Here is a 57,671-nt window from a genome sequence, read left to right as displayed (position 1 = left end):
TGTTGAATGTTAACCTCGACTTTTATCATTACTGACTGAGTCTATCGCCATAAAATAAAAAACCTCGCTTATGCGAGGTTTTTTTATTAGAAACAAGCCTACTTAACCGGTAACTCGATATCGGTAAACATAGCCTCAATCAGTTGAGCATCTCTTAGCGCTACCGCTTTTTCTACAACCGGACGGGTTAAGTGCGGCGCAAAATGCTCGATAAAATCGTACATATAAGTACGTAGGAAATTGCCCTTTCTAAAACCTATCTTAGTCGTGCTATGGGCAAATAAGTGGCTTGCGTCGATTGCGACCAAGTCTTTGTCCATATGCTCGTCAATCGCCATAGAGGCGATCACTCCGACTCCTAAACCCAATCTTACGTAGGTTTTTAATACATCGGCACTGGTGGCACTGAAAACGACTCTAGGCTCTAGGCCTGCTCGATTAAAGGACTTTTCGATTTCTGAAGCGCGATCGAAACCAAATACATAGGTCACTAATGGAAAGCGGCCTAGATCTTCGATGCTAATATTACTGCGGGATGCGAGTGGATGATCGCGCTTAACCACGATTGAGCGATTCCAGTGATAACACGGCAACATAATTAAATCGCTATAAAGGTGCATCGCCTCTGTCGCGATGGCAAAATCGGCTTCGCCTCTTGCGGCAAGCTCACTGATCTGCGATGGCGTGCCTTGATGCATATGCAGATTAACTTTAGGATAGCGGTCTATAAAGCCTTGAATAATATTGGGGAGAGCGTAACGAGCTTGGGTGTCTGTTGTTGCAATATTCAGCTCACCTTGATCAGGTTTGGTATACTCTTCAGCCACTTTTTTGATACTTTCGACTTTACCTAAAATATCATTGGCGATACTGATCACCTGCTGACCCGCTGGGGTTACATGGGTCAAATGCTTACCACTGCGACCAAAAATCTGGATCCCTAATTCATCTTCAAGCATACGCACTTGCTTGCTTATACCCGGCTGAGATGTATACAGATTTTCTGCGGTAGCAGAAACGTTGAGGTTGTGATTAACGACCTCTGCAATATACCTAAGTTGCTGCAACTTCATCTTTTATCCTTCCAATGGGCAGGCACAGACCCCGTCTAATAGTTAAGTAATGATGCATTCGAGTATAATTATTGGTTATAGTACATCGCTATAATTAAATCAAATGGAATATAGCACAATAGTCAACCTCTGCGAAGCACTTCTAGAGAATCCATGATGAAGATTACTACCCTAGAATGTTGATTTATAGTAGCATTAGTCGAATTGTAAATTTATTGGTTTTGCTATGATATTTGCTTCTGTCTTGATCTTGCTCGGCACCCTTTTACTGCTAGTAATTGGAATTAGCATCGTTCAGCAACAAAAAGCACGCGTAGAAGCGGAGCGGCGCAATGAACTTGCACGCCACCGGGCTGTAATCGATGAAACCGAAGAAGTTTTATCGAACACGGGGCTATTTCCTTGCTCATCAGATCTTATTCTAATGCTCTACCGAAGAGTTGAAGACGCGCTGACCGGTGCTCTTCCAATCGCTCGTAATCAAAGTAGCGATTTCGAGCGCCGTTTAATTGATTTACGTGGTCAGATCCAGGCACTACAGTCAGCCCCCAAACCTTCGCCCGCTATAGAGCTATTTCGTTTACCAGACAGTGACCGACAGATCCTCACCCTTGTGCAAACGCTAAAAAAATTAAAAGCGATTTTGCGAGCTGAACATAATAAAGGCAAAGTTGATCCGAGCATTTTTAGCCAAGAAGAGCAGCGTATCGATAGCTTACAGTTACGCATCAATGTTGACTCTATGCTAGGAAGAGGTAGAGCTGCCTGCTTTATGAAGCAGTATGGCTCTGCTAAACAGATGGTTACTAAGGCTTTAGCAACACTACATACGATTAAGGCTCAGACGCCAAATGATCCCTTTATCGCCCATAAGGTAGAAGAAGCAAAGGCCATGCTTGAGGAGATCACTGGTGCTCAAAAAAGTGCGCATCCAGTTTTAGCCAAGTCTAAACCCGAAGACGATGATATCGATGTCTTATTCCAGCCTAAGAAGAAATGGTAATTCGAAGCATTCACTTTATGTTACCTACTGGCTAATATCACGGTTTCATTAAGGTAAGTATCTAAACAGTTAACTTAGCTCTTAAAACGAAACACCATTTAAAATTTAAAATAAAAAAGCCCCGATAAATCGGGGCTTTTTTATGGCTGACTTTTAATGAAAAAGAGTCGATTACTCGGCTTTTTTCACCTTAGCTTTTGGCTTAGCTTTTGCTTTTGCCTTTGGTTTTGCCTTTGGTTTTGGCTTAGCTTTAGATTCTGTCACCCACTTACCATCTACATACTTAGCATTCCAACCCGTTGCTTTGCCATCGATGTCAGTTGCCACATACTGCTCTTTCGTCTTACGACTAAAGCGTACAGATGCTAGGTTACCGTCATCGTCAGCCACTGGCGCATCGGCTAGGTACTGATACTTAGGCCATAGCAGTTCACGGTATTTAATGAGTTCTTCAACTAGTGGCCCACGTGTTTCCCGTGACTTAGGGAAAGTACTTGCCGCAAGGAAAATCCCCGCAGCGCCATCTCTTAGTACGAAGTACGCATCGGACTTGGTACACTTAAGTTCTGGTAAGTGAATTGGATCTTCTTTTGGCGGCGCCGCTTCGCCACTCTTTAGCAGCTTGCGGGTATTCTTACACTCAGAATTAGTACAGCCAAAATACTTACCAAAACGGCCATTTTTAAGTTCCATGTCGTTACCACAACGATCGCACTCAATAATTGGACCTTCGTAACCTTTGATCTTAAATTGACCCGCTTCGACCTCGTAGCCATTACACGTTGGGTTGTTACCACATACATGTAGCTTACGCTTCTCATCGATTAAGTAGCTATCCATCGCAGTGCCACAAACGCCACATCTGTGTTTAGCTCTTAATGCTTCAGTCTCTGCATCTTCACCATGTTCACTTATCGCCTCTTCACCTGGCGTTAAGTTAATCGTGGTTTTACAACGCTCTTTGGGTGGTAAAGCATATCCAGAACAACCTAGGAATACACCCGTTGTCCCGGTGCGGATCCCCATTGGGCGACCACAAGTTGGACACTTGATATCTTCGGTTATTACCATCTCGTTCGGGCGCATACCGCCCTCTTCAGGCGGCAATTCTGCATGCTCTAACTGTTTAGTAAAGTCTTTGTAGAAACCATCGAGTACTTTCTTCCAATCAAGCTTACCCTGAGCGACATCATCTAATGTTTGCTCCATGCTCGCAGTGAAATCATAACTCATCAGATCTTCAAAGCTACCGACTAAGCTGTCACTGACAATCTCACCCATTTTCTCAGCGAAGAAGCGACGGTTATCAACTTTGACGTAACCACGATCTTGAATCGTTGAAATAATCGTCGCATAAGTCGATGGGCGACCAATGCCACGTTTTTCTAACTCTTTGACTAGAGAAGCTTCACTATAACGCGCTGGCGGTTTAGTGAAGTGCTGCTTAGGCTGTAACTCTTTTAGCGTAACTGCATCACCTTGTGCCACATATGGCAGAGTATTGTCTTCTTCGTTTTTCTTCTTAATCGCGGTTTGAACGCGCGTCCAACCATCGAAACGCAACGTACGACCAGTGGCTTTAAGTTCATAATCGCCCGCTTTTACCGTCAAACGCGTTGCATCGTATTTTGCAGGAGTCATCTGACAAGAAACAAACTGACGCCAAATAAGCTCATAAAGGCGCTGTGCGTCACGCTCCATGTCTGAAAGAGAAGCGGCGCTAACTTTCACATTTGAAGGACGAATCGCTTCGTGAGCCTCTTGTGCGCCCTCTTTGCTACCATAACGAATTGGTGACTCCGGCAGATACTTGTCACCGTACTCTTTACCAATCATGTCGCGTACACTATCGAGCGCTTCTTGGCTTAAGTTGGTCGAGTCGGTACGCATATAGGTAATGTGACCCGCTTCATATAAGCGCTGCGCCATCATCATGGTCTTTTTTACACCAAAGCCTAAACGCGTGCTCGCGGCTTGTTGTAGAGTCGATGTGATATACGGTGCCGATGGTTTGCTTGATGTCGCTCTGTCTTCACGAGCAGCAACCACAAAACTTGACTGAGATAGTTGGCTGACTGCTGTATGCGCTTCAATCTCATTTACAGGATTGAACGCTTTGCCTTGGAACTTAACCACCTGCATTCTTAACAGATCATCGGTTAAGGTATTTAATTCGGCATGAACATCCCAGAACTCTTCTGGCACAAAAGCTTTAATTTCACTTTCACGTTCGACGACCAAGCGAACGGCAACAGACTGTACGCGGCCAGCTGACAAGCCACGTGCCACTTTTTTCCATAGCAATGGCGAAACCATAAAGCCCACAACGCGGTCTAGGAAACGGCGTGCTTGTTGTGCGTTAACCATGTTGGTATCGAGCACAGATGGCTGGCTAAATGCATCTTGAATCGCGGTCTTAGTGATCTCGTTAAACACCACACGTTGATAACGAGACTCGTCACCACCAATCACTTGTTGTAAGTGCCAAGCAATTGCTTCTCCCTCTCTATCCAAATCGGTTGCGAGATAGATATGGTCAGCAGACGCTGCCAGAGTTTGCAATTCTTTAACCACTTTCTCTTTGCCGGGTAGGGTTTGGTATTTGGCTTTCCAGCCTTTTTCAGGATCCACCCCCATGCGGGCAACTAGCGCTTGCTTCGCTTTTAAACTCTTATACTCAGCCTTCTCCTCGGGAGACATCTGTTTGACTTCAGCAGCTGTCTTACTGACAACTTTTGCGTCTGAACTCGATGATGTAGGCAGATCACGGATGTGACCTACGCTCGACTTAACGATGAAATCTTTGCCTAGATATTTATTAATAGTCTTGGCTTTGGCCGGTGATTCGACGATTACTAGCGATTTACCCATAGATTAATTTGCGCCAACGAGTCTCAGAAAACGGAAAAATTGGCTCCATATATAGAGGGTTGTGTAAAGAGTTTCAAGCTAATCCCTCTTTTATTTGTACTGGAGTACCAATTTTTAACCATTTTTGAAATAAATGTGAAAAAATATAGTGCGTATTTAAAAATAAATATTTCATTATTAGTCATCAAGCAAGTATTAGTTGTGCATTTCGATGCAAATTTACTGTTTTCATCAATTTTTACTCGCTTGTGAAGCACCTGCGCTTAAGTATACTGGCCGTAATAATTACAACTCAGAGAAAGATAACACACCTGAGCTACCCTTAAGGATAAAGAAGCATGAAGCACTTTGAAGCGAACTTCGACGGACTCGTTGGGCCAACGCATAATTACGCAGGTTTATCATTTGGAAACGTCGCCTCTTTAAACAACGCCGCCGCAACCTCAAGCCCTAAAGACGCCGCAAAACAAGGACTCCAAAAAGCAAAGGCCCTTGCAGAGCTTGGTTTAGTTCAAGGAATGCTTGCTCCCCAAGAGCGCCCAGACTTACACACACTGCGTAGAATCGGTTTTACTGGCACAGATGCTGCAATCCTTAATAAAGCCGCCAAAGAAGCGCCTGCGTTACTACGCGCCTGCTGCAGTGCATCCAGCATGTGGACCGCTAACGCCGCCACCGTATCCCCGAGTGCAGATACCCATGATGGCAAGCTACATTTCACTCCAGCCAACTTAGTCGATAAGCTACACCGCAGCATCGAACCAACGACCACAGGGAATATTCTTCAGGCTACATTTAACGATAGTCGCTTTTTCAAACATCACCAACATCTGCCAGAACATGCCAGCTTTGGCGATGAAGGTGCAGCAAACCATACTCGCCTTTGCAGTGAATATGGCCATGCAGGTGTCGAGCTCTTTGTCTATGGCCAAGAAGCCACCAACCCACAGGCACCAAAACCACAAAAATTCCCTGCTCGTCAAACACTCGAGGCCTCACAAGCTGTGGCTCGCCTGCATCAATTAGATGATGAGGGCACGGTTTATATTCAACAAAACCCCGATGTCATCGACCAAGGCGTGTTTCACAACGATGTGATTGCAGTGGGTAACCAAAATGTGTTGTTCTATCACGAACAGGCATTTTTAAATACTCAGGAAAAATTAGCAGAGATTCAGCGTAAGTTTGGCGACTCTGAGGTCCACTTTATTGAAGTGCCGACCTCGAAAGTAGCGATTCAAGATGCGGTAAAGAGTTACCTGTTTAACACTCAAGTCGTGACCTTGCCCTCTGGTGAGATGGCCATTATCGCTCCGACAAACTGTCAAGAGAACCCGGCGGTATTTGCTTACCTCAATGAATTGGTCACCCTAGGCACGCCAATTAAGCAGGTGCTCTACTTCGATGTAAAGCAGAGCATGCAAAATGGTGGCGGTCCAGCATGTTTGCGTTTGCGCGTGGCGATGAACCAAGATGAAGTTGCTGCAGTTAACCAGCATACCTTAATGAATGATGCCCTGTTTGCGCGCTTGAATCAGTGGGTAGATAAGCATTACCGCGATCGCTTAACTGTTGCCGACCTTGCCGACCCTCAGCTTGTTATAGAGTCACGCACGGCTCTCGATGAGCTAACTCAGATAATGAAGTTAGGTAGTGTTTATCAGTTCCAAAGATAACACTTGTATTAAGTACGCTTTACAACATAAAAAAAGCCCCGCATTGCGGGGCTTTTTACTGCAATTAACTAATTAATTGAGATAGGTAATGAAAGCACCTGAGTTTTAACTCCGCCAGGTGTTTCGACGGTGACTAAGAATGTCCCAGAGTTTGGCTCATCCTCACCCTTTAACGTCACGCTAAACTCACGTCCACCATTATAATTGGTACTTGGCCATATGTATTCAGAACCGCTCACAACCGAACCCGCGCTGGCAGTAAAGCGAACCTTAGAGCCTGCAGGCATCTGCTGATTATGCAAATCGGAGATGGTGAAATACACAGTGCCCGTTGCCTTACCGATAATATCGATACTTTGATCATAAGAACCGTTAGCGCCACTATAACTATCGACAATTAATACGCGAGCAGGGTCTGTAGCCAATGCCGAGCTACCAGACATCACGATAACCAAGCTGCCACGAACATAAAGAGACTTAGAGTCACTCACGCCATCGGCGCAGGCATCGTGAACCGGATCTGAGCACAATACCCCGTTATATTTGCCATCTTTAACATCAAAGACACCATTAGAGTTAAAGTCGATTAATTCTTCTAACTCTCCACCGAGTTGACCATTATCTTGCTGAGGGTTAAACAGGCCATCTTCATTGTAATCATTGAAGGCATCATCTAAATCAAATAGCATGCCGCTTACATCAGTTTGTGTCCTAAACGCCGTCACTTCATCGGCATCAAAACGACCGTTACCGTTTAAATCAGGGAATGACTCTTCACCAATAGCCGTAGCGGAAATTGTCGCTCGTCCGCCATACTTTTGGCCGTAATGGTTACCGTACACACCTAAATTAGAGTCGAAAGATAAAGTCGCGATGGGATCGTTAACCATCACTCCAGCACCATTGATCAACTGATAGCCTTCAGGCCTCGCTTGTTGACTCGTCCAGATAACGCTACAAGCACCTTTTTTAGTCTGACAAGCATCTTCAATTGAACCACCTTCGGTGGTAAATGAGATCGTTGTTCCGTCCGGTACAGGGTTGTTAAATGCATCTGCCAAGCGAGCTGTGACAGTAACCTCTGTTCCATCAACATCCCACCCTTCGGCATTTAATACTGAAGCAGATAACGAGAAGCTATCTTGATCTGGGATCCCTGTAGACACCACAAGCTCACTCGACTGACTCGAAATGACAGGATTAGAATCGACTACAGTCCCAGTTACACGTACTGACGTTGCAACCGTACCCGTTCTCACCACCGTTTGTGCAATACCTTGATTGTTAGTTGTTGCAGTTTCAGGATCTAAACTAATTCCACCAACATCGGTGTTGAGCTTAAAAGACACAGCTTGATTACTAACAGGGTTACTATTTGTATCTAATACCTTAAATTGAACAACTGATGACTCTACGCCGCCAGTACCTAGAATACTGATATTTTGAGGGGTAGCAGATAGAAATACGATACTCCCTACATCAGCGGCCAATACTTTAATGGTTGCTGTTGCCGCTAAGTTCAATCCCCCAGCATTAGCAGTCACATTAATCGCATCATCCCCTTTACATCCCTTTGCTAAATAAGTGGTGGTCGCGACACCATTGACTGAAGGAACAGGAGAGCTTATCTCAGCTTCGGGGCTTGACTTAGTTGAACAGGTTGAAGAAAAATTAACATCGACGGGTTGAGTAAAAGGATTACCATTTTCATCTTGAATTGCAACCGAGATTGTTGCAGTACCGCCAGCGGTTAGTTCATCAACACTGACATTTGCAACACCTTCTTCAAAAGGCGTACCACTGCCCATTACGACATTTGTTGCACCAATGACTACGACCGCTTTGCCCTCTTCACCACTTGAGAGTGAAGCAGTCACTTCTCCTGCGCCCAGCGCACTGCCAGCATAAATATCAACCGTTGCTTTACCATTTTCATCAGTTACTGCAGATTTAATAGGAAGATCACCAATGCTTGTTTCAAAGGTCACAATAGAGGGTTTATTAATACCACTCACTGTTGCCGTAACCTTACCTGGTATCGTTGTCGTAATAGCATCAATAGGTGCGCCATTGGTATCTGTTAATGACACAACGATTGATGCGCCATTGCTCACTTCACCACCGTCACCTTCCATGACAAAAACTAATGGTTCAGACACCACATCACTATATCCAGCGACCTCCACGGTTAATGAGCCCGCACCAGGAACATTTGAAGTGGCTAATAAGACTTTAGCCGTACCATTACCATCGGTCTTATCTGTACCAATACCGGGGACAAAGGTTCCTATTGAACCGTTATCAAGTTTAAAAGTCACAAGCTTTCCAGCCAAAGGGCCATTGAGAGAGCTGGTAACAACTGCGGTAACTTCAGCTGGTTCCTCAGCTTTAATGGATTCTGTGTTTGAAATTGAAAGTGTGACAGTAACAACCTCTGTCGGCTCTGGCGGATTCGGGTTGTCTGGATCGGTCGAGATACTGCCGCCCCCACCACAACCTATGAGGAAAAATGACCATATAAAAGCAAAAAAAACGCTATAAGCTGACTTCATTGTCAGACTCCCTGTTACTCAAATTATTATTCTTGGTAATCTTAGATTCACCTAAAGCCATACATTACACAATTTACCAGCAACCTTTCCACAATAAACAGTTATTTTTTTAAAAGAACCAACCAAAACTTTAACCTTAACCCCATTTCATCGGTGTCACTTTCTTGCTAGGCTTTAGTGCGCAAATTGAAAAGCATAAAAATTATACAGGAAGCACTATGTCTGCTACGAAAACCAAAAAACTCGGCCTCACGAGTAAGATTTTAATCGGTATGTTTACCGGTATTATTCTTGGACTATTATTACGCAATCTGTTTCCAGAGAGTGATTTCATAAAAGAATACATCACCGAAGGCTTTCTAAATGTCATCGGCACCATTTTCATCTCTAGCTTAAAAATGCTTGTTGTCCCCCTTGTTTTTATCTCGTTAGTCTGCGGTACCTGCTCCCTAAGTGAGCCCTCAAAAGTGGGACGTTTGGGTGGTAAAACTATCGCGTTTTATCTATTCACTACGGCCATTGCACTTTCAATGGCTATCCTCGTCGCTATCGCCGTCCATCCGGGTAATGCCAGCATGGTGACCGAGGGAATGCAGTTTGATGTTAAACAAGCACCAAGCCTCTCTGACGTTATCATCAACCTAGTACCAACTAACCCACTTCATGCAATGAGCGAAGGTAACATGCTTCAGATCATCATCTTTGCGGTGATCTTTGGTTTTGCTATCTCGCATATTGGTGAGCGCGGTGCTCGTGTTGCAGCACTGTTTAACGACCTTAACGAAGTGATCATGCGAGTGGTTACGCTTATCATGCAACTTGCTCCATACGGTGTGTTCGCCCTAATGGCAAAACTGGCACTGACACTGGGCATGGAAACCTTCGGTAGCGTAGTAAAGTACTTCTTCGTGGTGCTTGGTGTATTGCTTATCCATGCATTTGTCGTTTATCCAACACTGCTAAAGGTGTTCTCTGGGTTAAATCCATTTACCTTTATCCGCAAAATTCGTGACGTGCAGCTATTTGCATTCAGCACAGCGAGCTCAAATGCGACATTACCAGTGACCATTGAGACAGCAGAGCACCGTATGGGTGTGGACAATAAGATTGCTTCTTTCACCTTGCCACTTGGTGCGACCATTAACATGGATGGCACCGCGATTATGCAAGGCGTCGCAACCGTATTTATTGCCCAAGTATTTGGTATCGAACTGACCATTACCGATTACGCTATGGTTGTTGTTACTGCAACGCTTGCTTCTATCGGAACTGCGGGTGTACCTGGTGTAGGTCTTATCATGCTTGCCATGGTACTAAACCAAGTTGGCTTGCCAGTTGAAGGTATCGCGCTAATTATTGGTGTGGACAGACTATTGGATATGGTCCGTACCGCAGTAAACGTAACTGGTGATACCGTAGCGACAGTGGTGATTGCCAAGTCTGAGAATGAGTTCAATGAAGCGATATTCAATGACACTCAAGCGGGTAAAGTTGCTCCTGGCTTCAATGCCCAAGTTCACGCAGAAGAAAATAAACTAAGCTAATTTTCATAGCTAAAATGACTCATTAAGCAAGTAACGCACTGGCTTTAACAGTGGCATTAATAAAAAGGCATCCAATTGGATGCCTTTTTTGTACCAAATTAAACTAACAGCGGAAAATGAGCACAAGCATCACCAATGCCTATTCAGTATTGAGTTTTTTCAGAAGCTTAGCGGGCGTTCCGCCAACCATAGAGTCCGGCGGTACATCTTGGTTAACCACTGAACCTGCAGCAACAATTGATCGAGCACCAATCGTCACTCCCTGGTTAATCACCACATTACCGCCAATCCATACGTCATCTTCAATGGTGATCGGTAAACAAAAGGTTTCCCAGCGACGTCGGCTCATATGGTTAACGGCATGAGACGCGGTATAAAATTGACAACTCGGCCCCACCATCACGTGGTTACCGATAGTAATTTTAGCACCATCAAGCATCACAGCGCCCATATTGATAAAGCTACCGTTACCAATCGTGATCTGTTTACCAAACTCACAATTAAACGGCTCTCGCACAATAGAGCCTTCACCAATATTATTGAGTAATTGCTTTATCAAGCACTGTGTCTCGCTAAAACCTAAACTATTGTTGATTTGCTTTTGCAATAAATAGGCATTGTCTCTTACCGCTGAAATTTCAGGATCGGCGCCATCAAACACTTCACCATTGAGCATTTTTGAATATTCGATCATTGCTTTATTTTTCTTATGTTATTTTAGAGTAGATTCAAAAAAGGCATAACTCAGTGTGATCAAGTTATGCCTTTTGTAGCATGTCGCTATTACGTCATTAGAACGTTTATCTTTCCCAGTATGACTCTTCTAAGCTGTCTTCACGCTCAGGCAAGCCACGAGAAAGTCTCGGGCTATGTTGGGCAAGCACTTCATAAGCCACGCGGTTAGCATACTTACAGATCTGCGAGAACGATGAATAACACAGTCCATCACGTTTATGCTTACTCGAACCAGGCACGTTAGTCTTGTGGAAGGTATTAGAGGCTAAGTCATGCAGCAAAGCGGCTAGTGCGCCATCACCAGCACCGTTGGTGTTACGGATAACTTCTGGGCCGCCCATATAAGGAGAGATATGAGCGTAAACCTTTAACGGTGAATCGCAATCTGCCTTTAATTTAGGACGAGAAAACTCGTAGCGGTTAAACTCAGGAATAGAGCCCGGTAGCAAGGTGTGGCTAGTTTCACGCTTCTCAGAGTCTTCAGTGTAGCCTGCGGTATAAAGTCCTAAAGGACCTGCAGTGGTTAACACCATATCACACCACTCTAATGCCGCTTCACTTGCCAATAACGGATCACTAAAGCCTGTTAGTGCTTCACCTTCATCTTCGTTCATCGCTAGAATAGTCACATGTTCTTTAATGAACTCCTGCCACCACTTTGGATCTTCTTCAATCAAAAAGCGCGTGCCAAGAGTCAGTACAACAGGGACATCGGCTTCTTTAGCGTAATTGATTGCTGTCATTGCCGCATCGGTGATCTGATCACCACCGCTAGCACGCATTAAATACGCAGTTAAAATCAGTGCAGAGCCGCCTTGAACCACTTCTTTATCGATATAAGTAGGCGTGAGTTGATCCATTGAGCCCTTGCTAATCGCAAAGGTACGCTCACCGCACTCAGAAATCAGTGTGAAACAGCGACCAATTGGACCCGCTACAGGTTGTAGGTAATTTAGATCGACTTTAGAAGAAGTGTTACATAGGTAACGATATGCATAGCTACCCACTTCAATATTTTTGCTCATGACGCCAAATAGTACAGAGCGATCATCGGCCAAAATTGAGTAGTTGTGAACTGTGTTTCCAATAGTACCACCAGCAAACTCATCACTGATCAACTCATTGCTTTTAAGCTCAGTATAAAGTGCATGGGCCTTGTCATCATCGATCAAGGTTGAGTTGCCTTTTGGCAGCTCATAGCGGCTCAATAACTCATCTTCCACTTTCGCCTCAATGTCTACAAGTGTCTGATCGATACCAGAAATGTAGGTTGAAATCGGTAGAGGCTGTTGGATCAACTGCGCAAGCAATGGATCACGGTTTTTAACTGGAAAATAATGTTTAGACTTACGCTGACCTGGAAACTTCATATTGAGCTCTCTTTCATTCGGCATCCATGCAAAATATAAATTAAAACGGGTAAGTTATCTCAAGCTGATCATTCTAATGCGAACAAGCAAACTCTGCACTTCTAACAGCTAGCCAGTGTAAAAATTCTACCCTCACTATTTGTTTATCTTAGTCACAACTAAGTAAAAACAGTGAACTTAAGGGGCTAGATGCGCGAAAAGGTGGGGGATTTTACCACACCCCACCTCTTTCGCTAGCTGAAATCACTATAGAACTCAGAAAATTTAATACCAACCTTTGGTCTGCTCTTGAACAAGCTTAGCTAAAAGCGTTATATGAGCAGGAGTATCGTTTAAACAATCTATAAATTCATATCGCTCTCCACCAGCCGATAAGAACTCCGCTTTACCCTCTTGGGAGATCTCTTCCAAAGTTTCTAGGCAATCGGATGAAAACGCCGGACACATAATGTCGACCGACTTAACTCCAGTCTTAGGTAAAGATTCTAGCAGCTCATCGGTCGCGGGTTTTATCCACTCCTCTTTACCGAATTGAGACTGGAAGCAAATACGCCACTGTTCTGAGGTCAATCCTAATGCTTCAGCCAATAACTCTGCAGTCGCTTGGCACTGCGCCTGATATGGGTCGCCCTCGGTGATATAGCGAAGTGGCACACCGTGAAACGACATCAACAACACATCGGCCTGACCTTTGACTTGCCAGTGAGCCTTAACCGACTCGGCGAGAGCTTGAATATAGGCAGGATGGTCAAAATACTGCTTATTGATGCGTAATTCAGGAATATTGCGCTCAGCTTTGAGTAGCTGGGCAACCGCATCATAAACAGGCGCAACAGTTGAGCAAGAGTACTGGGCGTAAAGTGGTAGAACGAAAATCTTTTCAACACCTTGAGACTTAAGACTATCGATCCCCGACTGCAATGATGGATTGCCATAGCTCATTCCCAACTCAACAGGAATAGTTTGCCCAAACGACTCATCTAAGCTCTGTTTGAGTTTCTCACGCTGTTTTTGGCTGATGACCATTAAAGGCGAGCCTTCATCCCACCAGATAGACTGATAGAGCTTAGCCACTTTAGCTGGGCGGGTATTAAGAATGATACCGTTTAAGATCGGCTTCCAGATCCACGGAGAAAGGTCGACAACGCGAGGGTCGCTCAAGAACTGCTTGAGGAATTTTTTGACGTCAGGAGCGGTAGGTGAATCGGGGGTACCTAAGTTTACTAATAACACACCAAACGGTGGGGCTAAGTCACTCACATGAATTCTCTTTTTAGCAAGATATTCGCTTCAGGCTATCATCGCAAAAAACATAAAAAAAGCCCATTTTCATGGGCTTTTTAAAATATGAGAACTAGCTCATAAACACATTGTTACTTAGCCATATCTGGCCTAGTCGCAAGTTGCTTAGAAATAGATTAGCGCTAATTTAGCTTAGTGCTGCAACAATCTCTTCGCTAACCGTCGCAACAGACTGAGTACCGTCGAACTTGTTATAAGTTACGTCGCCTTTAGCCGCTACTGCGCCGTAGTATTCTACTAATGGCTTAGTTTGCTCATGATAGATATCAAGACGCTTACGTACTGTTGATTCTTCATCATCAGGGCGGATAGCTAGGTCTTCACCTGTCACGTCATCTTTACCTTCAACCTTAGGTTGGTTGAAAACGATGTGATAAACACGGCCAGAACCTGGGTGAACACGACGACCGCTCATGCGCTTTACGATCTCTTCGTCTGGCACATCAATTTCAATCACGTGATCAAGAACGATACCACTTGATGCCATTGCATCTGCTTGTGGAATAGTACGTGGGAAACCGTCTAGTAGGAAACCTTTAGCGCAATCATCTTGTGCAACACGCTCTTTTACTAGGCCGATGATCAATTCATCAGAAACCAACTGACCCGCATCCATTACTTTCTTAGCTTCTAAGCCTAGTGGCGTGCCCGCTTTTACTGCAGCGCGTAGCATATCTCCAGTTGAAATTTGAGGAATACCGTACTTTTCCATAATGAATTGGGCTTGAGTACCTTTACCGGCACCTGGGGCACCTAATAGCATAATGCGCATCTGAATCTTCCTCTTAATTTCGCACTGTGATCCCCATATCTCTCTAAGGCGTACACTGAAGCCGCCTAGGTGATGGGTATAGTTCTGTTTAGGCGGCGATCTTCGCACAAATAGCCGCTATTTTGAAGTAATTTTCATTCGACTTTAGCATCAATCAGCTGAAAAATACTTTGACACGAATTAATAAAGTAAGGTGTAGAGCTTGCGCCGATACTGATTTGCCAAACTGTTACCTTGACCCAATGCGGTCAGTATCTCTAAAAACAACCCCTTCACTTTACCGTCCAATGCCGATACATCTGTTTGCAGAGGCGTAAATAACAGCTCTAAGGCTTCATCGTTACGCCCAGCTTGATGTAACGCTTTAGCGAGATCTAACACCAACTCCAGATTACCGGGCGCCTTATCGACCGCTTGCTGCAGGTTTCGGATCTCCGGCGTATCGGCGGCATCCAGTGCCAAGGCAAGTTTTGCCTTGAGGCTTTGGTAGTAACCGTCTTGATCCGCAAGACCGACTGAGTCAAGTAGAGCTTTAGCGTCTTCAAGCACGCCCAAGGATAGATACACATCTGCTAACGCGAGGGCGATTTCTGCAAGTGGGTTTTCCCCATAAGCATCTTTTAGCAAAGGCAGTGCCGCAATGGCATTTTGCTCGGCGAGGAATACTCGCGCCTGATTAAGCTTAAGTTGCCACTCGGCTGGTAGGTGCTTATCGAGCATCTCCATTATTTGTGCCGCCTCTTGCACACCAGCAAAACCATCGACAGGTTTACCTTCATGCAAAACTAACGTCGTTGGCAGGCTTTGAATTTGGAAATAGTTGGCTATCTCCATCTCCAGCTCACAGTTCACTTTAGCCAACACAAAGCGCCCAGCTTGCTGCTGTGTAATACCTTCTAGGGTTTGCATCAATGCAAGACTCTCTGGACTTTGACTCGCCCAAAAAGCCATCACAACGATCTTCTCCATCGAGGCATCGACCACTTGTTGGATATTTTCTTTAGTCAGTTCTAGAATCGATTCCATAACTTTCCTCTAATATTCTAGATTTGTAATAAAAAAAGAGGCAGTTTAACTGCCTCTTTAATCATAGCCTTTGTTTACTTAACGCTAGCTAATAACATCTGGTTCACTAACTTAATAAACGCCGATGGATCTGCAAGGCTACCTTTTTCAGACAATAATGCTTGCTGTAGCAGTAACTCAGACCACTGGGTAAATAGCTGTTCATCTTGTTCGTCGTTCAAACGCGCAACCAGCGGATGCTCAGGATTTAGCTCAAATGTAGGCTTAGGCTCAGGCACATCTTGGCCAGCAGCCTGCATTAGCTTAATCATCTGAGTCGACATTTCACCTTCGCCAGCAACCACGCACGCAGGGGTGTCAGTTAGACGCGTTGTGACTTTAACTGCAGAGACTTTATCACCTAAGCAGTCTTTGACGCGCTTCACTAGGCCTTCAGATTCTGTTTCTAGCTTCTCTTGCGCCTCTTTTTCGCTCGCATCTTCAAGCTCACCTAGCTCAAGATCACCACGAGTCACTGAGTGCAACTTCTTACCATCGAACTCAGTTAAGTGGTTAATCAACCACTCATCGATACGCTCAGACATCAATAGCACTTCGATGCCTTTCTTGCGTAACAACTCAAGATGCGGGCTATTAGCAGCGGCTTCATGACTGTCGGCGACGATGTAGTAGATCTTAGATTGACCTTCTTTCATGCGTTCGATGTAATCAGCCAGCGATACATTTGCAGTCGCTTCGCCAGTGTGAGTCGACGCAAAGCGCAGTAGTCCGGCAACACGCTCTTTGTTGACAAAATCTTCGGCTGGGCCTTCTTTTAGCACTTGGCCAAACTCGGTCCAGAAAGACTGGTACTTCTCAGCATCGTTCTTAGCAAGCTTTTCTAACATGCTTAGAACACGCTTAGTTACAGCAGTACGCAGTGCCGTTGTCACCTTGTTATCTTGCAAGATTTCACGTGATACGTTTAGCGGCAGATCATTCGAGTCAATCAAACCCTGCACAAAACGCAGGTAGCTAGGCATAAACTGCTCGGCATCGTCCATCACGAATACACGCTGAACGAATAGCTTTAGGCCATGCTTACGGTCACGGTTCCATAAGTCCCAAGGTGCTTTAGCTGGGATATAAAGTAAGCTTGTGTACTCTTGCTTACCTTCCACGCGGTTGTGGCTCCACAGCAGTGGATCAGTGTAATCATGAGAAATATGCTTGTAGAACTCTATGTACTCTTCATCAGACACATCGTTCTTGTTGCGAGTCCAAAGCGCTGTCGCCTTATTCATCGCCTTCCAGCTACCTTCTGTCGCGGCAACAGCTTCGGTATCTTCTGTCGCTTCAATTGCAGGCGTGCCCTCTTCATACATCTCTACCGGTACAGAGATATGGTCAGAGTATTTAGTGATGATTGAACGTAGACGGTAATCGTCTGCAAACTCTTTTTCATCTTCACGAAGATGTAGGGTAATTTCAGTACCACGGCTCTGCTTAGAGATAGTCTCTACCGTAAAGTCACCTTCACCAGCAGACTCCCAAAGCACCGCTTCATCGGCACTATGGCCTGCAGCACGGGTGCGCACAGTAACTCTGTCAGCAACAATAAAGGCTGAGTAGAAACCAACACCAAACTGGCCAATCAACTGAGAGTCTTTAGACTCATCACCAGACATGTTCTTAAAAAATTCTGCAGTACCTGACTTTGCGATTGTTCCTAAGTGTTCAATCACACCATCGCGAGTCATACCGATACCGTTATCTTCAATTGTTACGGTACCTTTCTCTTTATCGGCACTGATACGAACGCGCAGCTCGCCGTCACCTTCATAAAGGTCATCGTTTGTTAGGGCTTCATAGCGTAGCTTATCGGCAGCATCGGCAGCGTTAGATACTAACTCACGCAAAAAGATCTCTTTGTTAGAGTACAAAGAGTGGATCATCAAATGTAGTAGTTGTTTGACTTCAGTTTGAAAGCCATGGGTCTCTTGTTGTGACATGAAATGTTCCCTTTTAAAAAATCAGTTTAAGTAAAGCTTGCTTAAGAGATGGGGCTAGAAAAATACATTTCAAGGGATAAATCTGGCATTGCCTTCAATTGCACAAAAAAAATCCAGTCTACGGCAATTCGCTGACTGGATTTTACTTTATAAAAGCATAACGCTCTCTAGATAGGTAACCGTCCATTAAAGGACAAGGCTAAGGTTGTGCTATCGACATACTCAAGCTCCCCACCAACAGGGACGCCGTGGGCAATACGGCTGACCGTAAGATTGTGACGCTTTGCCATATCGGCAATATAGTGCGCGGTTGCATCGCCTTCAACCGTTGGGTTAGTGGCTAAGATAAGCTCACTCACATCACCAGATGCTAGGTGCTGTTCAAGTAATGCAAGTCCAAGCTCTTCGGGTCCAACACCATCAAGCGGTGACAAGTGCCCCAATAATACAAAATAGCGACCAGTAAAATGGCCACCCGCTTCAATAGCGAGTACATCGGCCGGCGTTTCAACCACGCAAATTACATCCGAATGACCACGCTTAGTGCTCACGCAAATTGGACAATAGGTTTCTTCAGTAAAAGTTCGACATGACTGGCAGTGCCCCACATCAGACATGGCCTTGGCTAATGAATCAGCAAGTTTAGCGCCTGCCTTGCGGTCACGCTCTAAAAGCTGAAATGCCATTCTTTGGGCAGACTTAGGGCCGACGCCAGGTAAACAACGAAGTGACTGGATTAGCTCATCAACGAGTGGACTAAATTTCATTTAACGTTCCGCTTAGAAAGGCACCTGCATGCCAGATAAAATGGTCGATGAGCTGTACAACACGTGAGGAATCCCTTCACTAAGACAACTCATCATAAAATTAGCGTCAGATACTAACATAGAATCTGAAAGTTTAACCCTTTATCAGGCAATACATGGGCTACATAGAGCCTCTGTGCTCATCATAGCGCGACTATTTCAGTTCAATGGCTTTCACATCAAATGCAACTATCGATGCTCTCCCCTCTACACTCGCTCGCATACCTGAACGAATAATCTTCCAGTAAGCTCTATCTTCCAAACAGACAGTGCCTGAGAACTGCTCGATATTAACACCGCCCTTGCAGTTCTTACCCCAGTAACTCTCGCGCTTATCGGAAAAGACAATGTCTATCTTGGCAGGCTTTGCGTTAACAAGGTGCAATAAATGACAGCCACCAGCAACGAGGGCAAAGCTAAGCACAAAATTACCAACAATGATTGCTAACACTTGCTTGACCGGACTCTGACCCATTTGCTTCGTACGTTTTCGACTATTCGGTGACATGGCTTGCAACAGCAATATAGGAAGCGTTACTACGTAAGTGACTCCCGCCGCAATATAAGCGGAATAGAAAAGCTCATCTCGCCAGATTAGATCGGAGAAAAACATAAAAGAGAGTAAACCGAAACAAGCTGCGCCGATGTAAGCGATCCCAAAATACTTCACAACGTTGTCCAAACAAGTACTTTGAGGAAAGTAATGCTCGATAAAATTGTCTAAGCTCATAGCCAAGAGGCGTTGTAGATGCTCTTCAAGCTCACTAATACTGACAAAACCGAACTCCTTTTGACGCTCTGTACCTTCTTTAGTGCAGGTCGCAAACAGCGCTAATAAGCCCTCCTCTTTACTGAGCAGGTCATAGGTAAAGATAATCTCAACTTGTTTTACTTTTGCCTGAACAAGCAACATAGGCATGGTCAGTGCACCGCTTGGCTCACTAACTTCTGTCGCGCCAGCGCTGTGCTTGCTACCAAGATCCAACTCCTCAAAGACAACTGTCTCCATGATCTCTTTAAGCCGATGCTTTAAGCTGGTTCGATTGGTTACTGCACCAAACTCTTGGGTTTGGCCACTGGCTAGCTCTAGTGATAGCGAACTTATCTTCATGGTTAAAATACCTGTTCTAACAGTGCGCTAATTTGATTGTTTTTGTCACCACTCCAACGATGCATGGCTTTACTGTTTCTATAAGTTTGGTCAGCGATGGCTTTTTCTTGGGGTGTCAAATGCTCTGTTACTTGTTTAACTAGGCTACGAGCCTGAGAAAAATTATTATCTCTAGCGTAACGTCCCCAAAGGTAAGCTTGGCTATAATCGCCTAAGTTATAATAATAAACCGCCAAATTATGTTGAGCTGCGGGGAAGGAATGTGCCGCCGCTTTTTCAGTCCAAAATAATGACTTTATCTGACTTTGCGGTACGTAATGTCCGAAGTGGTATAGCAAGCTTAAGTAGTATTGGGCGAAGGCATTATCGCTATTTTTGCTAAACCAATAATAAGCCTGCTGGTAATTATTAACCGTTGTCAGATCGTAGAAATAGAGAGTAGCCAGTGACAGTTGGCTACCCACATCGCCTTGTTGTGCTGAAGGCTTGAAAAATGCTCTCGCTGCAGAGTAACGCTTATCATTAAAGAGGATAAAACCCAGTTCGCGCGCCTGTTCAACAGTCACTTTATCGCTATATTTCTCAATACCACTCAGGGCTATTGGCGGAGCACCAAACAGGGAATTGAAGATAACAATGACGATGAATATGGCTAAGGAGAAGCCTAGCCCCTTGAGTTTTTGTTTCACGCTATTATCCATTTTGGCAAACTATTCATCTAATCGAGCTATTCATCTAGTTAAACTCCCAACGAATATAGCTGCACCTAGGGCTGAAAGCTGAGGGAGATAAAACGAATGGAGTCTGACATAGGGCGATTATGCTCGCAAGAAAGTTAACTTAACCAACTGAAAGTATGTGATTTGTATCAATCAGCATTGTCATTGCAGACTCGATATAAATTTTAAATACAAAAAAGCCCAAGATAATCTTGGGCTTCTCTGGTGTTTAATTGCTTGTATTTTGCCCTATTGGGATCTCTCCAATTTAACAGCAACTCACCACGAAGAAAGGCAACAGAACAAACCGTTAGCGCCTTTTATCTTTACCTTCGTGAAAGCGCTGCATTTTGTGGTGAGATTAGTGCTTTTTAAACGTTATGCTTATACAACATAAACGCTTGGTGATCACAGATACTTTCAGCGTTCGCTAACTCGTTTCTGCACAGAAATACGTTAGCTCTAAAACTCTGAAAATGACCGCAGGCGTTAGGAAAAGTGCGGCAATCTGATATGCACTAAATACTGACATCAACAGGTTTAGTGATACCCCATTAATAACTAGCTCTTCCCGGAGTCGGAGGTGAAATCACTCCAAAGCACACTCCAGGCACTAACATCTATTTGGTTTTTTGAATTATTTTTTCACAAAAAGCCTTTTATTCCCTACATTATTTTACACAAAACACAGCCACACCGTTCTCACCTAAACCACTGATTACTAAACCCACAACACCAAGCTGCGCACATACCGTTCTCACAACCGTCCAATGCAACCCTGTTTTTCTATATTTAACAAATGCTTATACGCACAAAATGTGATTAACCCTCCTTTTTTTTGTTACAAATTTCTGCAACAATCGCGGCGAACGTTAATAGAAATTAGCGGCTTTATTACAAATTAGGGGTTGATCTATGAAATGTGTAACAAGCATATCGACAGTTTCGTCATCGAACTCTCCACCTACCTGACTATCCATAAGTTTTAGATATTACTAATAAACATTTTTAATTTTGAGTTTGGCCTTCAAATATAGGCTGACAAATTACTAATCGGAAGTAACGGCAATGTTAAATAAATCAACAGTTGCGATCGCTATTATCACCATGCTTAGTGCTGGTTCAGTGAACGCTGTAATGTTAGAGGGTGAAAGTCAAGGTGACCACGTTCGCTTATATGGCGAAGTAGGCGTAGGGGGCCATTTTGATACTCATGCAGATTACAACCACGATGAGTTCTACGATACCAAGGGCTATGTAGATGATAGCTTTGCGACTCTGGGGGTAACGGGGCAACGTCAACAATTTACTTATCGTCTAGAGCTAGACTACCAACGCCGTAACTGGCTTGGCGGCGACGGTGAGTTCGAATTGGCCATCGACAAGTTGTACGTAGGTTATCTCTTTACTGAACAACAGTGGATCGAGCTAGGCCTAACCGATACTGCATTCGATGATTACGACCACTTTGGTGATTTCACCTTCAACAAATCCATTGAAACCGGTGAAGCTGGCGACCAAGAAAATACCGTTAAGTACCAAGCAAAGTTTGAACATCTTATTTTTGGTGCTTCTTACTCATACGATGGCGAACACAAAAGTGGTGCCCTGCAAGGTGACATCATTAACGGTTATATGGGATGGATGTCTGACTTTTTATCTGTCGTAGTTGGCGTAGAAACTCGTGGCGGCTCTAACGGCATCAGTAAATATGGTGAGCAAAAACTAATAGGTTTGGGTGCACGCCTGAAACTGATGTCAAACTTTTCTATTGGTTTAAATGGCTTTTTAGAAGATGAAGACTTGTCTACACGTAAAAGCGGTGAAGTACACCTAGATTATCAAACCTTCCGCAACCATGGATTAACGGCCAGTGCCAAGTACGACCTGAATGAACACTGGGAAATAATCAGCTCAATAAACCACGAAGAGTACGAAGGGTGGGATCTACTCGCTCCGAACTACGACTATTCAGAACTACCACCTGAATACGGTAAAGAGCGTCGTTGGGCTAGTTTAGGTTTTAACTATCGCCCAGCTCGTGACATCGTGCTTTCTCTTGAAGGTCGAGTTGGTGAAGCCCCAGAAGCTGGCTACGCATACGTGCGTATGTACTTCTAGTCCTAATCGTATTCAATTTTATAGAGTCTACTATGAAGAAAAGTTTCCTATCGCTGGCCATTGCCAGCACCATCAGCATGGGCGCCTTTGCTGGCGTTGAAGACTTGCTGATCACTGAAATGACCCAAAGTACCGATGCAAATGTGGGCGCGGTTGAGATCACTAATACTGGCTCAGATGCCTTCACTTTCACCGATGACATTACTGCTTACCAACGCTCTAGCGGTAAGTACGACAACGAATTGCTTAACGCTGATGCTAAGCCGCTGTTAACTGGCCAGACGCTTGCACCTGGTGCTTCTATGGTGGTTGTTAATAGCAGAGCCAGTGAAGAGTTTCGTAATGCCATTACGGCTCAAGGTGGTACCGTTGTTATCTCTACCTATGACAGCAGCAATAAGTACAACAACCTGTTTATGACAAGTGATGACGGTTTCTTCCTGAAAAATGGTGATACCGTTATCGACCGTGTTGGAGCCGCGAATGAGACTAGCAAGTGGGCCCCGAATACCACTTTGCGTCGTAAAAAAGCAGCTGATGGCAACACCCCAGCTCAATCAGGCACCTTCGATGCGACCAAGTGGCAGAACATCTTACCAATGAGATTCGATGATTTAGGTAAATCAGAGCTGCCTGCCGCTGATGCTGATGACATCATGGACATCTTCACATGTCCAACAGATAGGAGTGAAATTAAGGCTCCTAGCGAAGTCCAAGGCACAGGCTTTACCTCGCCTTTAATTGCCGAAGGTAAGACAGAATCAGATGAAAAAGTGGCCGTAGAGGGTATCGTCTCAGCTAAGGTATCTATTCCTAATGAAGGTTTCTATCTACGCAATATTGCCTCTGATAACAACCCAGAGACTTCCGATGGCATCTTTGTTAGTTCTAGCGCTGCAGGTGATCTAAAAGTGGGTCAGACTGTTTGTATTGGCAGTAAAGTGGCTGAATTTGAAGGTCAGACTCAACTGTCTGCAGACACGGCATTTAGCTGGAACGTTACTGATACTGACATCTTAACTCAGCCTATCGATATTGAGGTTATTAGCTCTGATAATGGCTCTTTCGATAAGACGTTGGAGCGTTACGAAGGTATGTTGGTTAACCTGCCTACAGATCTGGATCCTCAGACTGAAGGCGACCAGGATATGCGTATTACTCGCAGTTTCAGCTACAACTACCTGTTAAGTAGCAAAGGGCATAACCGCAATAACATGGTGGCGGCTTATAAGCGCCCTAACTTGCAGCCCAACCATTTGCATGTTGCAGGAAGCCCTGAGTCTAAGGCGGCCTATGAGCAAAATAATGACTATCGTTTAGTTATTGAAAGTGCCACTAAGTCCAACGGCACTGAGTTGCCTTATTACGCTGGTTTTAACAGTGACCCACACACCAACTATATCCGTATCGATGATAGTATCGTTAACGCACAGGGTGTGATCAGTCAATATGAAACTGAGTTGATCCCAGGCACTGATAAGTATGATCAGGACTACAGCCTGACTATAACCAACCAGTTAACTAGCGATAACTTTATTCACAATTTACCGCGTACTGAGACACCAGATCTGCAAGATACTGTGGCAGAAGATGATTTTGCTATCCGCATTTCTAGTCAGAACCTGTTTAACTTCTTTAACTCTCCTTTCGGTGGCGACAACAACAATTTTGGTCAGAGCCGAGGCGCAGATAGCTACGATGAATACATTAACCAGAGAACTAAGCTGGTAGAAATTATTCGTGCTCAGGATGCCGATGTCATGGCGCTGATGGAGATTGAAAATAACGGTTTTGGCGATGCGAGTGCCATTGCTGAGATTGTGAATCAGGTCAATATCCAGTATGTGGATGAGAGACCTCAGGATTACAATGGTCCTAACTCTACCGAGAACCGTTATGTGTTTGTTGGCTTTGACAACAATGGCAATCAAATGTTGGATAACCTTGACGCCATTGGTTCTGACGCTATTGCAACAGGCATCATATATCGCCCAAGTAAGATGAGCATTGAGCGCACTCGCGTTATCCCTATGCCTCAGCAGAAAGCGCCGACCATAGTGAACGACTTAGGTGAGGTGATCAAAGATCAAAACAAGGAAATTCTAGAGAACGGTCAGAACTACCACCGTGACGCCTTGGTTGTAACCTTTATCGTTAACCAAACAGGCAAGCGCTTGACCCTAGCTGTAAATCACCTTAAGTCAAAAGGCTCTACTTGTTGGGAAGAATGGCAAGGTGTTGAGTTTGGTAATGCTACCACCTGGAACAACCGTACAGCCCCAGATCTAGACTACCAAGGCTCTTGTGCTGAGTTCCGCGTAGCTGGTGCCGTGCACTTAGGTGAAGAGATGGAAGACGTTCCTGGGGATAAGATCATCCTTGGCGACTTGAACGCCTATGGTAAAGAAGATCCTGTATTAGTTCTTACCGAGAACCCACGCAACAAAACGATCGTTACCGCTAGTCACACTTTCCTTGGACCTAAGCCTCAATTTAACGAAGATGGCTCTCCAGTCATCATCACTAAAACTTATGGCTACATCGATATCGTCGGTGAAAAGCTCATGGAAAAGGGCAAGACGCCTTGGAGTTACTCTTTCAGTGACGAAATAGGCTCACTTGATCACATCTTGATCTCGCCTTCTCTGAAAGACCGCGTGATTGATGCCACTGACTGGCATGTTAATGCTGCAGAAACCGGCCTGTATGACTATCAAAATCGCTTTAAAGGTACCATCGACGGTACTGGAACGCATAAGTTCTACAAAGAGGACATCTATCGCGCATCTGATCACGATCCTGCACTAATTACCCTGAGCTATAAGCCAGGTGATGCGGATCCTAACGTGCCTCTTAACCTGCCAAAGCTTAGAAAGCTAATCAAGGTTCCTTACCAGATCCCAACGGGTATTTCGACTCAAGTTGGGGATGTCGCAACCGTCAGTATGAGTCCTGATGATGATGAACAGCGTTTAGATTTAAGCCAAATGGTGCTGCCTAATGTGGTGCTTTCTGATGACTCAACTGCATTGGTCAATTTCGAGGTCTTTGGTGCCCCATCAGCTATCTACAAGGTGACCGTAAGGCTACAGCGAGATGGAAAACTTGTAGCAGGGTCTGAGCAATCTTTCCTAGCGAAGGTATCTAACCGCGACTCCTTGATTGCTGACATTGTAGAAGAAGAAAGCGATCAAACTGGTGGTGACGGTAGTGCTGGTAGCACAGGTTTCATCAGCTTGTTATCCCTGTTCGGGCTGGCAGCTATGCGCCGTCGTCTTCGCAAATAAGCATTGTTCTCGACAATGAAGCGCCAGCTTTCGGGCTGTGCGCTTCCCTTAAAAGATTCAAAAGAGATAACATTATGAGAATTAAAATGAGTGCAGTTGCCACAGCGACTGCCATGTTTTTGGGCACCCTTTCCACTGCCGCCAATGCTAATCTAGTTATTACTGAGTACATCGAAGGTAGCAGCAGCAACAAAGCGCTGGAGATCTCCAATGTAGGCAACAGCACCCTCGATCTGGATGCCAACGTTTACAAGCTAACGCTGTTTAGCAATGGAAAAACTGAGCCTGGTAATACCGAGATGCTAACAGGCACTCTCGCACCTGGTAAGAGCATCGTTTTTCACAACTCTGGTGCGGCCGATGCCTTCAAAGTGGGCAACGCTTCTACCATAACTTACTTCAACGGTGACGATGCCTTGGTATTGACCAAGGATGATGCTGTGATCGACCGTTTTGGTAAATTGGGCGAGGATCCAGGCTCTGCTTGGACAGATCCAAATAACGCCGATTTCTCCAGTGCTAATAAGACGCTGCGTCGCAAAGCCAGTGTTACCACTGGTGATACCGATGCTGCAGCTGTCTTCCCAACGGGTGACCAATGGCTAGTGTTTGATACTGACACATCTGATGGCCTAGGCTGCGCAGGTGAAAGCGCTTGTAGCGCCGAAGCCACTCCAGGCTTACTGTTGATTACCGAATACATCGAAGGCAGCAGCAGCAACAAAGCGATTGAAATCTCCAACGTTGGTGGCACTGCTATCGATCTGGATGCCAACGTTTACAAACTGACGCTATTTGGCAATGGTAAGACAGAGCCAGGTAATACCGAGACGCTGTCGGGCACGTTGGAGCCAGGAAAGAGCCTTGTTTTCCATAATTCTGGTGCTGCTGATGCGTTCAAAGTCGGCAACGCTTCTACCGTAACTTACTTCAACGGTGACGATGCCCTAGTATTGACAAAAGATGATGTGGTTATCGATCGCTTCGGTAAGCGTGGTGAAGATCCGGGCTCAGCTTGGACTGATCCAAACGACGCAAATTTCTCCACCGCGAATAAGACCCTACGTCGTAAAAACAGTGTCACTGCTGGTGACACCGTTGCCGAAGCTGACTTCCCAGGAGCCAACAACCAGTGGGTCGTATTCGATGTCGATACCTCTGATGGCCTTGGTTGTACTGGTGAGAGTGCCTGTGATGGTTCAGTAACGCCTCCAGAACCAGAGCCAGAAACAGGTCCTTGCACTAACTGCGAGACTCTGACTCCGGTTGCCGACCCTACTACATTCAATGGTGAGATCTATTACTCTGATGTACTGAGTGGCGATTTTGCCAATGCAGATGAGCTTAAGAATGCCCTGTCAATAATCATTGCTAAAGATCACAAGTATCTGACCTATAAGCAGGTTTGGAGCACACTGACCTACGCTGACCAAGATCCGACTAACGATAAGAATGTTATCGAGATCTACACGGGTAATTCAATTTCCAAGTACGACAACCAAACCAGTGGTAGCGGTGCGGGTAAGTGGAACCGTGAACACGTTTGGGCTAAAAGCCATGGCTTCCCTAGTGACTCTCAATGGGGCTACACCGATGCGCATCATCTTCGTCCTTCAGATCCTGGCATCAACACTGCGCGAAGCAATAATGACTTTGGTGCATGTAGAGACACTGGTGAAGAAGTTCTGTTTAACGGTGTAGGTACGGGTAACTATCTAGACAAAACGACGGACTGCTGGGAGCCTCGCGATGAGGTGAAAGGCGACGTAGCTCGTATGATCATGTATATGGATACTCGTTATCAGGGTACCGATACTGCTACAACTAATATGCCTGATTTAGTAGCAGTAGATCGTCTAACGACTACTGCTGAGGATAGCGAACCGCTGATCGGTACGCTTTGTACTCTGTATGCTTGGAACAAGTTAGACGCTGTTGATACCTACGAGCAAAACCGTAACAACCAGGTATACAAATACCAGGGCAACCGTAACCCCTTCATTGACCGCCCAGAGTTAGTGCAGCAAGTGTATGGTGCAGCCTGTGGTGACGATCCAAACCCTGGTTTGATAGTCGAAGGTGATATTGTTACTCCTGAGAGTGTAACTGAAGAGTCTGCATATACCATCGATGCTTCTGCAGTCACAGCTGGCGAAGGTGTTACTCTTACTTACAAGTGGGAGCAGATTGTTGGTGAAGAGAAGCTCCTTGTTGGCGACAAGGCTATATTGTCTCTGACTGCACCTATGGTTAAAGCCGACGAGACTTTGAACTTTACGTTGACCATCAGCAACGGTACTTTGGAAACAACCAAAGCTGTTAGCCTGATTGTGACTAACGTGCCTCTGACTTTAGATATATCGTTTAGTGGCAACACTCTGGTGACTGAAGGTGATAAAACTTCCATCACTGCGACTGTAGCTGATGCTCCAGAAGGTACGAGCTACAGCTGGAAGCAGGTATCTGGAAACACGGCAGTGTTTACAGGTACAGGTCTAACACTTGATGTGACTAGCCCTAGCGTAAGTATTGATCAAGTTCTTGTGTTTGAACTCACGGCAACTGTTGGCGAAGAAAGTCTCAGCGAATCTGTTAGCATTGAGGTGAAAAACACCGAAGAACCAGGTTGGACTAAGCCTGATGGGGCGGGTAGTTTAGGTGGCCTTATGACTCTGCTGCTACCGCTAATGTGGTGGCGTCGCCGCCAAGGCTAATGATCAGTTAAGCCTATAAAAAGCAGCACTGGGAACACTCTGGGTGCTGCTTTTTTAACTTTACAGACGTTGTCTAAACCTCGCCTTATGCCCTTTGTTCTCAGCATGAGAAATCAGCCATTAAGTCAAGTGACAACGCTTATCTGAATAATATTGAAGGATTATTATGAATACTTCACTCCGTCCTTCTTGCCTGCTTCTTACTGGCTCAGCCATCGCTCTAGCGATAGCATTGAGCGGTTGTGGTAAGAAAAAGGTGGAAGAGGCGCCTAAGGTAACAGCATCTATCGCCTGTCAAGCCGCTGGTGATGACTGTAAGCGCTTCACCTTACTTCATACCAATGATCACCACGGCCGTTTTTGGCAAGGCTCTAGAGGTGAGTATGGTATGGCTGCGCGAAAAACCATTCTCGACCAAATTCGTAAAGAGGTCACCGAGCAAGGTGGGGAAACGTTACTGCTCTCAGGTGGCGATATTAACACTGGCGTACCTGAGTCTGATCTTCAAGACGCCGAGCCAGATTTTATCGGTATGAACCACCTTGGCTATGACGCCATGGCTGTGGGTAACCATGAGTTTGATAATCCATTGACGGTGATGGATAAGCAGAGAGGCTGGTCAAAATTTCCTTGGTTATCGGCCAACATCTATCGCCAAGTCGATGGTGAATGGCAACGCTACTTCGACCCCTACAAGCTATTCGAGATCCAAGGCTTGAAGCTAGCCGTAGTCGGCCTGACTACTGAGCATACCGCTGAGATAGGTAACCCAGAATTCGTTAAAGATCTTAAATTCACTTCTGCTCAAGCTGAGGCGAAAAATATTTTGGCAGAGCTAGAAGAGAAGCATCAACCGGATCTTGTTTTTGGTCTCACCCATATGGGGCACTATGAAAATGGAAACCATGGTAGTAACGCGCCCGGTGATGTTGCTCTTGCTAAAAGCCTAAAGCCAGGCCAGATCCAAGCAATCATTGGCGGACATTCACAGTTGCCTGTTTGTATGGAAGGGAACACTGGTGAGTATGTAGAAGATTACGGTCGAGATGAGCCTTGTAAACCTGATCGTCAAAATGGCACTTGGATCATGCAAGCCTACGAGTGGGGCAAGTTTGTTGGTCGCGCCGATTTTGAATACTATGGTGGTAAGCTACACTTGGCAAACTACGAGTTGGTACCTGTGAATACAGAAACCAAGTTTGGCTCCTACTATCCGCCTCATATGCTAACGCCTAAGGATAAAGAAACTCTTGAGCTACTTCGCCCTTATCAACGTAATGGGCAGCTGCAGTTGAGAGAGCAAATTGGTGTTGCAAAGGCTGACTTCATTGGTAAGCGTAAGGTTGTTCGTTACCAAGCTACGCCTCTGGGGATGATGATTGCACACGCTCAAACTCAGCTTCCTATCCCCGCAGATTTTGGGATCATGAACTCAGGTGGTATTCGCGCCACCATAAAGAAAGGGCCTATCCGCTATCGTGATGTGCTTAAGGTACAGCCTTTTTCCAACAGTGTGACTGTGACCGAGATGAATGGCGCCGAACTGAAAAAGTATTTGTCTAGGGTTGCGCTTAAGACTCGAGGCTCGGGAGGCTTTGCTCACTTCAGCGGCATCAAGATGACCGTTGACTGTAAAGCTAAAGATGTCGATATCAGAACTGTTGGTGGCAAGCCCTTCAAGCTCACTGAAAAATATCGATTTACCCTTCCGAGCTACAACGCTGCGGGCGGTAATAAGTACCCCAAGTTGAAGGAAAAGGCGAGAGACACCGGCTTTATTGATGCAGATATGCTTTATCAATTCATTAAGAAGCATGACACGCTCGATCCTGCCAACTATGACAGAGCGAAAGATGTCCGCTATATCAACTCCAGAAGTTCTGATGGCTGCGGCAGTTAATCTTATCAGTTGATAAAGTTAATCAGCTAATACCTTAGGCCTCAAAACTGAGCCCAACATTTCGATTGGGTTCTGTTTTTTAAGGTATACGTTCGGCAAACTACACCTAGCCTTTTTGTAGATTCCAAGGTAGTCAGTTATTGATGATAGGGGCTGACCCATCGTGGCTAGCAGGACAGATGGGGCATTCTGACTGGGGAATGATCCGTAAGATCTATGCAAAATGGATCAAAGCTGCGAAACCAGACTACGTCAATGAGTTAGCTGACAAGTTAAATCAGACCTACTAGACATCAATACCTCGTAAGCAGAAACAAAAAAGCTCAAGCAAATTGCTTGAGCTTTTTTAGTTTTTAATCGCTCGGATTTGGTCCCTATTTGGCCCTATCCAATCTAATGGCTTAAATACACCATTAAAACAGCAACTTAAACTTAGAATGGCATCTTCATGCCTGGTGGTAGTTGCATACCGCCAGTCACTTCAGCCATTTTCTCTTTTTGATTCTCTTCAACGCGGCGAGCTGCATCGTTACACGCTGCTGCGATAAGATCTTCTAGCATCTCTTTGTCATCTTCAAGTAGGCTTGAGTCGATATCGACTTTACGTACGCTGTGAGAGCCAGTCATAGTCACTTTTACAAGGCCAGCGCCAGCTTCGCCAGTCACTTCCATGCGTGCGATCTCTTCTTGCACTTTAGCCATTTTGTCTTGCATCATCTGGGCTTGCTTCATCAAGTTGCCCATACCGCCTTTTCCAAACATACTCTAATTCTCTTCTATTATTTATCACAACAAATAAAGTGGGCTAATCTTACTAAAAAAATAGTGATTAGCAATGAAAGCTGAAATTCAATTGTAAAAATTATGACTCAGTTAACCGCTTAAAGTTCGCTATATCGATCAACTCAATCAGTTTTCCTTTCTGCACCAATAACTCAGGTGCATAAGTCAAGGAGTCATCCGTTAACTGAGCCCCCATATTTTGGGTCAGCCAGCGTATATTGTCATCAGTCATCAAGTCATGGTGCGCCTGCACTAAAATCTCTTTATGAAAACGTCGTCTGACTTCAAGTGGCGTTTCTCGAGTGCTATCGAGTCCGACGGTGACATTGACCGTACACGGCTCTCCTAACGCACTGCTCATCGCTTCTTCTAGCTGCTTAATCGCAATATCGGCCGCTAGATGTTTTTGATCAGGCTTTAATAGTAACGATAGCGGTTGTTCAAACTGATGACAGACTGAATTGACCGCTAACTGACGCACACGACCACCGACTTCTAGCTCAGACATAAACCGATACCACTTAAGGTCCACCTCATTCCCACTTACTTCACCACTGGGTAATACTGGTAAGTTTAGCTCAGCATCCTGAACAGGAGATGAATCAGCTGTTGTTTGCTCTTCGCTAATCTCTGATTGCTTAACTTCAACCTCTTGAGCTTGACTCTCTACCTTTGCTGCTTTCCCTGTTGTTGGAGCATCAAATCGCGTACAAGGGTCCGTCTCATGTGGCTCTTCCCAAGGTGGTCTGTCGTTCAGCTCTGACTGGATTTCAGCATTCTGTTCTTGGCTATGTTCTTGACTATAGCTTTGACCTTGAGTTTGAGCTTCACTTGCATGAGTGCTCTGCTCTGATGAGGCCTCATCCTGGTTAAGGTTCTGATTAACTTCAGGCTGCTTTCTTGCCGGAGGCGTAAAAGGCTTACGAACCTCTAAGGACTTTTTTGAGGATTCCTCCTTAGGATCATCCTCTCCTAATCCCTCGAGTAAACTGGCTCTGGCTGCAAGCACCGCATCCAAAATATCATCACCCGAGGCCAAGTTTGCATCAGCGGCTTCAGGGGTTGACGCTACAGCCACTGACTGAGTCTGCTGATTCGCCTTGTTGTCACTCTCTTGTGGCTGCACAGATGATTCTTGGTTGAGCTGATAACTTAGCTCATCACCATTATCGAAGCCGTAATGACTATGTTGGTCATTATATGAGTCAGTATTCGCGCCGTCATAAGCGCCTGCATAATCTGCATAGGATGCTAAATCGTCATCGCCATAATCAGCATATGAGTTTTCGCTAGCTGCACTCTCTTGTTCTGTCTTAGCTACTTCCTGTGGCGTCGACTCTAGCTGCTTAGTCGCTCCGCTAGACACCTCTACGTTTTCAGCAGTCTCAACGACCTCCGCAACCTCTGCGCCATCTGAACGCTTATCGTCTACTGTTGGCTCAAGCGCTTCACTGGCTTCATCCTGGTTAAACCCCTGACTCTGAGCCTGGCTCATTATCATCGCCATTTCACTATTGAGACTATCAACGGCTTCTTCTGTCGTTGCAGCTTCATTACTTGACTGTTCTGACTTTAGCTCTGATGAATCGACTACAGCAGGCTCTACAGGTTGAGCTTGTGGCTTTTTGTCCACAGACGGTGTCGCAGTATCAGGGCTAGCGGAGTACTCGGTCGCATCTTGTTTTTCGGCTGGCGCGACAGGCTTAACCGCAGTCGCTTGTTCGGTTAACGCTGGAGTCTCGCTGACTTCGGGCAAGCTTATCTCAGATTTAGTTCCCACCGCCCAACGTGTCACTGGTTTTTCAGGTACGAAAGTTACCGCTCGAAGCAGCGCCATCTCAAGCCCTGACTTTGGATCGGGAGCATGAGGTAAGTCTTTACGCCCCGTTAGTAGCAACTGATAGTAAAGCTGTACTTGTTCGGCAGAAAGTTGCTGTGCAAACACCTTTATCTGCTCGCTATACAGCGACATCTGCGCCGCTGCAGGTGCAAATTGCGTCAATGTGATCTGATGTAACAGCTCAAGTAGGCTGCGCAGCACCTCTTCTGGTTCTGCGCCAAATGACAACACTTTTGCCGTAACTTGCATCAAATCCATCACATCGGCTTTGGCAAGAGCTTCTAACAGTGCAATGACATGTTTCTCATCGATACTGCCGAGCATAGTTTGCACTTGCTCGAGTTTGACTTGGCCAGCCCCGAATGCAATCGCTTGATCTGTAAGACTTAACGCATCACGCATACTTCCGTTAGCCGCTTTCGCCAACAGAGTGAGTGCCGATGGCTCGAAACTCAGTTGTTCTGCCGTTAAAATATGGTTTAACTGCGCTACTATCTCGTCTTGCGTTAAGCTCTTAAGATTAAACTGCAAACAGCGAGATAAAACCGTTACAGGCAGACGCTGTGGATCGGTTGTTGCCAATAAGAATTTTACATGCTCTGGTGGCTCTTCTAGCGTTTTAAGCAATGCATTAAAACTGCTTCGAGACAGCATGTGTACTTCGTCAATAAGATAGACCTTATAGCGACCACGGCTCGGTCTGTACTGCACGTTATCAAGCAGTTCTCGGGTATCATCAACCTTGGTTCTTGATGCTGCATCGACCTCAATTAGGTCAACGAAGCGCCCCTCGGCAATTTCAACGCACGCAGAACACTTTCCACATGGCGTAGCAGTTACGCCTTGTTCGCAGTTAAGTCCTTTGGCAAAAAGACGTGCAAGACTGGTCTTCCCGACTCCTCGAGTACCGGAAAACAGATAAGCATGATGTAATCTTTGCTGAGTGAGCGCGTTGGTTAATGCATGTAAAACATGAGACTGACCAACCATTTGCTCAAATGTGGCAGGGCGCCATTTTCTGGCCAACACCTGATATGACATGGAACTCCCCAACGTGTCATGAATATGGTTTCGGGAGCACGCTCCTCGACATCGTTGAACAATAGCATGCAACGCTTTTACATGCTATCTCAAGCGTCTAAGGAGCGATTTGGCGGTGATAAATTCACCTTTTAAGATAAAGAATCGACAGTTTATTCGACTCTCTATCAAAGCTGCGAGTTACTGCAGCCTAATAGCTTATTCGCCTTCGAACTCACAAAGGCTCACTAACTTAAGATCCATTTTCTCAAGACGCTGCTCACCACCAAGGTCAGGCAATGAAATGACGAAAGCGGCATCGTTTACACTTCCGCCTAACTGACGAATAAGTTTAACTGTCGCTTCGATAGTACCGCCAGTTGCAAGTAAGTCATCGATAACCAACACTTTATCTTCGGCATTAATCGCATCAACATGGATCTCTAGCACGTCATGACCATATTCAAGCTCATAGCTCTCTGAAATCGTCTCTCTTGGTAGCTTACCTGGCTTACGAACAGGTACGAAGCCAATGCCTAATTCTAGAGCTAGAGGCGCACCAAACAAAAAGCCACGTGCTTCAGTACCGACAACTTTAGTAAAGCCTTGATCTTTATAGTGGTCGACTAAAAGGCCAATGGTGTGTTTATACGCTTGTGGATCTTCTAATAAGCTAGTCACATCTCTAAACAAGATCCCCTCTTTAGGATAGTTAGGGATGGTTTTAATGCTGTTCTTTATTAGTGCCAAGCTGTCAGTATTCATTACCATAATTCTTTACTTAATCTACTTTAGTTTGCTGACATCCCCAGCTCCAAATTTGATTATGCCGGTTTAGATGTCATCGAAGTGTAAAAATCGGCATCAAGCTTAAGCCGCTTTATAGTGAGTTGCAACCTACTATCACGAGAAGTGTAGTCTCTGTCTAAGGTATTTTATCTGTCGATTGTTCATATTGGAGAAGATAGTTACAGGCGAGTAACAATTGAGTTTAAATTTCAATATGATGAAACAATACAGTGAAGTGTCATCCATCTATTTCAGGAATGTTTCTCAAATAGATAATTAAGCCTGTACCGAGACAAGCCAACATCACTTTGACCCAGATCAGAGGCACAATAACAATACTGGTTAAAAAACTCAGACCACTTACTATATAGGCTTTTTTCTTTAGACTTTTGCGGATAGCCCCCTGCGCCTGCCAATTTTTCAGTGCGTCTGCAAACCAAGGATGGCTCATCAACCATTGATACAATCTATCGCTAGAGCGAGCGAAGCAGTAGGCCGCAAGTAAAATAAACGGCACCGTAGGCAGTATTGGCAGTAAAATACCTAACAAGCCAAGGGCTAGACTGCAAAGCCCAAAAACAAGAAAAAAGCCACGCTTTAACGCCATTAATCAATCCTAAAAACAAAAGCCACTCGATATTGAGTGGCCAGTATAACCGAGCTTAACTTAAAGACGGATTAATTTAATCCCAAAACGATTAACCAAGATAGGGTCGCGGGTAATGTTGGGATCAACAATGCAAGAATAAAAATAATAAAATAACCAATGTTAAATGGGTCTTTAAACGGCTGACTCATAATTCCCTCTACTGACTGCAAAAGATTTTATTGATCTAGATCAATATTTACAGTCATTGTAGAGGTCAATCACACTAAAATAAAGCCTATTTGCCAATAAATTGTTTAACAATACCTTTGTGACTTAAATCCGTGAGTAGCTGTAAACATCCCTCATTTAAAGCTTCAACTTGCATACCAGTAAAGGTCTGCACGAGCCAATCCAGTAACTCCTCATAACTTAAGCTCTCATGCTGTGACAGGTAAGCGAGCACCTGAGCAGTTAACGGGTTTAACTGTAAGAAACGAACCTCTTCATTTAAGTCGCGATAAATACAAAAGTACTGAGGTGCTTCACTCGGTGCTTTAGGACGATAGTCGGGGCTAATATGCTGCACATCATAAGCATATTGTGCAATTTTAGACGTTGCAGAAACGCATAACCTAACACGCTCTAATGAAGGTTTTTCAGCAGTGATAAGTTTCTGCTGATGATTATCTTGAGCTACAGCCACCACTAACTCTAACCACTCATAGTGAGCAAGTTCGAGCATAAACGGTGGGTCAATTTCAGTGGCTTCGTATTCTGTTTGCAGAAATAGCAAAAACTCTTGAGCTATCCCAATAAAAATAGGGGTATGGCAGTCATGAGTTGCAAAGAAATTCTGGACTATATCTAGCCAATCCTGCTCCCTATAGAGACTCTTTAACACGGGAAAAGCATTTGATACGAATCCATCAAGATTATTAAAAAATAACTCTCGATAAATTTTCATACGACGCGCCTCGATGCCATCAGGTAAGGGGCGAGAAGGATCTTTAATGTAATCCATAAAGTTCTGCTGCAGATCAACAAAGTTCATTAAGCACTCCTTTTCAAACGCGCAACATGTCGGTTTTGATAATCATGAATTTGATTAATCTCCAGTAATAAATCACTGGTTTTAGGGATATTAAAATCGCGTTCTAATAAGGTTGGAAACACACCATGGTGCTGGTGACACTCTTCGAGTAGTCTCCAAACGGGATCGACGATATCCGCGCCATGGGTATCAACAATTAAATCCTCAGCCTCTTTATAATGTCCGGCAATGTGCAGATAAGTAATTCTTTCCGTCGGCATCACTTTTAAAAATTCAAGCGCATCATATTGATGATTAATTGAATTAACATAGATGTTATTTACATCCAAAAGCATCTTGCAGTCGGCCTCTTCCATTACTGCGGTGATAAATTCAGCTTCCGACATCTCGGCACTAGGGGCTGCATAAAAGGAGATATTCTCCAACACTAACTGCCTTTCAATAATGTCTTGCACCTGCTTCACTCGCTTAGCCACATACATAACCGCTTCCGATGTAAAGGGAATTGGCATTAAATCATACATATGCCCGGTCCCAGAGCAGTAACTTAAATGCTCTGAATAGACTTTCATCTGGTGTAGGTCCAAAAAATCTTTAACGCCTTTGACGAACTGAACATCAAGTGGTGCAGGACTGCCGATCGATAATGATAAACCATGACAGTAGAACTCGTGCTTTTCTGTCAGTTCTCTAAACTGACGACCAAACTTGCCACCAAGGGTCATCCAGTTTTCGGGCGCGACCTCGAAAAAATCGATTTCAGAGGGTACACCTTGGCAAAACTCATCTAACATCTCTCGCCTAAGGCCTAATCCAACTTGTCCCTTATTCACCTTACTGCTATTTGTCATACTACTGTCGCCTACATGCATCAAATCAGCTATACAAATAGGGCCAGCACAAGCTGGCCCCGTTTAATTATCAAAACGAATTACTTAGCACCGCCGCATTTACCTTCACCACATTTACCCTCTTTCTTCACTTTTTTATCGCCGCCGCACTTACCTTCACCACACTTACCTTCTTTGGCTTTCATCTTATCTTCACCGCACTTGCCTTCGCCGCATTTACCTTCTTTGGCTTTCATCTTATCTTCGCCACATTTGCCTTCGCCGCATTTGCCTTCTTTGGCTTTCATCTTATCTTCGCCGCATTTGCCTTCGCCGCACTTACCTTCTTTGCTCTTTTTCTTATCGGCACCACATTTACCTTCACCGCACTTACCTTCACCTTCAAGTAACTGGTAACCAGCTTGCATCTCACTATAGCCAAATGGGCTTGCTTGCACACTTGCTGCCAATGCGCTTCCCATTACAACAGCACCTACAGCGACAGTAATTGCAGTTTTATTCACTAATTTCATGATCTCATCCCTCTTACATAATCAACATTGGTTCGGTTACCAACAAGGTATTTTGCTGGCTTGCTAAACTAGACCTGCCAACCCGCATTTAAATTTCAAAAATTTTACATTCATCACATTTATGACCCATGAAAGCTGATAGGTCAAATTATGCTAGTCCTTATATCAATGTTCAAACGCAATTTTCCCTACTGTCCAGGACATGACAAAAGCTAGCTACCTTAAGGGGTAGCAATTAGATAAAAGTAAAGCCGATACTCTCATTGACTAAAAACAAAATAACGCAGTCTATTTGGTCGAGGGTTTAAGATGAGGTAGAATGCGGCGCCTTTAAAATATACCGATATGTTGGACAGTTCAGTGCGAATAATTTTGGCGCCTATGGAAGGCGTTGTAGACGATTTAATGCGAGAGATCCTCTCTGCTATCAACCCTTATGATCTAATGGTCACCGAGTTTGTTCGTGTGGTGGATCAACTGCTACCTGAAAAGGTCTTTTATCGCATATGCCCTGAATTACAAACAGGAGGCCAGACCTTGTCTGGTACGCCTGTGCGTGTACAACTACTTGGCCAAGACCCCGACTGGATGGCAGAAAATGCGATTAGAGCCGTCGAATTAGGCTCAAAAGGCGTTGATGTGAATTTTGGCTGTCCGGCAAAAATGGTTAACCGCAGCAATGGTGGTGCGGTGATGCTGCAGTACCCTGAGCAACTGTATAAAGTGGTCAAAGCAATGCGTGATGCCGTACCGAGTGATCAGCCAGTAACGGCCAAGATTCGTTTAGGCTTTAATGATAAATCACTCTATATGGAAAATGCTCTCGCCATTTATGAAGCAGGAGCCAATGAACTTGCCGTACATGCCCGCAGTAAAGTTGATGGCTACAAGCCACCAGCCTACTGGGAATATATTACGGATATTAATGCCAAACTTCCTATCCCTGTTATTGCCAATGGTGAGATCTGGAATCGTGCCGATGCTCAGCGCTGCATGGATGTTACCGGCTGTGATAGCGTGATGGTGGGACGTGGGGCGATTTCACTGCCAAATCTTGCAGCACATATAAAAGGTGATGAAGCGTACACTTGGCAGCAATCTCTGGGACTAATGCTTGAATACACTAACCGTGAATTAGAAGGCAGAAAAAGTACCTATTACCCCGCCCGAATTAAGCAGTGGTTTAGCTACCTAAACCGCCAGTACCCACAAGCCGATGAACTATTTAGAGAGCTAAGGGTATATAAAACAGCCGATGAAATCATCGATGTCTTACAAGCGGCACAAGAGCGTTTAACTAACCAAGTTTAACCATTTGGATTTAGTTGGTTAATGACCAACATACACAATCCAGTGAGCTATTTAGAGGATTTAAATAGCTCAGAGTGTTTAAAATAAATGATGAGTTCATCGCTGTACCACAAGATTTAAACGAGCGTTTAGTGAATTAATTAGCATTTTATTGCACTAAATCCGCAAAATATAGCGCTGAATTGATCTTAGTCATAACGAATCACGCCTGCATGTTTAGACTAAAAAGCCGTAAAGTTAATAATTGTAGGCGACCTAAGTGAGTACAAACCATATCAAACAAACCTTATCCGAGATCGAATCGGAACTAAGAGCGAAGATTGGTGCACTCCCCGAAATGCAAGCCAAGCTAATGGAACAGCATAATTATTCTCTTTGTGAGCTCATTCAAGTCATGACTGATGTTCACCTATGCGAACACCCACTGTTTTTAAAGTTAATGAGCCTAGATGCTGCGCGTTGTCAGCTTGAAATTGGTTTATATGGTGTATGCAGTGATTGTGAGAGTAATATCGAACCTGAGCAACTCGCTAAGGACCCATTAGAGCAGCGCTGCATTAGCTGTAGTGGACAGTTCAAGCGTCAACATAGGCAAGAGTTAAGACTTAATCATTAATATTAACTCGCAAAGCATTCGCTATCATTTCTCGCGATTTATCCATAAAAAAAACCTCCGACTTGCGGAGGTTTTTTATTATCTACTAATCGTATCAAATTGAGATTAGCACTTCGGGCTGATACGTAGCGAGTATGTACGACTTAAGGCTGAAGCTGTCACTATTAAGTTAAAGTCAGTATTTAACTTAGCGTATACACCACCATTGATATAACCGCGGAACCTAACAGCGAAACAGTCTTGGTTAAACTCTTCATGTTAGTCAAGAATTGAAGTATCTAAACCACTTTTCCAATCTAAGCTTAGGCCTTCAGATACGAAAGCAACGTTGACATCATTGCCGTAAAGGCCACCTTGAAAGCATCAAACATAAATGACTATTCAACATTCATTAAAAATTTATAAAAAATGCCTCTATGAACTAGAGGCATTTTTGTCGTTTATGGCTATGTACTGGCAATTAATTCTAAGTGCTAATACTGACTAAGGCTCAGCATCATACTCAATAGTTATATGAGGCACTCATTCTCATCAAGTAAGTTAATTTTCACACACGACAAAAGCTAGCGAGTCAGGATCTTGTCCTCGTATTTCAAACCCTCCAGGCTCAACCAACTCGCCAATAGCTAAACGATAATTAAACCATGAACCTACCTCGTCAGTGTCTAACTCTGACGTCCAAAAGAAACGAACCAACGGCCAAGTTGATGCTTCTGCATGGTGCTCATTCATATAGTCATTAAATTGATTAGCGCTAGAAACTAGCTGCTTTCCTCTTCTTTTGCATTCATCAATTGCTGTTTCTACTTTTAAAGCTGCATAGCCATACTCTGTTGGGCCTGTTACTTGGTTACCGAATTCATCGGTATAAACAATATACTCTTTAGAATCGACGGACTCATCAAAGTGTGTCTCACTTGCCAAAAGGGGGCGGTGATAAGGAATAAACTCTATAACACTTAATGGCACTGTATCTTTAAATGTGTTGCTTTCAAATACAGCTAAGGCAGTGATATCTGTAGTACCAATCGCTTCACCAGTAACAACGCCACTGTCGTTATCAATTGTTGCTGCAGCGGTATTACTGCTGCTCCAAGAAACCAAGGTTTCAGCCGTCACGTCAAGTGTTGAACCGTCAGAAAACAATGCGGTGGCAGTATAAGCTAAGGTTTTTCCCTCAGGCACTTTTCCTACTTTAGGCGTTACCTCAATAGCCGTCACTGCTGCAGGTGCAACCGTCAGCTCTGCAGATGCAGTAAACTCAGCGCCATTCGCGTTACCTGATGCGGTAATGGTGACGGTACCGACTGTAACACCCGTTGCGATCCCCGTATCGGTATCGATAGTTGCGATATTGTTGTCGCTGCTGCTCCACGACAATGCAGCATTTGTGGTCACATCTAGCACACTTGAGTCAGATAAAAGTGCTTGCGCTGTAAAGGCTTGCTCTAAACCTGCTACTACACTGGCATCAAACGGCGTGACTTGCAGACTGGTTACCGTGGCATCCGTTACCGTCAGCTCAGCAGAAGCGGTAAACTCGGTGCCATTGGCACTGCCCGAGGCTGTAATGATAACTGTACCTGCAGCAACACCTGTTGCGATGCCCGTATCGGTATCGATAGTTGCAATATTGCTGTCGCTGCTGCTCCACGACAATACGCTATCGGTGGTTACATCTAGCACACTAGAATCAGACATTAACGCTTGCGCTGTAAAGGCTTGCTCTAACCCAGCTGCAACACTGGCATCAAGCGGCGTAACTTGCAGGCTGGTGACCGTGGCATCCGTTACCCTCAGCTCAGCAGAAGCAGTAAACTCGGCGCCATTGGCACTGCCCGAGGCAGTAATGGTGACCGTACCGACTGCAACACCCGTTGCGATCCCTGTATCGGTATCGATAGTTGCAATATTGCTGTTGCTACTGCTCCACGACAATGCACTATCGGTGGTTACATCTAGCACACTAGAATCAGACATTAACGCTTGCGCTGTAAAGGCTTGCTCCAATCCAGCCACCACAGTGGCATCAAGCGGCGTAACTTGCAGGCTTGTTACCGTGGCATCCGTTACGGTCAGCTTTGCTGACGCACTAAACTCGGCTCCATTCGCATTACCCGATGCTGTAATGGTAACGGTACCGACTGCAACACCCGTTGCGATCCCCGTATCGGTATCAATGGTTGCAATATTGCTGTCGCTGCTGCTCCACGACAATGCAGCATTCGTGGTCACATCTAACACACTTGAGTCTGATAAAAGTGCTTGCGCTGTAAGGGCTTGCTCTAACCCCGCCACCACAGTGGCATCAAGTGGCGTGATTTGCAGGCTTGTTACTGTGGCATTCGTTACCGTCAGTTCTGCTGATGCCGTAAACTCAGCGCCATTCGCATTACCCGAGGCAGTAATGGTAACGGTACCGACTGCAACACCCGTTGCGATCCCCGTATCGGTATCGATAGTTGCAATATTGGTGTCGTTGCTACTCCAAGACAATGCACTATCGGTGGTCACATCTAACACACTAGAGTCAGACATTAATGCTTGTGCAGTAAAGGCTTGCTCTAGCCCTGCGACTACAGTGGTATCCTGTGGTGTGATTTGCAGACTGGTTACTGTGGCATTCGTTACCGTCAGTTCTGCTGATGCCGTAAACTCGGTGCCATTGGCACTGCCCGAGGCTGTAATGGTGACCGTACCGACTGCAACACCCGTTGCGATCCCTGTATCGGTATCGATAGTTGCAATATTGCTGTCGCTACTGCTCCACGACAATGCACTATCGGTGGTTACATCTAGCACACTAGAGTCAGACATTAACGCTTGCGCTGTAAAGGCTTGCTCCAATCCAGCCACCACAGTGGCATCAAGCGGCGTAACTTGCAGGCTTGTTACCGTGGCATCCGTTACGGTCAGCTTTGCTGACGCACTAAACTCGGCTCCATTCGCATTACCCGAGGCTGTAATGGTGACGGTACCGACTGCAACACCTGTTGCGATGCCCGTATCGGTATCAATGGTTACAATATTGCTGTCGCTGCTGCTCCAAGAAAGTATTTTGTCAGTGGTTACATCAATGACTGAGTTATCACTCATCTTAGCCAATGCTTTGTATTGCAAACTTAAACCTGCCGGGCTTTGTACTACAGCTGGCGTAACTTGTAAGCTCACAATTGTGGGGTCATTCGGCCCAGTGACTAACCCTTTATCATCGCTACCGCATGCAGTTAGGGTTAACACTGCTATAAGCATCAGCGAAAAAAATTGCATTAATCGTTTCATTGTGGCTCTCCAATATAAACCTGTGCTTTAGACTTAAACTCTACCTCTGTTTTTCTGTTCAATGCCCTTCCCTGCGCCGTGTCATTACTCGCTTTGGGTCTAAGCTCGCCGTTACCTCGGACAGTAATAAGCTCGGCATCAACACCTTTTGAAATTAAATGATCGCCAACAGCTTGCGCACGCTTCTCTGATAAGGTTTGGTTATACCCCATGGCACCTTTACTGTCGGCATTACCCGTGATCACAACCGTTACTTGAGTTTGTTTGGCTTTTTCAATTAGTGGTGGCAACTCATTCGACTTGTCATGGAACGATGTAGAGTCAAAGTCTGCGTCCAATAAAACACGCATCACAGTGGCAGGCACAACAGATTTTGCATCTGGTGTAATTACTGCAGGAATGGTTTTTACGGTGGCACTTGTGGTAGCTCTTGCAGCGGAGCCAAAGCGATAGGTTAGGCCTAGCGAACCAAAGTAAGCGTCTGAAGATCCGCGATTATCATTTGCGTCACCAATAAATTGGTACTCCGCTCGAGCCGATAAACGCTTAGTTAACTTATAATCAAGCCCGACTGCGGTTGTTAGCCCCCAACCAGATGGTTTTGAGTCACCCGCCCATGACGTTTCTCTATCAATATATTTATAAGCTCCACCTAATCGAGCATATAGTGCTACTCGCTCGGTTAAGCCATATGAAAACTTAGCCGTTAGCTCTGCACCAGACATATTCGCCTTGGTGTAGCCCCCTTGATATAGCGCCGATATCGTGCCGTAATTGGTAGCCCCAGCTTCAAGCGCAAACCAGTCATTAAATTGATAACCACCATATAGTCCGTAACCCATAGAGTTATCATCGCAGTCGATGGCATTTTTAGCACAGGCACCGTGAAATTCAGAGAATCCACCTCTAGCACCTACATACCAATTCGGCGTTTCAACAGGTGCAAATGAGCTAGTGTTGCTAATATTAGTATTTGAGTCTGTAGGTAAATCAGCATTAGCTGCAAATACGGGCATGATTGGCAGCAAGCTGACCAATAACACTCTACTTCTAGTTCTTTTCATCTCAATTCTCCCCCATAAGAACTTGCAGTTTTAAACAAAATATAAGAGCTAAACCTTATATATTTCATCTATATAAAGCGGGGCATTGTGACAAATAAGCAAACGCCCAAACCATAAGTGAAGCGAATAACTATGATGTAAAACGCTTATCTAACTGATTAATTTTTGAGTGAGAACCGCAACCATGCTGAAAAGGAAACACAAAACGCTTATGGGAGTTAACACATTTTTATTATTGATTTTTGTGACCTATATCCACATTTAAAGTAAGGACACATCTTCGTTGACTCATCATCTAGGCACATTTAAAAAATTTCGTTGACTAGTAATCCACACTAGAGCTCTGCTCCCAGTATCCCAAAACCAGAATGCATGACTTAATGAACAAAATGTCTCTAAGGGATATTTAATTTTTCCCATAAAAAAAACCTCCGACTTGCGGAGGTTTTTTATTATCTAAGTTGCATTACCGAACTAAGGTTAGAACTTCTGGTTCAATCTTAGGTAATAAGTACGACCCAATACATCATATAGGCCCGTATTCGTGTCACGGTAGCCTGCGAAGTCATACCAGCTTGGCGCCTCTTCATCAAAGATATTGTTCACACCTACGGTGATGCTACCATTCCAATCATGCGTGTAACCCACTTGGAAGTTGTGCTTCATGTAGCTTGGTACGTCAATGATGTAGTCATACCCTTCATCACGTAGGTCTTGCCCTGATTGACTACCGATATATACAGTGGTCCAGGCTGCATTGAAGTCATTCAAGTACCAGCTAGCAACAAAGTTACCACGCCAGTCAGGGTAGTCCTGACTACCTGCATACTCAACCATTTCAGATGTCGCATCAGCTTGCTTATCAAATGCCATTACATGTGAAACGTCCAGCTTGAAGTTGAAATCACCAAAACCTGTTTCAAGGTTGTACGCTGTGACAAAATCGAGACCTGAAGTCTCAACAGAAGCGATATTTTCTACACCCGCTTCAATGTACTCAATCTTACCGTCGGCTCCACGATGAATTTTATCAGAGCTACCATTAATCTGCTCATCATATAAAAGATCATCAATACCCACTGATTCGATCTTATTATCATAAACGATGGAGTAGTAAGAAAGTTCAATATTCCATTCATCGGTTACGTTCCAAACACCACCAAGCGTTAACGAGTTACCTTCTTCGGCTTCTAGATCTGCGTTACCACCGTACCACGTCTTATATTGGTTAGTTGGTGAACAGTAATCTGGGTCAGCAGCATCACCGTTAGCACCACACCAAACTGGATCATAACCGCTTTCGAAGCTAAGTGATTTAGATGAGAACATCTCGCCCATGTTTGGTGCGCGGAAAGAGTCACCATAACTTGCACGAAGTAGCAATGAATCAACTGGACGCCAGCTTAGACCAAATTTAGGTACTACCGCATCGAAAGTCGAAGATTCTGTCACTAACCCCTCAGGACCAGTCAAGCTACCTTCTTGCTCATAACGCTCATAACGTACTGCTGCAGATAGCTCAACATCTGCAGGTAGACCCATTTGGAATTCTACATACCCAGCGGTACGGTCACGTGTTGCGTCAACATCGTCACCCCCAGAGCCACCAGAGATGATCCCCGCAGCAGACTCAGGATCACTGGTTTGCTTAAAGTTAATCATTTCATATTCGGCACCAGCAACCATGGCTAATGAAACAGCATCATTTTCAAAAATCAGCGTTGAGGCAAGACCATCAATTTGTGTACTTTCAAATTTACCCTGATAAACACCTGTATGTGCAGCGGCGCCATAAAGACCAGCCATCTGTCTTTCCCACTCATCATATGCTAAACCTTGAGTGTTAAAGATGTCATACTCACCCGTATCAATTTCACTCTGGATTATGTTGTCATTGATCAAGTTATAGTTGAATGAATTCGTTGTAGAAGCTGAGTGCTGTAGATTAACTTCCCAATCTAAACCATTACCCACATCACTAAAACCAACCAACCCGCCTAAGATATCGAAGTTATCCGTTTCAGTTAGGGTATCACGCTCACCAATCTGAACTGAACGCATGTAAATTTTCATGTCTGCGCCAGTAGGATTGTACTGATTGTCAGCATCCATAATAGGGTAATTTGTCGATACAGGCGTACCAGCATAACGTGTATGGGTTTCAGTGAATGATGCTGAACCACGCCCACGGAACTGAATATTTTCAGTGAGTTCATAACTATAGTTAGTCATAAATGAGTTACGTGTTACATCACCAAATAATTTAGTTACTTCACCATAGCTGTAGAAACAACGGCCATTGTTTTCACCGTCAGTTCCATCTGCAACATTTTCAGTCTCTGAACACATCTGTGAATTTGAATAGAAATCATAAATGTTGCTTGGAGTACCGTCATCGTTGAAGATAGGGTTACCATCGCCATCAACTTTTTGAACTCCAGTATCATAGTAACCATTAGGCACTGAACTGAAAGAGCTATAATCACTGTAAGTTGGGTCATTTAAATCCCAAACATCACGGTCCATCACATGCTTGGTATCGTAATACTCATAAGTGAAAGTGATGTTACCTTTATCAGTGTTAAAACCCGTCGCTAATGAGAAACGATTAGCATCGCCACCTTCAATCGTTGGTTGTTCAGTACTAAAGTCCAATTGAACACCATCAAAATCTTTCTTAGTGATAATGTTAATTACACCAGCAACCGCATCTGAACCATAAACCGCCGATGCACCATCACGAAGAATTTCAATTCGTTCAACAATTGCCATTGGGATTTGCGAAGTATCAGCAACAGCACCAGAGCTTGAGCTAGTACCAGGCATACGACGACCATCTAGTAAAACAAGAGTTGCAGAAGCGCCAAGACCACGAAGGTTAACACTGCTCGTTGCGCTACCGCCTGCGCCGTAACCAGACATACCACGCCATGAACCAAAGCTATTTACTGCAGAGTTATTTAAAACGTCTGCAACCGTTTTTTCACCCGTCATTGCAATATCAGCGGCACTGATTACTGTAACTGGTGAAACAGTTTCCATATCAACTTGTTTAATACGCGAACCAGTTACTTCGATGCGTTCTACTTTTTCATCTGCAGCTTCTTCTGCAAATGCAAACCCGGATAAAGCAACACTTGTCGCGGCAGCTGCTATAAAGCTACGACGTACTGCTTTTGCGGTTAAGGTTACAGAGTTCATATTTATCCCCTCATATTCCGCTTTTAAAATGCCGGAATAGTTATATTTATTTTTTATTCTTTAAAAGGAAGTTAAACACTTCGCAATAAATACTGTTTAAATTTAACTTTTAAGTCAACCGATATCACATAAAAATAACCAAAAAGATATCAATTGATACAAACAGAGGTGGGAAAATACAAGCAAACATCAAAACAACTTTAAAAACAACAACATATAAAAACACCAAAAAAGTCAGACTTGTTAACAAAACATGTATCACGAAATGATACACTTGAAAACCAACTATTAAAAACGAAGGCGAGATTTAACAATTGACACTAGAAATAAGAGAGAAAAGAATAAAAAAACCATCTAAAATTTAAATAAAGAAACAGCAAAGCCTATTATCGCGCACTAGTTCAACACAAATACAATGACAACCAAAATGCAACACAATATTAACCACGAGTTACAGCATGTATCAAAATCTATATAGTTAACGAACTCAGCAATTAAATTGTTAAAACCGGTAATAAAGAGGAACCACTCATTACTAAACCATCTCTGTCATTTAAGATCCCTCTTCATTAATTCAATAAACATATTAATTAGAGTTTACTTAATAAATTTCAGTATAGGCTTCTATACTGACTTAAAAGTAAACGGCTTTAAGACGACGAAGACTATCAATAGATGGAGGAAGCACTGAAAAACTCTATGAAGATTTAAGCCAGCCGAAAAATAGCAAACTGGAACAAATTGATACCGTTCAGTAAAAACGATTAAAGACTACAGCTTGTTTTCTACTGGCTATGCAACTTATAGCCTGGGCGATAATAGAACTCTGCAACTAGATTTTGAGTAAAACAGCGTAGCCCTACAGCTCCCTTTTCTCATACTCGCTCTACTGATGCTACAACATCAGAACCGCTGGCAATGAAGAGCAGCGTTCTTATCGATGCTATCAAAGAGGTTGTCTCTTCCCCTTAAGCGGCAAACATGAGCTAAGCATTACTCGTTAAATGCTAAACATACTAAATTTTAAGCAAAAAAAAGGAGCCATACGGCTCCCTCTTTCCTCACTCTCGAATTAACGAGTGCGTGGGCATAGCTCTTCAGTGCTGAAGAAGTATGCAATTTCGCGCTCTGCAGAGGCTACTGCATCAGAACCATGAACTGCGTTCTCATCGATGCTGTCAGCGAAATCGCTACGGATTGTACCGCGAGCAGCTTCAGCTGGATTCGTTGCGCCCATGATTTCACGGTTAGCTAGAACAGCATTTTCGCCTTCTAAAACTTGAACACAGATAGGACCTGAAGTCATAAATGCAACTAGCGCACCAAAGAATGGACGCTCGCTGTGCTCAGCGTAGAAGCCTTCTGCTTGTTCTTGGCTTAGGTGAACCATTTTAGAAGCGATGATTTTCAGGCCAGCCGTTTCAAAACGGTTGTAGATAGCGCCAATGTGGTTTTTTGCAACTGCATCAGGCTTAATGATAGAAAAAGTACGTTCGATAGCCATGAAAAGCTTCCTTCTTATATAAACGGGTTTTAATTTTCGCGCGGATTATACGAAATTAAAGACCCATTGCCTACCCTTAAGCCCCAAACTAGTTGAGGTAAGTCCGATATCGAAACCAAAAAACCTAGACTGCCTCACACTTTTTCGGATTTAAAACCTGTTAAATCAGATAAAACAGCATTAGCTAAACAATTAGATGACAATGGACATCAATCAAACCAAAGTCTGTTACTTACGTTTTTTTACCCAAATGAAGCCTGCAGCAATCACGGCTAACAAGGCAATAGCGGGTGCAAGCTCAACGAAATGGTGGAATAAACCAACTCCACCGTGGCCCTCATGTGCCATTACCGTCATTGGTGTTAACAATACTGCTGCTAATAACTTACGCATAGAAACTTCCCTTTTGTTTGATATTGTTGTTTTATGATTTTGCTAGAAACCTGCAAAGCTCAAAGCTCAAAGCTCGACTATAAGCTAAAGTTAATCAACTAAGGGACTTTTGATGCGGATCAAACCTAGGCGGTTTTATGTGCACCAAGGGCGTTAGATAAGACAATGATCACACTTTAACCACGTTCGACTCACAATGGGTTATTTTTCGGCAATCCAATTAGCTTGAATCGCCTCGAGTATTCTTTCGTTGCAATGTTTTGGATCGTCATCAAAACATTCTAGGGCTAACACCCATTCATTAAGATCAGTGAAACGAATTTTTTCCGGCTCAACATCTGGATACTTATCAATTAATTGAAGTGCAATTTCTAACGAATCGATCCACTTAAGCTTCATAACGACTCTCCTTTCGTGCAAACATAATTAAGTATAAAACATGGAGCGCGACTTACTGGTGAAATCACTGCTATAGGCTCATCCATGATGACGGTTCCAATACTACAATTGCCTGCAAAACTGTTAGCGGCTAAATAAAAGAATAAGCAGAATATTCCCTACAAAACCCAAATGGTAGTTCAGAGGCGGTGAGAGATAGTGTATAAGGCGATTTCTGTAAGGAACACAGTGTTCTTTAGCTTGTTTATAGGTCTGTTCACCTTTTCGACCAGTCTCACAACAGCTAACACCTTAGCGTAATTGCATTGTGTCTGTGATAGAGGCTGAAGACTCAATAGGTAAACCTTTAAAGTGCGAACTTACTAGGTTCAGGCCAATAGAAACAAAAAAGCCAGTAGACTTAGCTACTGGCTTTTACAAAAGCGATTTAAATTGGCTAAGTTATTAGCCTTCGCTGACCATGTTAATTGTATACTTAGGGATATCTACAACAAGATCCGCATCAGGTACTCTAGACTGGCAAGATAGGCGACTCTCAGGCTCAAGACCCCACGCTTTATCTAGCATGTCATCTTCAAGTTCATCGCTCTCTTCTAGCTCATCGAAACCTTCACGAATGATCACGTGACAAGTGGTACAAGCGCATGACTTTTCACAAGCGTGTTCGATATTGATACCATTACGCAGCGCAACATCTAATACCGTTTCACCGACATTCGCTTCAACTACAGCGCCATCCGGACATAACTCTTCATGGGGTAAAAATACAATTTGTGGCATAACCTTACCTATATATTGTCAACCGACTGCCCTTTTAGAGCGAGTCGAATTGAATTATCCATACGCTTAGCAGCAAAGTCCTGCGTCGCTGTATCTAATACTTCGATAGCCGCTTCAATAGCATCGGCATCCCCTTCACTCGCAATTTGAGCAAGTGAAGCCATATTCGCTTGGATAGCGCTTAGCTCATCCGCTGATAGCAATTCGCCATCTTTATTTAATGCAGCATTGAGTGACTCGAGTACGCGAGCCGCTTCAACTTGCTTCTCAGCCAACATACGGCGAGTAATATCCTCTTTGGCGTTGGCCATTGAATCTTTTAACATGCTGCCAATTTCTTCATCGCTTAAGCCAAAAGATGGCTTAACTTGGATGCTTGCTTGCACGCCGGTGGACTTTTCCATAGCTGTAACGCTGAGCAGACCGTCAGCATCAACTTGGAAGGTCACACGGATATGCGCCGCACCCGCTGCAAGTGGTGGGATCCCTTTCAAGGTAAATCGAGCAAGTGAGCGGCAATCTGCCACTAACTCGCGCTCACCTTGAACCACATGGAATGCCATCGCGGTTTGTCCATCTTTAAAGGTGGTAAACTCTTGTGCGCGGGCAACAGGTATCGTAGTGTTACGAGAAACGACTTTCTCAACAAGACCGCCCATGGTCTCAACCCCAAGTGACAGCGGGATAACATCGAGTAGTAACAAGTCAGACTCTGGCTTGTTACCCACTAAAATGTCGGCTTGAATCGCTGCACCAATCGCCACAACACGATCAGGATCGATTGAAGTGAGCGGCACTTTACCCATGAAGTTTTCAACTTCTTGGCGTACTAAAGGTACTCGAGTAGAACCACCAACCATTACAGTTTCAAGTACTTCTTCGCTAGTCACACCGGCATCACGCAGTGCACGGCGGCAGCTACTGATTGTTTTTTTAACTAGTTTGCCAATTAAGCTATCAAACAGATCGCGGCTAATGGTTAACGTCAGCGTATTGCCTTCATCATCAACCACTGAAGCAACAGTCTCAGCAGAGTCTGTTAATGCTTCTTTTACGCGTCTCGCTTCAATCTGCATTTTACGGTTCATGCTAGCGCTTGCAGAGCTTAGCTGCCACTGCTCAGCAAAATGCGCTTGCAGCATGTGGTCGAAATCGTCTCCACCTAATGCAGAGTCGCCGCCCGTTGCTAGCACCTCAAACACGCCTTTGTTCAAACGTAGAATGGAGATATCGAATGTACCACCGCCTAAGTCATAAACGGCAATCACGCCCTCTTGACCAGAATCTAATCCATAAGCGATAGCTGCTGCGGTAGGCTCGTTTAATAAACGCAATACTTTAACGCCAGTCAAAGATGCTGCATCTTTCGTACCTTGGCGCTGTGCATCATCGAAATAAGCTGGCACGGTGATCACCACGCCCTCTAATGTGCCGCCTAACGTTGACTCGGCGCGCGCCACCAGCGGTTTTAAGATCTCTGATGAAATTTGAACAGGGTTAACTTTACCGTTTGGTGTCACGAAAATAGGTAAACCGTGCTCACTTGCTTCGAAAGCATAAGGCAGTGCCTGCGAGCCCGATTGAATATCTTCAAGACTGCGGCCCATAAAGCGCTTAATTGACACTATGGTATTTTGTGGATCTTGAGCAGAAAATGCTTCAGCTTCACGACCAACAAAAACACCGTCTTGGGTATATCGGACGACAGAAGGCAATGAATGCTGTGAATCTTCATCGGGTAAAGTATTCGCCACGCCGCTACGTACCGCAGCAACAAGTGAGTTAGTGGTGCCTAAATCGATCCCGACTGCGAGACGATGTTGGTGGGGAGCAGCGCTCTGTCCAGGCTCTGCTATCTGCAAAAGTGCCATATATATCCAACTTAAAAAATGTTGGCTCAATGTCTTGAGCCAACAATATTATAAAATTAACACGGTTGACTAATCTAAGAGTGCGTCTTCCACTCGAGTCAACTCATCTTGTAATTTTGCCATGAACTTGAGTTTACGAATTTGCTCTGCCGCCTGCAAATGGTCAGCCTCAAACTCGCTAACCAGTAATGGCTTTAAATCTGTCGTAATTTGCTTGGCATACTGCTCAAAAGAATCGTAGAGTTCGGCAATTTCAGAGTCGGGATCATCGCTATGCTTGATCTCTTCAAGTGACTCACGCCATTCCATCTGCTGCATTAAAAATTGAGTATCTTTTAATGTGGTCGATTCGTGGCTCAATTCTAACCCTTTCAGTGCAAGCAAATGCTCGGCTCGTTGAATGGGATTTTTTAGAGTTTGAAAGCCATCATTAATTTGCGCAGTACGCTGTACAGACAGACGCTTATCTTGCTCACTCGCGTTAGCAAATTTGTCAGGATGAACCGCCCGTTGCAGTTCGCGGTAGCGCTCTGCAAGTAAGGCGGTGTCGACATCATAGGAAGGAAGTAAACTAAACAGCTCGAAATAATTCATAGTTTTACTTTTAATGACTTAAACGGTAAAGCTCTCACCGCAGCCACATTCACCTTTCGCATTAGGGTTATTGAACTGGAAACCTTCGTTAAGACCTTCTTTAACAAAGTCCAACTCAATCCCTTGAAGATAGATAAAGCTTTTGGCATCGATGATGATCTTGACACCATCGACATCATAAATCTCATCATCATCGTTAAGATCATCAACAAATTCCAGCACGTAAGCCATGCCTGAACAGCCCGATGTCTTAAGCCCTAAGCGTAAGCCTAGACCTTTGCCGCGACTAGCTAGAAAGCTCTTAACTCGGTCAGCCGCAGCGGGAGTGATACTAATTGCCATCTTAACTCCAGGTATTACTTAGTTTGCTTAGTCTTATACTCTTCTAGCGCAGCCTTGATCGCATCTTCAGCCAAAATAGAACAGTGAATCTTAACTGGCGGCAAAGCTAACTCTTCAGCGATATCAGTGTTCTTAATCGCACGAGCTTCTTCAACCGTCTTACCTTTAACCCACTCAGTCACAAGTGAGCTAGAAGCGATAGCACTACCACAACCATAAGTTTTGAACTTTGCGTCTTCGATAATACCGTTATCATCGATACGCAGTTGCAGCTTCATTACGTCACCACAAGCTGGCGCACCAACCATACCCGTTACCACTGATGGGTCGTTTTTATCGAATGAACCCACGTTACGTGGATTTTCATAATGATCGATTACTTTTTCGCTATAAGCCATGATACAACTCCAATTTATCTATTCGTCAATTTAGCTAAGGTTAATGATGTGCCCACTGAACAGAGTCCAGATCGATACCGTCTTTGAACATTTCCCAAAGCGGAGACATTTCCCTTAAATTACCAATAGATTCTTTAATCGTTTCTATTGCATGGTCGATCTCTTCGTCTGTCGTGAAACGACCGATTGAGAATCGAATTGAGCTGTGTGCCATCTCATCGTTTAGACCTAATGCACGCAGTACATAACTTGGTTCAAGGCTTGCTGAAGTACATGCAGAACCAGACGATACCGCTAGATCTTTTAGCGCCATCATGAGTGATTCACCTTCAACGAAGTTAAAGCTGACATTCAGGCTACCACAAGCTCTTTTTTCCATATCACCGTTGACGTAAGTCTCTTCGATATGCTTGATACCATTCCACAGCTTGTCACGTAGACGACCAATACGCTCGTTATCCGTTTCCATATCAGCTTTAGCAATGGCCGCAGCTTCACCCATACCCACAATTTGGTGAGTTGCTAGGGTACCACTACGCATGCCACGCTCGTGTCCACCACCGTGCATCGCAGCTTCTAAGCGAATACGTGGCTTACGGCTGACATAAAGCGCGCCGATACCTTTAGGTCCATACATCTTGTGACCAGAAATAGACATTAGGTCAACTTTGGTCGCTTGTACGTCGATAGGTAGTTTGCCAGCACTTTGCGCAGCATCAACATGGAAAATAATTTTTCGAGAACGACAAAGCTCGCCGATAGCATCAATATCTTGGATAACACCAATTTCGTTGTTCACCTGCATGATGCTCACTAAAATAGTGTCTTCACGCATCGCCGCTTCAATCATCTCGATAGGGATCAAACCACTTGGCTCAGGCTGAAGATAAGTGACTTCATAACCTTCACGCTCAAGCTGGCGACAAGTGTCTAAAACGGCTTTATGTTCAGTTTTGCTAGTGATGATGTGCTTACCCTTCTTATGGTAGAAGTGAGCAACACCTTTAATCGCAAGGTTGTCTGACTCAGTCGCACCAGAAGTAAACACGATTTCACGCGGATCGGCATTAATCAGCTCTGCAACTTGGTTACGAGCGATATCAACAGCCTCTTCGGCTTGCCAACCGTAACGGTGAGAACGAGACGCTGGATTACCAAAAATACCGTCCATTGTCAGGCATTGCATCATTTTCTCTGCGACACGAGGGTCAACCGGCGTCGTCGCAGCATAATCTAAATAGATAGGTAGCTTCATCACACACTCCGTACTTTGTAGCCTCCAGTGGAGACCACTTACAACGTACAAAAAATAATTTTTATATTCATAACAGAGGCTTTTAGATACTTAGCCTTTGTTCCTGCTGCAATTTATCCTGTTTAACGGAGATAAACTGCACATCTCTTTTATGCATCAACCCTGCTAACGAAATGCCATTTAAGAAATCAGAAATCTGACTGCTTAAATCTCCCCAGAGAGAATGGGTTAAACATCGTGTTCCACTCTGGCAGTTACCGTGACCTTGACAGCGAGTTGCATCGACAGACTCATCAACCGCACGTACAACCATTCCAACGGAAATATCGCAAGCATCTGTACCTAGGCGATATCCACCACCTGGGCCACGTACACTTGAAACCAAACCATTTTTTCTGAGTTTTGCGAAGAGTTGTTCGAGGTAAGATAGAGAGATCCCTTGACGCTCGGAAATATCGGCCAATGGTACGGGACCATTAGTTGAGTGCATGGCAACATCTAACATTGCAGTTACTGCGTACCGACCTTTCGATGTAAGTTTCATGGCTACTACGTCTCCCAAAAAAGCATAGGCTAATTTCAACATACCCGACTATTTTAGTCAAGTATAAAACCTAGCAATCTGGTCAGGTATTAATAGGATCATGACGAGTTAAATACCCCGTCATTTTGCTGGGGTATTTAACCTGTTTATTAGGCAAGATTCAATGGCATTTGGGATTTTAACCCCACATTAATCTAGATAATGGGATCAAACTCATCTATAGACTTCTGACGCTTCTGCGCTGCCGCTAATTCATCTTCGCTAAAATCTTCCACATCCAGCTCAGGTAGCTTTTCAGTACAGACGCTTCCACCAAGGGTTTGAACGGCTTGGCAGACCTCTTGAACTTTCGAGTCCATCAGGTGCATATGATCCAACATCTGGCCAATGGCATTGGCGACAGGGTCTGGATTATCAGGCGATACGGCGTAGGCATCAAAGCCATACTTCTTCGCCATCTCTGTGCGGCGCTGAGAGGTTTCTTTTGATTGAGCCGATGGTGTCGCCACCACTCGTCCCGGAATACCAACAACCGTGGTGTCTGCTGGCACATCTTTAACCACCACTGAATTAGAACCGACTCGAGCACCATCATTCATAGTGATAGGACCTAAGATTTTTGCACCGGCACCAATTACCACATTATTGCCTAATGTAGGGTGACGTTTACCCGACTGCCATGTCGTTCCACCTAAGGTCACACCATGATAAAGGGTGCAATCGTTGCCAATCTCGGCGGTTTCACCAATTACCACGCCCATACCGTGATCGATAAAGAAGCGATCACCGATAGTGGCACCAGGGTGAATTTCAACCCCGGTTAACCAACGAGAGAAGGTCGATAAACATCGCGCTGAAAGCCGCCAATTTCTTACCCAGAGTTTATGACTCACCCTGTGGATCCAGATAGCTTGCATTCCAGGGTAATTGAATAAAATCTCAATAGTCCCGTTTGCAGCTGGATCTCTATGGTAAATAGAGGCTATGTCGTCTTTCAGTCTTGCGATAACACCCATTTAGCAACTTCCTTTTAGCGCTTTTACTTATCTTTAGTCTCGTTCTTAGAGACAACTTTATCAATCGAGGTCAAAATGCCGCGCAAAATGTTCATCTCTTGGCGCTCAATGCGCGTACGGCTGAACAAACGACGTAACTTAGTCATCACCTGACCTGGGTGACTTTTAACAATAAAGTTAGTCGACAATAACGTAGTCTCTAAATGCTCAAAGAAATTCTCACGTTCTCTTGAAGATGGATACGCTTCTTCATTCTCAGCAACAGGTTCAATTCCCGTTTTCTCTGCCGTACTCAACTCTTGAGCAAGGTGCGCCACTCGCGCCTCGTAACAGATAATCTGTACCGCTTGCGCCAAGTTTAGCGAGGTATACTCTGGGTTGGCAGGAATGGCAACGTGGTAATCACAGCGCTGTAGCTCTTCATTCGTTAGACCATTGTTTTCACGGCCGAAGACAATTGCAACAGGACTCGTTAACGCTGAACCAACTAGCTTTTCACCCGCTTCGCGAGGCTCAAGCATAGGCCAGTCTAGGGTACGGCTGCGGGCACTAGTTGCAATAACAAGGCTACAATCGGCAATGGCCTCTTCAACAGAGCCTACAGTAATGGCGTGCTTAAGAATATCTGATGCACCTGCCGCTAACGCGATCGAGTGACCATCTGGCTCAACTTTTGGCTCAGCTAGATATAAAGTGGATAATCCCATGGTTTTCATAGCACGGGCTGTAGAACCTATATTCCCTGGATGGGAAGTACCGACAAGAACGACGCGAATATTGCTGAGCATGAAACTACTTAATTTTTCTGAGGGAACACGTGAAAGAATGTTACCACAGGCGACACATTTTGCTTATACAAAAATCAGTATTTGATATAACCATCAAATAGAGTATAATCCGCCTCCGATAATTTATATCCGTTCTTTTACATCCAGGGGATTTGCAATGCTTCCAATGCATACCATTGCTGTGCGCGCTGCTCGCGCTGCCGGCCAAACAATTTTGCGCGCCTATGCGGAACTAGACCGAGTTGAAGTCAGTTCAAAAGGTGTTAACGACTACGTAACTAACGTAGACAAGGAAGCTGAAGCTG

46 protein-coding genes (2 of these 46 running past the window's edge) are annotated in these 57,671 nt (G+C 44.5%); 12 read left to right on the top strand and 34 right to left on the bottom strand.

What is annotated here, in order from left to right; all coding sequences use genetic code 11:
• Positions 1-13 carry the 3' end of an L-serine ammonia-lyase gene (locus JMA39_RS01070; RefSeq protein WP_202719992.1) on the top strand. It extends 1,364 nt beyond the left edge of the window, so the window shows 13 of its 1,377 coding nt (coding positions 1,365-1,377); its start codon lies off the left edge, out of view; the stop codon is at positions 11-13.
• 85 nt (positions 14-98) lie between these two features.
• Here the strand turns inward: JMA39_RS01070 and cysB are convergent, their stop codons facing one another.
• Positions 99-1,073, bottom strand: a complete 975-nt coding sequence (gene cysB, locus JMA39_RS01065) for an HTH-type transcriptional regulator CysB (RefSeq protein WP_202719991.1) — start codon at positions 1,071-1,073, stop codon at positions 99-101.
• 226 nt (positions 1,074-1,299) lie between these two features.
• Between cysB and JMA39_RS01060 the strand changes: the two genes are divergently transcribed.
• On the top strand, positions 1,300-2,076 hold the full coding sequence (locus tag JMA39_RS01060; RefSeq protein ID WP_202719990.1) for a hypothetical protein: 777 nt from the start codon (positions 1,300-1,302) through the stop codon (positions 2,074-2,076).
• Positions 2,077-2,247: 171 nt separating this feature from the next.
• Here the strand turns inward: JMA39_RS01060 and topA are convergent, their stop codons facing one another.
• Positions 2,248-4,947: a type I DNA topoisomerase gene (topA, locus tag JMA39_RS01055; protein ID WP_202719989.1), complete on the bottom strand. Its 2,700-nt coding sequence runs from the start codon at positions 4,945-4,947 to the stop codon at positions 2,248-2,250.
• Positions 4,948-5,285: 338 nt separating this feature from the next.
• On the opposite strand from topA, the gene astB reads away from it, so the two are divergent.
• The gene (gene astB / locus JMA39_RS01050) at positions 5,286-6,623 is read left to right on the top strand and encodes an N-succinylarginine dihydrolase (RefSeq protein ID WP_202719988.1); all 1,338 of its coding nucleotides are present in this window, start codon (positions 5,286-5,288) and stop codon (positions 6,621-6,623) included.
• Positions 6,624-6,691: 68 nt separating this feature from the next.
• On the opposite strand, the gene JMA39_RS01045 is transcribed toward astB, so the two are convergent.
• On the bottom strand, positions 6,692-9,175 hold the full coding sequence (locus tag JMA39_RS01045; RefSeq protein WP_202719987.1) for an Ig-like domain-containing protein: 2,484 nt from the start codon (positions 9,173-9,175) through the stop codon (positions 6,692-6,694).
• A gap of 218 nt (positions 9,176-9,393) precedes the next feature.
• Here JMA39_RS01045 and JMA39_RS01040 point away from each other — a divergent pair, with 218 nt between their 5' ends.
• Complete coding sequence (locus tag JMA39_RS01040; RefSeq protein ID WP_202719986.1) at positions 9,394-10,719, top strand: dicarboxylate/amino acid:cation symporter; 1,326 nt, start codon at positions 9,394-9,396, stop codon at positions 10,717-10,719.
• A 139-nt stretch (positions 10,720-10,858) separates the two neighbouring features.
• Here the strand turns inward: JMA39_RS01040 and JMA39_RS01035 are convergent, their stop codons facing one another.
• From JMA39_RS01035 to JMA39_RS00995, 9 genes are all read right to left on the bottom strand, one after another.
• Positions 10,859-11,413, bottom strand: a complete 555-nt coding sequence (locus tag JMA39_RS01035; RefSeq protein WP_202719985.1) for a sugar O-acetyltransferase — start codon at positions 11,411-11,413, stop codon at positions 10,859-10,861.
• Between the two features lie 106 nt (positions 11,414-11,519).
• Complete coding sequence (locus JMA39_RS01030) at positions 11,520-12,824, bottom strand: inosine/guanosine kinase (RefSeq protein WP_202719984.1); 1,305 nt, start codon at positions 12,822-12,824, stop codon at positions 11,520-11,522.
• A 264-nt stretch (positions 12,825-13,088) separates the two neighbouring features.
• On the bottom strand, positions 13,089-14,084 hold the full coding sequence (gene hemH / locus JMA39_RS01025) for a ferrochelatase (RefSeq protein ID WP_202719983.1): 996 nt from the start codon (positions 14,082-14,084) through the stop codon (positions 13,089-13,091).
• A gap of 169 nt (positions 14,085-14,253) precedes the next feature.
• Positions 14,254-14,898 (bottom strand): adenylate kinase, encoded by a 645-nt coding sequence (gene adk, locus JMA39_RS01020; RefSeq protein WP_202719982.1) that lies wholly within the window; start codon positions 14,896-14,898, stop codon positions 14,254-14,256.
• Between the two features lie 180 nt (positions 14,899-15,078).
• A complete protein-coding gene (locus JMA39_RS01015; RefSeq protein ID WP_202719981.1) occupies positions 15,079-15,924 on the bottom strand; it encodes a tetratricopeptide repeat protein in 846 nt (281 codons plus the stop codon).
• 74 nt (positions 15,925-15,998) lie between these two features.
• On the bottom strand, positions 15,999-17,915 hold the full coding sequence (gene htpG, locus JMA39_RS01010) for a molecular chaperone HtpG (protein WP_202719980.1): 1,917 nt from the start codon (positions 17,913-17,915) through the stop codon (positions 15,999-16,001).
• Between the two features lie 167 nt (positions 17,916-18,082).
• Positions 18,083-18,682: a recombination mediator RecR gene (gene recR, locus JMA39_RS01005; RefSeq protein ID WP_202719979.1), complete on the bottom strand. Its 600-nt coding sequence runs from the start codon at positions 18,680-18,682 to the stop codon at positions 18,083-18,085.
• A 193-nt stretch (positions 18,683-18,875) separates the two neighbouring features.
• Entirely contained in the window at positions 18,876-19,832 is a 957-nt protein-coding gene (locus JMA39_RS01000) for a hypothetical protein (RefSeq protein WP_202719978.1), read from the bottom strand.
• 2 nt (positions 19,833-19,834) lie between these two features.
• Positions 19,835-20,521, bottom strand: a complete 687-nt coding sequence (locus JMA39_RS00995; RefSeq protein WP_202719977.1) for a tetratricopeptide repeat protein — start codon at positions 20,519-20,521, stop codon at positions 19,835-19,837.
• Positions 20,522-21,619: 1,098 nt separating this feature from the next.
• Between JMA39_RS00995 and JMA39_RS00990 the strand changes: the two genes are divergently transcribed.
• The 5 genes from JMA39_RS00990 (at position 21,620) to JMA39_RS00970 (ending at position 30,863) form a co-directional block, all read left to right on the top strand.
• Positions 21,620-22,672 (top strand): porin, encoded by a 1,053-nt coding sequence (locus tag JMA39_RS00990; RefSeq protein WP_202719976.1) that lies wholly within the window; start codon positions 21,620-21,622, stop codon positions 22,670-22,672.
• A 32-nt stretch (positions 22,673-22,704) separates the two neighbouring features.
• The gene (locus JMA39_RS00985; protein WP_202719975.1) at positions 22,705-25,959 is read left to right on the top strand and encodes an ExeM/NucH family extracellular endonuclease; all 3,255 of its coding nucleotides are present in this window, start codon (positions 22,705-22,707) and stop codon (positions 25,957-25,959) included.
• Between the two features lie 74 nt (positions 25,960-26,033).
• Positions 26,034-28,673 (top strand): endonuclease, encoded by a 2,640-nt coding sequence (locus JMA39_RS00980; protein WP_202719974.1) that lies wholly within the window; start codon positions 26,034-26,036, stop codon positions 28,671-28,673.
• 166 nt (positions 28,674-28,839) lie between these two features.
• Positions 28,840-30,573, top strand: a complete 1,734-nt coding sequence (gene ushA / locus JMA39_RS00975; protein WP_202719973.1) for a bifunctional UDP-sugar hydrolase/5'-nucleotidase UshA — start codon at positions 28,840-28,842, stop codon at positions 30,571-30,573.
• A gap of 140 nt (positions 30,574-30,713) precedes the next feature.
• On the top strand, positions 30,714-30,863 hold the full coding sequence (locus JMA39_RS00970) for a hypothetical protein (RefSeq protein WP_202719972.1): 150 nt from the start codon (positions 30,714-30,716) through the stop codon (positions 30,861-30,863).
• Between the two features lie 142 nt (positions 30,864-31,005).
• On the opposite strand, the gene JMA39_RS00965 is transcribed toward JMA39_RS00970, so the two are convergent.
• The 7 genes from JMA39_RS00965 to JMA39_RS00935 form a co-directional block, all read right to left on the bottom strand.
• Entirely contained in the window at positions 31,006-31,335 is a 330-nt protein-coding gene (locus tag JMA39_RS00965) for a YbaB/EbfC family nucleoid-associated protein (RefSeq protein WP_202719971.1), read from the bottom strand.
• A gap of 100 nt (positions 31,336-31,435) precedes the next feature.
• Positions 31,436-34,237 carry a DNA polymerase III subunit gamma/tau gene (dnaX, locus tag JMA39_RS00960; protein WP_202719970.1) on the bottom strand — a complete coding sequence of 934 codons (2,802 nt, stop codon included), beginning with the start codon at positions 34,235-34,237 and terminating at the stop codon, positions 31,436-31,438.
• Between the two features lie 198 nt (positions 34,238-34,435).
• Positions 34,436-34,987, bottom strand: a complete 552-nt coding sequence (gene apt / locus JMA39_RS00955) for an adenine phosphoribosyltransferase (protein WP_202719969.1) — start codon at positions 34,985-34,987, stop codon at positions 34,436-34,438.
• A gap of 256 nt (positions 34,988-35,243) precedes the next feature.
• Positions 35,244-35,612 (bottom strand): YbaN family protein, encoded by a 369-nt coding sequence (locus JMA39_RS00950; protein WP_202719968.1) that lies wholly within the window; start codon positions 35,610-35,612, stop codon positions 35,244-35,246.
• A gap of 277 nt (positions 35,613-35,889) precedes the next feature.
• Positions 35,890-36,645 (bottom strand): HvfC family RiPP maturation protein, encoded by a 756-nt coding sequence (locus JMA39_RS00945; protein WP_202719967.1) that lies wholly within the window; start codon positions 36,643-36,645, stop codon positions 35,890-35,892.
• The gene (locus JMA39_RS00940; RefSeq protein WP_202719966.1) at positions 36,645-37,496 is read right to left on the bottom strand and encodes an HvfB family MNIO-type RiPP peptide maturase; all 852 of its coding nucleotides are present in this window, start codon (positions 37,494-37,496) and stop codon (positions 36,645-36,647) included. The genes JMA39_RS00945 and JMA39_RS00940 overlap by 1 nt, the downstream gene beginning before the upstream one ends.
• Positions 37,497-37,576: 80 nt before the next feature.
• A complete protein-coding gene (locus tag JMA39_RS00935; RefSeq protein ID WP_202719965.1) occupies positions 37,577-38,008 on the bottom strand; it encodes an HvfA family oxazolone/thioamide-modified RiPP metallophore in 432 nt (143 codons plus the stop codon).
• A 360-nt stretch (positions 38,009-38,368) separates the two neighbouring features.
• Here JMA39_RS00935 and dusC point away from each other — a divergent pair, with 360 nt between their 5' ends.
• Positions 38,369-39,319: a tRNA dihydrouridine(16) synthase DusC gene (gene dusC / locus JMA39_RS00930; protein ID WP_202719964.1), complete on the top strand. Its 951-nt coding sequence runs from the start codon at positions 38,369-38,371 to the stop codon at positions 39,317-39,319.
• 259 nt (positions 39,320-39,578) lie between these two features.
• The gene (locus JMA39_RS00925) at positions 39,579-39,935 is read left to right on the top strand and encodes a TraR/DksA family transcriptional regulator (RefSeq protein ID WP_202719963.1); all 357 of its coding nucleotides are present in this window, start codon (positions 39,579-39,581) and stop codon (positions 39,933-39,935) included.
• A 540-nt stretch (positions 39,936-40,475) separates the two neighbouring features.
• Here JMA39_RS00925 and JMA39_RS00920 read toward each other — a convergent pair.
• The 15 genes from JMA39_RS00920 to trmJ all read right to left on the bottom strand — a co-directional run bounded on the left by JMA39_RS00920 (position 40,476) and on the right by trmJ (position 57,366).
• Complete coding sequence (locus tag JMA39_RS00920; RefSeq protein ID WP_202719962.1) at positions 40,476-43,217, bottom strand: beta strand repeat-containing protein; 2,742 nt, start codon at positions 43,215-43,217, stop codon at positions 40,476-40,478.
• Positions 43,214-44,281, bottom strand: coding sequence for an outer membrane beta-barrel protein (locus tag JMA39_RS00915; RefSeq protein ID WP_202719961.1), 1,068 nt, complete (start codon positions 44,279-44,281; stop codon positions 43,214-43,216). Before JMA39_RS00915 ends, JMA39_RS00920 begins: the two co-directional genes overlap by 4 nt.
• 480 nt (positions 44,282-44,761) lie before the next feature.
• On the bottom strand, positions 44,762-47,482 hold the full coding sequence (locus tag JMA39_RS00910; RefSeq protein WP_202719960.1) for a TonB-dependent receptor: 2,721 nt from the start codon (positions 47,480-47,482) through the stop codon (positions 44,762-44,764).
• Between the two features lie 1,072 nt (positions 47,483-48,554).
• Positions 48,555-48,986, bottom strand: coding sequence for a nucleoside-diphosphate kinase (ndk, locus tag JMA39_RS00905; RefSeq protein WP_202719959.1), 432 nt, complete (start codon positions 48,984-48,986; stop codon positions 48,555-48,557).
• 228 nt (positions 48,987-49,214) lie between these two features.
• Positions 49,215-49,379, bottom strand: coding sequence for a hypothetical protein (locus JMA39_RS00900; RefSeq protein WP_202719958.1), 165 nt, complete (start codon positions 49,377-49,379; stop codon positions 49,215-49,217).
• 201 nt (positions 49,380-49,580) lie between these two features.
• Complete coding sequence (gene iscX / locus JMA39_RS00895; RefSeq protein WP_202719957.1) at positions 49,581-49,778, bottom strand: Fe-S cluster assembly protein IscX; 198 nt, start codon at positions 49,776-49,778, stop codon at positions 49,581-49,583.
• Between the two features lie 444 nt (positions 49,779-50,222).
• Entirely contained in the window at positions 50,223-50,558 is a 336-nt protein-coding gene (fdx, locus tag JMA39_RS00890; protein WP_202719956.1) for an ISC system 2Fe-2S type ferredoxin, read from the bottom strand.
• Between the two features lie 8 nt (positions 50,559-50,566).
• A complete protein-coding gene (hscA, locus tag JMA39_RS00885) occupies positions 50,567-52,429 on the bottom strand; it encodes a Fe-S protein assembly chaperone HscA (RefSeq protein WP_202719955.1) in 1,863 nt (620 codons plus the stop codon).
• Between the two features lie 69 nt (positions 52,430-52,498).
• Entirely contained in the window at positions 52,499-53,023 is a 525-nt protein-coding gene (gene hscB / locus JMA39_RS00880) for a co-chaperone HscB (protein ID WP_202719954.1), read from the bottom strand.
• A gap of 18 nt (positions 53,024-53,041) precedes the next feature.
• A complete protein-coding gene (gene iscA, locus JMA39_RS00875) occupies positions 53,042-53,365 on the bottom strand; it encodes an iron-sulfur cluster assembly protein IscA (protein ID WP_202719953.1) in 324 nt (107 codons plus the stop codon).
• A gap of 14 nt (positions 53,366-53,379) precedes the next feature.
• Entirely contained in the window at positions 53,380-53,763 is a 384-nt protein-coding gene (iscU, locus tag JMA39_RS00870) for a Fe-S cluster assembly scaffold IscU (RefSeq protein WP_202719952.1), read from the bottom strand.
• A gap of 40 nt (positions 53,764-53,803) precedes the next feature.
• Positions 53,804-55,018, bottom strand: a complete 1,215-nt coding sequence (locus JMA39_RS00865) for an IscS subfamily cysteine desulfurase (protein WP_202719951.1) — start codon at positions 55,016-55,018, stop codon at positions 53,804-53,806.
• Positions 55,019-55,100: 82 nt separating this feature from the next.
• Positions 55,101-55,562 carry a Fe-S cluster assembly transcriptional regulator IscR gene (gene iscR, locus JMA39_RS00860; RefSeq protein ID WP_202719950.1) on the bottom strand — a complete coding sequence of 154 codons (462 nt, stop codon included), beginning with the start codon at positions 55,560-55,562 and terminating at the stop codon, positions 55,101-55,103.
• A 194-nt stretch (positions 55,563-55,756) separates the two neighbouring features.
• Positions 55,757-56,578 (bottom strand): serine O-acetyltransferase, encoded by an 822-nt coding sequence (gene cysE / locus JMA39_RS00855; protein ID WP_202719949.1) that lies wholly within the window; start codon positions 56,576-56,578, stop codon positions 55,757-55,759.
• A 23-nt stretch (positions 56,579-56,601) separates the two neighbouring features.
• Complete coding sequence (gene trmJ, locus JMA39_RS00850) at positions 56,602-57,366, bottom strand: tRNA (cytosine(32)/uridine(32)-2'-O)-methyltransferase TrmJ (RefSeq protein ID WP_202719948.1); 765 nt, start codon at positions 57,364-57,366, stop codon at positions 56,602-56,604.
• Positions 57,367-57,523: 157 nt separating this feature from the next.
• On the opposite strand from trmJ, the gene suhB reads away from it, so the two are divergent.
• Positions 57,524-57,671, top strand: the 5' portion of a protein-coding gene (suhB, locus tag JMA39_RS00845) for an inositol-1-monophosphatase (RefSeq protein WP_202719947.1). It continues 653 nt past the right edge of the window; the window shows 148 of its 801 coding nt (coding positions 1-148); it begins with the start codon at positions 57,524-57,526; the stop codon falls past the right edge of the window.

It is taken from the genome of Shewanella schlegeliana, assembly GCF_016765635.1.
Lineage (GTDB): Bacteria > Pseudomonadota > Gammaproteobacteria > Enterobacterales > Shewanellaceae > Shewanella > Shewanella schlegeliana.
The sequence above is the reverse complement of the archived record's forward strand: the minus strand, read 5'-3'. Positions and strand labels throughout refer to the sequence as shown.

What these genes read in the sequence shown, in the direction of transcription:
- iscU (WP_202719952.1), bottom strand. Translation starts at nt 53,763, where the DNA reads ATGGCTTATAGCGAAAAAGTAATCGATCATTATGAAAATCCACGTAAC.
- trmJ (WP_202719948.1), bottom strand. Translation starts at nt 57,366, where the DNA reads ATGCTCAGCAATATTCGCGTCGTTCTTGTCGGTACTTCCCATCCAGGG.
- adk (WP_202719982.1), bottom strand. Translation starts at nt 14,898, where the DNA reads ATGCGCATTATGCTATTAGGTGCCCCAGGTGCCGGTAAAGGTACTCAA.
- fdx (WP_202719956.1), bottom strand. Translation starts at nt 50,558, where the DNA reads ATGCCACAAATTGTATTTTTACCCCATGAAGAGTTATGTCCGGATGGC.
- topA (WP_202719989.1), bottom strand. Translation starts at nt 4,947, where the DNA reads ATGGGTAAATCGCTAGTAATCGTCGAATCACCGGCCAAAGCCAAGACT.
- JMA39_RS01045 (WP_202719987.1), bottom strand. Translation starts at nt 9,175, where the DNA reads ATGAAGTCAGCTTATAGCGTTTTTTTTGCTTTTATATGGTCATTTTTC.
- cysB (WP_202719991.1), bottom strand. Translation starts at nt 1,073, where the DNA reads ATGAAGTTGCAGCAACTTAGGTATATTGCAGAGGTCGTTAATCACAAC.
- dnaX (WP_202719970.1), bottom strand. Translation starts at nt 34,237, where the DNA reads ATGTCATATCAGGTGTTGGCCAGAAAATGGCGCCCTGCCACATTTGAG.
- JMA39_RS01040 (WP_202719986.1), top strand. Translation starts at nt 9,394, where the DNA reads ATGTCTGCTACGAAAACCAAAAAACTCGGCCTCACGAGTAAGATTTTA.
- JMA39_RS01035 (WP_202719985.1), bottom strand. Translation starts at nt 11,413, where the DNA reads ATGATCGAATATTCAAAAATGCTCAATGGTGAAGTGTTTGATGGCGCC.
- JMA39_RS00990 (WP_202719976.1), top strand. Translation starts at nt 21,620, where the DNA reads ATGTTAAATAAATCAACAGTTGCGATCGCTATTATCACCATGCTTAGT.
- hscB (WP_202719954.1), bottom strand. Translation starts at nt 53,023, where the DNA reads ATGAATTATTTCGAGCTGTTTAGTTTACTTCCTTCCTATGATGTCGAC.
- JMA39_RS01015 (WP_202719981.1), bottom strand. Translation starts at nt 15,924, where the DNA reads ATGGAATCGATTCTAGAACTGACTAAAGAAAATATCCAACAAGTGGTC.
- recR (WP_202719979.1), bottom strand. Translation starts at nt 18,682, where the DNA reads ATGAAATTTAGTCCACTCGTTGATGAGCTAATCCAGTCACTTCGTTGT.
- JMA39_RS00935 (WP_202719965.1), bottom strand. Translation starts at nt 38,008, where the DNA reads ATGAAATTAGTGAATAAAACTGCAATTACTGTCGCTGTAGGTGCTGTT.
- astB (WP_202719988.1), top strand. Translation starts at nt 5,286, where the DNA reads ATGAAGCACTTTGAAGCGAACTTCGACGGACTCGTTGGGCCAACGCAT.
- JMA39_RS00980 (WP_202719974.1), top strand. Translation starts at nt 26,034, where the DNA reads ATGAGAATTAAAATGAGTGCAGTTGCCACAGCGACTGCCATGTTTTTG.
- iscR (WP_202719950.1), bottom strand. Translation starts at nt 55,562, where the DNA reads ATGAAACTTACATCGAAAGGTCGGTACGCAGTAACTGCAATGTTAGAT.
- htpG (WP_202719980.1), bottom strand. Translation starts at nt 17,915, where the DNA reads ATGTCACAACAAGAGACCCATGGCTTTCAAACTGAAGTCAAACAACTA.
- apt (WP_202719969.1), bottom strand. Translation starts at nt 34,987, where the DNA reads ATGGTAATGAATACTGACAGCTTGGCACTAATAAAGAACAGCATTAAA.
- JMA39_RS00910 (WP_202719960.1), bottom strand. Translation starts at nt 47,482, where the DNA reads ATGAACTCTGTAACCTTAACCGCAAAAGCAGTACGTCGTAGCTTTATA.
- JMA39_RS01060 (WP_202719990.1), top strand. Translation starts at nt 1,300, where the DNA reads ATGATATTTGCTTCTGTCTTGATCTTGCTCGGCACCCTTTTACTGCTA.
- JMA39_RS00865 (WP_202719951.1), bottom strand. Translation starts at nt 55,018, where the DNA reads ATGAAGCTACCTATCTATTTAGATTATGCTGCGACGACGCCGGTTGAC.
- JMA39_RS00985 (WP_202719975.1), top strand. Translation starts at nt 22,705, where the DNA reads ATGAAGAAAAGTTTCCTATCGCTGGCCATTGCCAGCACCATCAGCATG.
- JMA39_RS01030 (WP_202719984.1), bottom strand. Translation starts at nt 12,824, where the DNA reads ATGAAGTTTCCAGGTCAGCGTAAGTCTAAACATTATTTTCCAGTTAAA.
- JMA39_RS00915 (WP_202719961.1), bottom strand. Translation starts at nt 44,281, where the DNA reads ATGAAAAGAACTAGAAGTAGAGTGTTATTGGTCAGCTTGCTGCCAATC.
- ndk (WP_202719959.1), bottom strand. Translation starts at nt 48,986, where the DNA reads ATGGCTATCGAACGTACTTTTTCTATCATTAAGCCTGATGCAGTTGCA.
- iscA (WP_202719953.1), bottom strand. Translation starts at nt 53,365, where the DNA reads ATGGCAATTAGTATCACTCCCGCTGCGGCTGACCGAGTTAAGAGCTTT.
- hscA (WP_202719955.1), bottom strand. Translation starts at nt 52,429, where the DNA reads ATGGCACTTTTGCAGATAGCAGAGCCTGGACAGAGCGCTGCTCCCCAC.
- JMA39_RS00950 (WP_202719968.1), bottom strand. Translation starts at nt 35,612, where the DNA reads ATGGCGTTAAAGCGTGGCTTTTTTCTTGTTTTTGGGCTTTGCAGTCTA.
- JMA39_RS00940 (WP_202719966.1), bottom strand. Translation starts at nt 37,496, where the DNA reads ATGACAAATAGCAGTAAGGTGAATAAGGGACAAGTTGGATTAGGCCTT.
- ushA (WP_202719973.1), top strand. Translation starts at nt 28,840, where the DNA reads ATGAATACTTCACTCCGTCCTTCTTGCCTGCTTCTTACTGGCTCAGCC.
- cysE (WP_202719949.1), bottom strand. Translation starts at nt 56,578, where the DNA reads ATGGGTGTTATCGCAAGACTGAAAGACGACATAGCCTCTATTTACCAT.
- JMA39_RS00900 (WP_202719958.1), bottom strand. Translation starts at nt 49,379, where the DNA reads ATGCGTAAGTTATTAGCAGCAGTATTGTTAACACCAATGACGGTAATG.
- iscX (WP_202719957.1), bottom strand. Translation starts at nt 49,778, where the DNA reads ATGAAGCTTAAGTGGATCGATTCGTTAGAAATTGCACTTCAATTAATT.
- JMA39_RS00965 (WP_202719971.1), bottom strand. Translation starts at nt 31,335, where the DNA reads ATGTTTGGAAAAGGCGGTATGGGCAACTTGATGAAGCAAGCCCAGATG.
- JMA39_RS00945 (WP_202719967.1), bottom strand. Translation starts at nt 36,645, where the DNA reads ATGAACTTTGTTGATCTGCAGCAGAACTTTATGGATTACATTAAAGAT.
- JMA39_RS00920 (WP_202719962.1), bottom strand. Translation starts at nt 43,217, where the DNA reads ATGAAACGATTAATGCAATTTTTTTCGCTGATGCTTATAGCAGTGTTA.
- JMA39_RS01000 (WP_202719978.1), bottom strand. Translation starts at nt 19,832, where the DNA reads ATGAAGATAAGTTCGCTATCACTAGAGCTAGCCAGTGGCCAAACCCAA.